Here is a 57,671-nt window from a genome sequence, read left to right as displayed (position 1 = left end):
TTTCTGATAGCGCACCTTTAATTGCCTGCTGAATCCACCAATATGCATAAGTAGTAAAGCGATATCCTTTATTAATGTTGTAGCGTTCAGCACCTTTTATAAGGCCCAAAGTACCTTCTTGTATCAGCTCTTCTAACTCCATGCCTTTACCAGTATATTGACGGGCAACATGCATTGCTAAACGTAAATTAGCTTGCACTAACTGATTGCGATAATCCTCATATCGACGTTTCAACACTTGGGCTTGCTTGTAAAGACGTCCTTTCAGTTCGTGAATATGTTGCAGGTATAAATCGAAAACTTGTGATCGATCGGACTCCAATTTCACAACAATTCGAGAAAGCTGATGAAGGTCAACAGTGTTTAAATGAGAATGACGGGTATGCTTTGCTAATAACCAAAGATCATATTGTGTAATTAATTGATCAAGAGCATGAGGATCTTGTTGCTGCTCTTGAATCAACTCAATAACATCGTCTAAGACGTGATCATGGGCAAACATAATTTCACCCAGTTTGATCATGGCCTCATCCATTTTGATCGCTAAACTTCGCTCCGTTTTTGCGTCAATTAGATCAGTATGAGGGTAATGGAATGTCAACTCATTGATTTGTTCAGGCACCATAAAACACCACCTTATATGCTTTCATGCGCTATAAGATGTGTACGCTATATGAGTGTATTTGGATTGTTATTTTAAGCTATCAAGCACCCGTTCTAAGGCGCTATTGAATTTGCTAGAAGAGTAAAACATTAACTATAAAAAATAACTATAATGGAAACCAATAATCATGCAGAGCGTTAATATCATCAAGCACGCTTTCAGCTGGTAATGAGTTCAAATCAACACCCTGATTATAGCCCTGTTTTAACATAATGCAGGGGATATTAGCGGCTTGTGCAGCAAGCGCATCGGATTCACTATCCCCCACCATAACCACATCATTTTCAGATAATTTCCAAAAAGACAAACAGTGTTGAAGTGGTTCGGGGTGTGGTTTTTTATACTCTAACGAATCGCCACCAAGATAAATATCAAAGTACGAGCCAATCTTTAGCGCCTGCAATAAGCTAGGTACAAAAGCGACGGGCTTATTGGTTACTAAACCTATATTAATATTATTTTTCTTAAGAGCGGTTAATAATGTGATAACGCCTTTATAAAGTCGCGACGCATTATTATGATGTGCTTTATAATGCTTTAAAAAAGCTGAATGCAATTGCTCAATCGGCAGTACTTTTCCAAATGCACATATTGCGCGTTCAATTAAGCGTCGACTACCATTACCCACCCAAAGCCGAATCTGATCTTGAGAAAAATACTCAGACTCATCAATTATCTCAGCGAATGCTAAGTTAACGGCGGTCGTTAAATCGGGAACGCTATCAACAAGCGTTCCATCTAAATCAAAAATAACGGCCTTGGGTAAAGCTTTAGACATTTTTGAGCAGACCTAATAACTAATTGCTTTTTGCTATTTCAGCACGCATTTTTTCAATGGTAGTTTGATAATCATCAGCATTAAATATCGCACTACCAGCAACAAAGGTATCTGCACCTGCAGCGGCAATTTCTGCAATATTATCTACTTTTACACCACCATCAATTTCAAGACGTATATCCAAACCGCTGTCATCAATTTTTTTGCGGGCTTGCTTAAGCTTGTCCAAAGTCGCAGGAATAAAGCTTTGACCGCCAAAGCCTGGGTTAACCGACATCAGCAGAACCATATCTAATTTATCCATTACGTAATCCATATAGTGCAATGGCGTCGCTGGGTTGAAAACTAAACCTGCTTTACAACCGGCATCTTTAATGATCTGTAGTGAGCGATCAATGTGATCAGACGCTTCTGGATGGAAGGTAATATAAGATGCACCAGCCTCAATAAAATCACCAATAATACGATCCACAGGACTTACCATTAAGTGAACATCAATAGGGGCGGTGACGCCATGATTGCGCAATGCTTTACACACCATAGGGCCAATCGTCAGGTTAGGTACGTAATGATTATCCATTACATCAAAATGTACTATGTCTGCACCCGCAGCTAGAACGTTATCTACTTCTTCGCCTAAACGAGCAAAGTCGGCTGATAAAATAGAAGGGGCAATTAATGGGCTTTGCTTGCTCATCAGTACAGCTCTCTCATCGATAGTATTAAGTTTGGTCGAATTTTACCCGAAATAGTCCCAATACCCCAGACCATACCCAACTTTATTGCTAGTCGTTTTTGTGAGCCAAAAATGTAGATTGATATGACCGCCGCTGATAAACTTCAGACACCTAAACCTCATAATGATAATAATTGGTATTCGGTCTAATGTACGCTATTCGTGTTTCTCTGGCTTTTGTCATCTTAGCCTTTCTTGCTCTCGCGCTGACCCCTGTAACTCTGCTACGCCCAAGGCATCGCAATAACATGGCGTTGGTATCCAATGTTTGTGGCAAAGTCATGTTGTGGTACTGGGGAGCAACCGTCGAAATAGAAAACGGTGAACGCTTAAGTCCTGAATCCCCCGTTGTTTTTGTAAGTAATCATCAAGATACTCATGACATTTTCTTCGCCATCAACATTATTCGTAACGGCACGGTGACTTTAGGAAAATGGGAAATGATTTACGTGCCCTTTATTGGCTTACTTTATTATCTGGCTGGTAATATTTTGATAAAACGAAAGAATAAATCAAAAGCACAAAAGGCATTGTCTATTGCGGCGAAGCGCATGCAGGAAAAACAACTATCGGTTCTGATTTTCCCTGAAGGTACGCGTAACTGGGGCACACCTCTACCTTTTAAATTGGGTGCGTTTAAGTTAGCCATTGAAGGCCAGGTTCCGGTACAGCCTATTTGCTTCTCCTTACGTCACCTCACCATGAACTATCGCCAGTGGCAATCGGGGACAATCAAGGTGAAATGTTTGGAACCAATTTCTACAAAAGGCATGACGCAAGAAGATGCTCTCGATTTGGCTGTCACCTGTCGAAAGAAAATTGAAAAAGCGTGCATTGATATCAGTAAATAATCTTTATTGCGCTTTTCTGTGTTTCTTGATTTTGTCGTAAGCGGTTTGTATTTCCTGAGTCTTTTCTTTTGCCATTTGCATCATCTCTTCTGGTAAGCCTTTGGCGACTAGTTTATCAGGATGATGTTCACTCATTAATTTACGATAGGCCCGCTTAAGGGCTGTATCGCTACAGTCAGGTTTTACACCTAAAATCTGATAAGCCAACTTCAACTCATCTGCACTACGGGAAAAACTCTGGTTAAACTGTCCGCGGAATTGTTCCTGGCTTGCTCGCACTCGCGCATGAATATACTCAAACTGTAGGGCACTAATTCCCATGATGCGACAAACACGATCAAGCAAGTGCTTTTCCTGAAGGCTCAGCTCACCATCAGCATAGGCAACACTAACTTGTATTTCTAAGAACATCTGGATCAATGATCCTCGACGTCCTACGCTGCGCATGAGCTGCTGTATTTCATGCTCTAGATCCAAGTGTGGGCTTTTACCCTCAGTAAAAAGCTCGATAGCAGCACGACGTTGTGTTTCATTTAGGCCCATCTGATCCATAACAAATCGAGCTTGCTGAATTTCTTTTTCAGTTACGCGGCCATCACTTTTGGCCATTTGCCCCATCACCAAAAACGTAACTCGGAAAAAAATATTTTGCCCTTCAGCATGGCTGGTTTGTTCGCCACGAAAGCGCCCATTGACGTGATCGAAAACATTACCCAGTAACAAACCTATTAATAAACCAACTGGCCCACCGCTTAATAAGCCCAGAAAACCACCGATGATTTTTCCTGTCCACTGTTCTAATTTCATTGATTTAGCAACCGTTGATTAATTTCTTGCAAGCGCTCAGGGGTGCCTACGTCTAGCCAGTAACCACGATACACATCCCCAGTCACTTGCTTAGAGTGCATTGCCTTTTTTAATAATGGCGCCAATTTAAATGCACCCGACTCACAACCATCAAATAGATCTTTGTGTAAGATACTCAAGCCGGAAAAGGTAAAAGCCTCCTCGCCTTCTGATACTTTGACCATACCATTGTGCAAAGCAAAATCGCCATCTGGATTGTGTGAAGGATTACCTACCAAGAACAAATGCGCATGATGATGGATACCTTTATTTAATCTTTGATAATCCATATCGCTCCACACATCCCCATTAACCACTGCAAAGCAGGGTTCGCGTTCATTGACCAATAATGGCAGCGCCTGAAAAATACCCCCGCCGGTTTCCAAAGCAGTTTTTTCGTGACTGTATTGAATCTGACATCCATAAGCACTGCCATCACCAAGGTATGCTTCAATTTGTTCCCCTAGATACGCATGATTAATGACAAGCTCATTAAATCCTGCTTTCACTAAACGCTCTACGTGATGGGCAATAAGCGGCTTGCCAGCTACCTGTAGCATTGGCTTTGGACTGTTGTCCGTTAAATGTTTCATGCGCGTGCCGCGACCTGCGGCCAAAATCATGGCTTTCATGAATATCGTGTCACGCTCTACTTTCAATAACAGGCATCAATTGATTTTCTAACCATTGATGAAACTCGGTCAAGGCATCGTACTCAGCGCTTACTTGTCGAATATAATTCAAAGTTCGCGGAATATCGTCAAGATAACGGGTTTTACCATCACGGTACGCTAGACGCGCAAAGATACCAACCACCTTAATATGACGCTGAAGCCCCATCCAATCAAACCACAACATGAGTTGTCCATCACTAATGGCCCCCACTAAACCAGCTTGTCGGGCTTTGGCAAAATAATCTTGCGCCCACGACTGGACCTGTTCCTGTGGCCAATCAATATAGGCGTCGCGTAATAAGCTCACCAAATCATATGTTAATGGACCATGCACTGCATCTTGAAAATCAATAATGCCAATATCACCCGAAGTGAGTTTCATTAGATTGCGACTATGATAATCACGATGCACAGGCGCTTGTATTTGCCCCAATGCTGTTTCTCTTAACATTGCAAAGGTATCGTCTAGCATACTTTGTTCTTGCGAACTCAATTTGTATTCTAGGTGTTTAGGTAAATACCACTCGGTGAACAAGCGCATTTCTCGATCAAGTAACTCAGCATCGTATTGAGGCAAGGGTAAATCCGTTTGCTGGATTTCAATCAAACTATCCATACAGGACGAATATAGATCACTGGCCTGTTCTATACTTTCCTCGAGCAAAGGCTGAAGCAAAGCGTCACCAAAATCCTCCAGTAACATAAAGCCCTGCTGTAAGTCAGCTTTAATCACTTTTGGCACCTTCACTCCTTGCTTGTGCCAGTGGTTGGCGATTCGAACAAAAGGCTCGCTGTCTTCTTTTTCTGGCGGCGCATCTACAGCAATATAGGTGCGCCTCTGTGAAGTGAGAAGTTGGCGGAAATAACGACGAAAGCTAGCATCGCCAGAAACGGTCTCAAGGGAACCTTGGGGTTCACCTAGGTTCAGATCATGCAGGGTTTCGGTCACCCAAGCTTGCAATGCGGTCAGTCTTGCATCCATAGCTGGCCCTTAAATGGGATAAAACGTACAATTCAGGTTTTGTTGCTGCACCATAACACAAGTTAGCGATTTGATTAGGAATTTTGGTCACATGCCTCGCCCTGGGCTACTTATAATTACAGCATTAATTACAAGCCAATCGCCGCAGCTCCTGGCAGCCGAGAGCGACACTGTGGGTTTCTGGAAGAAGCTACACTGGCTAGAAAAACATCAACTCCCTCAAGCACAAGCGGACGCATTACCTAGTTTCTGCAGCGGCGACTACATGGCACCGCCCCCCGTGGACAGACAAACCGGAGTTTTGGAAATCGAAAGTGATAGCGGCGAGTATGCCGAGTCCGGAATCGCGCAATTCACTGGTCGTGTCTCTATGATGCGCGATGGCAACCTAGTAAAAGGCGAAAGTGCCACTTATGATCCGAAAAGTGGCGAAGTGGTATTTCAGCAAGACATCCAATTTATTAGTCCAGACATCAGTATGTTGGCTGAGCGTTTGAATTATAATGCTGGAAATGGCGCCGCTGTTTTACAAGGGTCCTATTATACTGTGCCGCAAAGCCATATCCGTGGCCAAGCAGATAGTATTGAACTAGCCGAAGACCAATCACTGACCCTTAACAATGCGAGTTACACATATTGCGAACCAGGATCTGATCTTTGGGACCTAAAAGCCAGCGAATTGTATTTAAACGAACCACAAGGATACGGAGAGGCGTATCATGCACGTCTTAGAATCAAACAAGTCCCTATTCTATATCTTCCCTATTATCGCTTTCCTATTAGTGAAGATCGCTTAACTGGCTTCCTGAACCCTGAAATCAGTATTGGAGCGCGCAGCGCTAAAGGCGATATCAGCGATACCGACATATTCATCAATGAATTAGCACTGCCTTTTTATTTCAACATCGCACCGAACTACGATGATACCTTCACCCCGCGCTACGTGCGTGAGCACGGTGTCATATTAGAAAACCAATTCCGCTACCTCAATGGTCTTGGATTTGGTCAGCTTGATGTTAGCTACCTAAACGATGATGAGGCCAATGGTTTAGCGGAAAACGATGTCAACCATCGCGAAAACTCAGAGCGCTGGTCAAGAGCATGGCAGCACCAGTTGCAATTGAGTCAATCATGGCAATACCGTGTTAACTACCAAGAAGTAAGTGACGTTTATTTTGATAATGACTTTTCTCGCTCAGGTGTAATTAACCGCGATAGCTATTTGAAACAAAATACAGAATTAGAATTCAATAATGGCGATATTCAATTCCTGACTCGTGCAGAACAATATCAGACCATCGACGAAAACATCAGTGATGCCAACAAGCCTTACTATCGTTTACCGCAGTTGCGTGTAAGCAACTTAAGCATTGCACAAGACAATCGATTACATTGGCACTACGAAGCCGAAGCCACCTCCTTCAGTCGCGACAATGATGATTTGAGTGGCATCAACAAAATCGAAGGACAGCGCATTCATGGGCAATTAGAAATTAGCTATCCGTGGCGTAACAGCTATAGCTTTGTTGAGCCCCAAATTAGCTTGATGAGTACCTACTACGAGCTAAGCAATATCGATGAGAGCCTTGTCAGCCAAGGCTTTGACACAGAGCAAACACGACAACTTTACAGTGCTCAAGTAGACGCTGGATTATTTTTCGAACGTCAATTGAACTGGTTTGATTCATCGTACACCCAAACCTTAGAGCCCCGCATCATGCTGGCCTATACACCATACGAAGAGCAGCAGTACATACCCTTATTTGATACCACAGCCACTAGCTTCAGCTACAGTCAATTGTTCTCAGCTGACCGCTTCACAGGCTATGACCGCATCGGCGACACCCAGCAAATTTCTCTTGGATTAACGACGCGTTTCTTAAATGGTCAAGGTAGCGAGGTATTCCGCGCAAGCATTGGTCAAATACACTACTTAGACGACCGCACCATTGCCCTTGCGACAGGTTCAGAACTTAGTTCGGACGAGCAAAACAACAGTTCGTCTCTTGCCGGTGAGGTAGCCTGGACGTTCCGCGATTATTGGCGTACTAAACTAGATGTTCAATACAAGGCCAATGCTGACAAAGGAGAAGAGCCATTTGAAAAGGCCAGCTGGCAGCTAAATTACCAAGAACCAGATTCTTGGTTATTTGATATGAACTTCAGCCATGTAGAGGCAACCAAACAAAAGCAAGTAGGACTTGCGTTTTTTGCTCCAGTGACAGATTCGTTTGCGTTTTACGGGCAACGCAAGCAGGATATTTATCCTTATGATAGTGTCACAAAAGATGAGAAAGAAGCGAATAATCTGCTCAATATCGAGAGTTTAGTCGGTATCGAATATCAAAACTGTTGCATGCGCTTTCAGTTTACTTATGAAGAACACACACAAAGCGATAATCAAAAAGACTATCAGTTCCTCTTCCAGATCCATTTCAAAGGACTTGGAATACTGGGTAGTAAGAGCGAAGAGATTTTAAGTGAACGCATTTATGGCTATGACCAAAGACAAATCCATGACTACTAGTATTATTCAACAAATCACGAAAACAGCCCTATTGGGCATATTCGCCGTAAGCTTGCCACTACAAGCGCAAATTCAAACCATTGACAGTATCGCCGCTGTGGTTGATGACGGTATCATCATGGAAAGCGAGTTAGAACAACGCATTGATACGATCAAGCGTCAAAGTCAGGGAATGCGTTTGCCACCTGACGACATATTACAAGATCAAGTATTAGAGCGCCTCATTATAGAAAATCTACAACTGCAAATGGCTGAGCGTTCAGGTATGCGTATTAGCGATGAACAGTTAAATCAAACCATCATTAACATTGCCAAACAAAACGGCCTGACCTTACGTGAATTTAAAAAGGCTCTGGAAAAGGACGGTGTGAGTTATGCACAAGCACGAGAACAAATTCGTCGTGAACGCATTATTTCCGAAGTACAACGCTATCGCGTGGGTAGCAAAATCAATATCAGTGAGCAGGATGTAGACAACTTTCTCAATAGCGTACGCGGTAAAAGCGCCACAGCCGAAGAGTACCGTCTAGGTCACATTCTTATACAAGTACCGTCACAAGCCAGTCGTGCTCAACTAAAGCGTGCGCAAAACAAAGCGGAAGATATCGTGAAAAAGCTGCGTAATGGCGCAGACTTTCAGCAAATGGCCATCAGTCAATCAGAGGGCCGCAATGCCTTAAAAGGCGGCGATCTTGGATGGCGCAAAGAGGCAGAGTTACCCACACTATTTGCCGACATCGTACCGGATCTAAAAAAAGGACAAGTGAGCAACCCGATTCGCAGCGCCAGCGGCTATCACATCATTAAAATCAGCGATAAGCGTGGTGGTGATACTCAGATGGTTCGTCAAACCAAGGCACGCCACATCTTGATTCAAGAAAATGAGATTCGAAATAGCCAACAGGCGAAAAAACTTATCAATGATTTGTATAAGAAGCTGAAAAATGGCGCTGACTTCGATGAGTTAGCCAAAGAGTACAGTGACGATCCTGGCAGTAAACTCAGTGGCGGCGACTTGGGCTGGGTCAACCAAGGGGATATGGTGCCAGCATTTGAGCAAACCATGAATGCCACGAAAAAGGGCCAGATCAGCGAGCCATTTAAGTCGCGCTTTGGTTGGCACGTACTGCAAGTAACTGACTACCGTCAAAAGGACGTAGGTGAAGAGATTCAGCGTAATCAAGCGCGTCAGTTATTATACAGCCGTCGTTTTGAAGAAGAGCTACCGATTTGGCTACGCCAGATTCGCGCTGATGCTTACGTGGAAGTTAAGTAATTATGCAACGCTTAGCCATTACCATTGGTGAACCATCAGGCATTGGCCCGGATTTAGTCGTAACCCACGCCCAAAAAGTTCAGCAGGAAGCGCAAGTGATTGCTATTGGTGATGCGAACTTGCTGCAACGCCGCGCCAAACTGCTGGGTTTGGGTTTAACGATCAAAGCCTTTGATCCAAACATGCCAGCACAAGGCAGCCAAGCTGGCGAATTGTGGGTTGAACATATACCACTTGCAGAACAAGAAGTGATTGGTGAGCTCAATCCAGCCAATGCCCAGTATGTGTTAAATACCCTAGAGCACGCCTGCCAAGGCTGCATGGACGGGCTTTATGATGCCATGGTCACAGCACCAGTGCATAAAGGGGTCATTAACGAGGCAGGCATTGCATTCAGTGGCCATACCGAGTTTTTAGAAGAGATGACCAACAGCCCACAAGTGGTCATGATGCTAGCAACAAAAGGGCTAATGGTGGCCTTGGTGACAACCCACTTACCACTAAAAGACGTACCTGCGGCAATCACAGAGAAAAAACTCAGCGATGTCACAAAAGTGTTAGACCACGACCTAAAGACCTTCTTTGGTTTAAGCACGCCGCGCATTCTCGTCTGTGGCTTGAACCCTCATGCTGGAGAGGGTGGTCATATGGGTCGAGAAGAAATTGATACCATTATTCCTACGCTGAACAAACTGCGCGACCAAGGCATAGATGTCAGTGAACCCTTGCCTGCCGATACTCTCTTCACCGATAAAGTGCTAGAAAACGGCGACGCGGTTTTGGCTATGTATCACGATCAGGGTTTACCTGTCTTAAAATACAAAGGCTTTGGCGCAGCTGCTAACATTACACTAGGGCTTCCCATTATTCGCACCAGTGTCGATCACGGTACCGCATTGGATTTAGCCGGCACAGGAAAAGCCAATGGTGGCAGCTTCACAACCGCCATCGACTATGCACGCCATATGGCAGCATGTAAGCAAGCTTAACACGAGATACTGCCAATAATATGAGCAACGACAAGTTCCACATGGGGCATCAGGCCCGCAAACGCTTTGGACAAAACTTCCTTCACGATCCCAACGTGATTCGAAATATCGTGAAAAGCATTCGCCCAAAAGTGGGTGATCGTATTGTTGAAATTGGTCCAGGCATGGGCGCGATTACTGAAGAACTACTGGACGCAACCGAAGGTGAATTGGACGTAGTTGAACTTGACCGCGACTTGATTCCCGGCTTAAAGGTTAAATTCTTCAATCACAAAGGCTTTCGCATCCATGAATCTGATGCACTCAAGTTCGATTTTGCGACACTAAAGCAAGCTCCTGAAGAGCAACTAAGAATTGTGGGCAACCTACCCTACAACATTTCCACGCCTTTAATCTTTCACCTGTTAAGTTACTCTGGTTTAGTGAAAGACATGCATTTTATGCTGCAAAAAGAGGTGGTTCAGCGCTTAGCAGCAGGCCCGGGGGATAACAACTATGGTCGCTTATCCATCATGGCTCAATACTATTGCCAAGTTCAGCATATGTTTGATGTAGGACCAGGGGCATTTAAACCTGCACCAAAAGTGGATAGTGCCATCGTGCGCATGGTGCCTCACCAAGATCTCCCCTATCCAGTGAAAGATCATAAAACGTTTGAACGCATTGTCAGAGAAAGCTTTGCTATGCGCCGCAAAACGTTGCGCAATAACTTGAAAAAAACCATCAGCAGTGAAGAATTAGAAAAGCTAGGCATTGATCCGGCTCTACGACCAGAGCGCTTAGGCTTGCCTGAATACACACGCATCGCTGATTATATATACGAACGAGCAGATAATGGCTAATCCAAACGTCCGAGTCGATGTCATCCCTCGCTACCTCGTTGAAGAATCCAGTGACGAGAAAAAACGTTATGTATTTAGTTACACCGTCACCATTCACAACGAGGGTGAGCGCACTGCCCAACTATTAAGCCGCCATTGGATTATCACCAACGGCGAAACCTTAAAGACACAAGAAGTTCGCGGCGATGGCGTCATCGGTAAGCAACCCACAATATTACCCGGTGAAAGCTACACCTACACCAGTGGTACCGTTATGGAAACACCGGTAGGCACCATGCAAGGTAGTTACCGCATGATTGATGACGAAGGGATATACTTCGATGTACCAATTCCAGTTTTCACTTTAGCCGCAACCCACAGCGTGCACTAATGAGTAAACGAACTTTTGCCGTCGGCGATATCCAGGGATGCTTAGATCCGTTAAAACGCCTGTTAGACCACGTCAAGTTTGACCCTAGCAAAGATCAGCTTTGGTGCGTTGGCGACCTTGTTAATCGAGGTCCTGATAGCCTTGGCGCACTCACATTCCTCTATGACATGCGCAAAAGTTTAAAAGTCGTGTTAGGTAATCATGACCTCCATTTACTGGCCATGGCCTCTGGGCACAGTCCGAAAAAAGACAAAGATTTAACAAAGATCATTGAATCTGAAAATTCAGAAAAGCTACTTAAATGGCTAAGTAAACGCCCGTTATTCTATCGCGATAAAGAAAGAAAACTGGCTATGTGCCACGCTGGCATTCCCCCTATGTGGGACGTTAAAAAAGCCGAGGCGTTGAGTGATGAAGTAGAAGCGGTTCTGCAGAGCCCAAAAGCAGACAAATTTTATAAACACATGTATGGCAACGAGCCGCACATTTGGGAAGACAGTCTATCGGGTATGGAACGCATCCGCTGTATCGTCAATTACTTTACGCGCATGCGCTTTATCGGCCCTCACGGTGAATTGGACCTAAATGAGAAAGGCAATGTCATCAAACAAGATAATGATTTGCAGCCCTGGTTTCATTATCAAATTGCAAACAAAAAATACCAATTACTGTTTGGCCATTGGGCCGCTCTTGGGGGCGTTTTCGACCATCCTAATGTCACTGGTTTAGATACGGGTTGCGTTTGGGGCGGTCCCATGACATTAATGCATATCGAAAGTGGCCAACGCTATTTATGCGCACTGGACGATAAAAAGGTGACCCATGTTTAAACATATGAATATTGCAGAACTGAGAGACATAATGGATAGCGAAGCCGTGAAAATAGTGGATATTCGCGACCTTATTAGTTTTCAGCAAGGTCATATTCCCAGCTCACTGCGTTTAGATAACGACAATGTTCAGCAATTCATTACAGATACGCCAAAAGACAGCAAGGTTGTTGTCTGCTGCTACCATGGCAACTCTAGCCAAAGTGCAGCCCAGTTCTTAGCCGAGCAAGGCTTTAGCGATGTGTATAGTCTTGATGGCGGTTTTACCATGTGGCAAAGCCTGTACCCAGACCGGGTTAGCTCCTAACATTAAGTGTATGATTCGTCATTCCCGCGCAGGCGGGAATCCATTTTTCAATGTAAAAATCATTGGATGGATTCTCAGTCAAGCTGAGAATGATGAACAATCATACGCCACACTCAATACTCGGCCTTCACAATTCCTCACTAACATTCGAACCTATCTATATTATCCACATCTAAGTCATACGATCGTTTTATTATTTCCAAAGATTTTTTATTAAATTTAGAAATAAAGGCACAGCCTATGCAACATATTTCAGGAAGCAGTAAAAAATTGACGCTTTGCTGCTAATCCATTTTATAGGCAATCACATATAAGCATACAGGAGGCGCTTTACGCGCTAAATTAAAGAGAGGGCATGCTGTAACTGATAAGCCTAAACAGATTTTGACAATTCGGCGGGGTGTGGACCATGACAATATTCAATCACTATCAGGATCGCTACAAAGTTACGCAAGAAGAAGTCATGACGTTGCAGGAGTATCTGCAACTGTGCAAGGAAGATCCAACAGCTTATGCGACCGCTCCGGAGCGAATGTTGCAAGCCATCGGCGAGCCAGAACTTATCAATACCAGTGATGATCCCCGCCTAAGTCGCATCTTTTCAAATAAAGTCATAAAACGGTATCCTGCCTTTAGTGAGTTTTATGGCATGGAAGAGGCTGTCGAACAAATCGTGTCGTACTTCCGTCATGCCGCCCAAGGCTTGGAAGAAAGAAAGCAAATTTTATATCTCCTTGGTCCAGTTGGTGGTGGTAAATCATCACTGGCAGAGCGCCTTAAACACCTCGTACAAAAAGTGCCGTTTTATGCTATCCAAGGTTCGCCGGTATTTGAATCTCCACTTGGTCTCTTTGATCCAGATGAAGACGCAACCATTCTAGAAGAAGACTATGGCATTCCCAAACGCTATGTCCGTGGCATCATGTCCCCTTGGGCCGCTAAGCGCTTGCGTGAATTTAAAGGGGATATTAGCCAATTTAAAGTTGTCAAACTCTACCCCAGTATTATCGATCAGATTGCCGTTGCTAAAACAGAACCCGGTGACGAGAACAACCAAGATATTAGCTCTCTCGTAGGTAAGGTGGATATTCGACAACTTGAGGACCATTCACAAGACGATCCTGACGCCTACAGTTTCTCAGGTGCGCTATGTCGTGCGAACCAAGGCATGATGGAATTTGTCGAAATGTTCAAAGCCCCTATCAAAGTACTACACCCCTTACTCACCGCCACACAAGAAGGGAATTACAATGGTACGGAGGGCATGGGCGCGATACCGTTTGATGGCATCGTCATGGCCCACTCTAACGAAAGCGAATGGCAAACGTTCAAAAATAATAAAACCAATGAAGCTTTCATTGACCGTGTTTACATCGTAAAAGTGCCTTACTGTTTGCGTATCAAAGAAGAAATGCAAATTTATGAGAAGCTATTGAAAAACAGCTCACTTAACCGTGCTCCTTGTGCTCCAGATACTTTGCATATGCTCGCGCAATTCTCGATTTTATCCCGCGTAAAAGAACCTGAGAACTCCAGTGTTTACAGCAAGATGCGCATTTACGACGGTGAAAATCTCAAAGATACCGATCCCAAAGCAAAATCCATTCAAGAGTATCGTGACGCTGCAGGTGTTAACGAAGGCATGAGCGGTCTTTCTACCCGTTTCGCCTTCAAAATCCTAAGCCGTGTGTTTAACTTTGATGCCAGCGAAGTGGCTGCCAACCCAGTTCATCTTATGTATGTTCTGGAAAAACAAATAGAGCAGGAGCAGTTCCCACAAGAAACCGCAGATCGCTACCTGAACTTTATCAAAGAGTACCTAGCGCCTAAATATGTCGACTTTATCGGTAAAGAAATTCAAACCGCCTACCTCGAGTCCTACAGTGAATACGGCCAAAATATTTTTGACCGCTACGTCACTTATGCAGACTTCTGGATTCAAGATCAAGAATACCGAGACCCTGAAACCGGTGAAATTCTTGATCGTGCCGCTATCAATGAAGAGCTAGAGAAGATCGAGAAACCAGCGGGTATCAGTAATCCTAAAGACTTCCGTAATGAAGTGGTTAACTTTGTATTGCGCGCCAAAGCAAATAACCAAGGTAAAAACCCAAGCTGGCAAAGTTACGAAAAGATGCGTTCAGTTATTGAGAAGAAAATGTTCGCCAATACGGAAGACCTACTGCCCGTTATCAGTTTTAACGCCAAAGGATCCTCCGACGAGAAGAAAAAACACGATAACTTTGTTGCTCGCATGGTTGAGCGTGGATACACCGAGAAACAGGTTCGCCTACTATCTGAATGGTACTTACGCGTGCGTAAGTCGCAGTAAAGAAACCTGTTAAGAAGGCGAGGTGCCCATGAGCTATATTATTGATCGCCGCTTAAATGGTAAAAACAAAAGTATGGTGAACCGTCAGCGTTTTTTACGCCGGTACAAGTCCCATATTAAGAAAGCGGTGACCGACGCGGTCAACAAGCGTTCCATTACCGATATGGAGCGTGGCGAAAAAATATCTATCCCGACACGGGATACTAATGAACCGACTTTCCATCATGGCCAAGGGGGCGCACGGCAACGTGTACTCCCTGGCAACAAAGAATTTCATGCTGGTGACAAAATCCTACGTCCCAAAGGGGAAGGACAAGGTGGTGGTGCTGGTGAAGGCAATGCCAGCAACCAAGGGGAAGGCATCGACGATTTTTCTTTTTATATCTCGAAAGAAGAATTTCTCGATTATGTCTTTGAAGACCTTGCCCTACCTAACATGGTCAAAAAGACGCTAACTGAACACGATGCAATGGAATACCGTCGTGCAGGTTACACAGCTACAGGCACACCCAACAACTTAGCCGTTGTTAAATCCATGCGTAGTGCTCAAGCGCGCCGCATTGCCTTAAGTGCAAGTTCACGACGCAAGCTAAGGGCCGCGAAAAAAGAGTTAGGTGAAGAATTAGAAAAAGACGAAGACTTACGCAACCCTATTAAAATTAAAGAACTAGAAGAGCGAATCCAAAAACTCGAAGAGAAGATTCAACGCATTCCCTTCATTGATACCTTTGATATTCATTATCGAAATCTAGTAAAAGAACCTACCCCCAGTACCAAGGCTGTAATGTTCTGTGTGATGGATGTTTCTGGCTCCATGACTCAACAAATCAAAGATATTGCGAAACGCTTTTATATTTTGCTCTATTTGTTTTTAGAACGAAATTATGAACGAACCGAAGTGGTGTTCATTCGTCACCATACTAGTGCAAAAGAAGTAAACGAAGAAGAATTTTTCTATAGCCGAGAAACCGGCGGTACCATTGTATCCAGCGCGCTAGAACTGATGGCTGACATTATTGAAGCACGTTACAACCCCGCTGAGTGGAATATCTATGGAGCACAAGCCAGCGATGGTGATAACTGGGATGACGATAGCCCTCAATGTGCAGAAATACTCAGCCAACGTATTATGCCCTTGCTTCAGTATTTCGCCTATATCGAAATTACGCCGCACGCACACCAAGCCTTGTGGCGAGCTTATGAAGAATTAGCACCTCAGCTGGGCGAGCGCTTCGCTATGGAACAAATCACTGGGGCCGAAGAAATCTTCCCCGTTTTCCGAGACTTGTTCTCGCAAAAAGATATCAAGGAGGCGGTATGACAGCAGCGAAAAAGTCCGCCAAGAAAAAACCCTATGAACCTATCTCTCAAGGGTCAGATTGGAATTTCGATTTGTTGCGTGAATACGATAGTCACATCGCACGTATCGCCGAAGGATATCGACTTGATACCTATCCCAATCAAATTGAAGTCATTACCGCCGAGCAAATGATGGATGCCTACGCTAGCGTGGGCATGCCCATAAGCTATCATCATTGGTCTTATGGTAAACAGTTTTTGCAAACCCAAACTCACTACCAGAGAGGACAAATGGGTTTGGCCTATGAAATTGTGATTAATAGTGACCCTTGTATTGCCTATTTAATGGAAGAAAATACCATCACGATGCAAGCCTTAGTCATTGCTCATGCTTGCTATGGCCATAATAGTTTCTTTAAAGGGAATTATCTTTTCCGAACATGGACCGATGCCAGTGCCATCATCGACTACTTAGTCTTTGCCCGACAATACATTAAAGAATGCGAAGAACGCCATGGTGTCGATGCGGTAGAAGATGTACTCGATGCTGCTCATGCGCTAATGAACTATGGGGTAGACCGCTACAAGCGTCCTCGTCCAATTAGTGCTCATGAAGAAAAAGAAAGACAAAAAAACCGCGAAGATATACTACAACAGCAAGTCAATGACTTGTGGCGTACAATCCCAGGTAAAGAAAAAGTAAAAGAAGAGAAGGAACGCCGTTATCCACAAGAACCGCAAGAAAATTTGCTTTATTTCTTAGAGAAAAATGCGCCTTTGCTAAGACCCTGGCAGCGGGAAGTTATTCGTATCGTACGTAAACTGGCTCAGTATTTTTATCCGCAACGTCAAACCCAAGTGATGAACGAGGGCTGGGCGACGTTTTGGCATTACACTTTATTGAACACCATGTATGACGAAGGATTGGTATCTGATGGCTTCATTATGGAGTTTTTAAACAGCCATACTAATGTAGTGTATCAACCACCTTACGATAGCCCTTACTACAGCGGTATTAATCCGTATGCGTTAGGCTTTTCTATGTTTACCGATATTCGTCGTATTTGTGAGAATCCTACCGAAGAAGACAGGCGCTGGTTCCCAGATATTGCAGGCAGTGATTGGCTGGATACTGTTCACTTTGCTATGCAAAACTTTAAGGATGAAAGCTTTGTATTGCAGTATCTATCACCCAAAGTGATGCGCGATATGCGCTTATTCAGCATCATGGATGACGAACGTAAAATGCATATTCAGATTGATGCCATTCATGACGACGAAGGTTATCATCAAGTACGCGAGAATTTAGCTCGGCAATATGACTTGTCGTATCGTGAGCCTAACATTCAGGTGTATAAAGTAGACGTGGAAGGTGATCGATCTCTGACTCTGCATCATTATCGACAAGATAATGTGCCTTTAGGTGATGATAGCAATGAAGTATTAAAGCATCTTCGTCGCTTATGGGGCTTTGATGTGTATCTGCATTCCATTGATGATCAAGGTAAAGTCGCCAAGACATACTCTTGCACCAATGATAAAGAAAAACCCTATGATGTGGATATTCAATTAGACCTAAGCGTCCCTTAATAGGCGGGGACAATGAATACGAGCAATAAGTGTCATCCCCGACGCGCTTCGATCGGGGATCCATTTATATTCTTCCGAAACTGTTGAATCCTTTACCAAGCCACTACAACGTCTTCACGCTGAATCGCAAAACGCGCAGCGGTTTTCTCTAGTTTGGCAACAGCAAAACGTGGCTGCACTTGCGTGATCTTAGCTTTGATCTCCGTACCTTGTAATTGAGTCAAACCTTGCTGATCCAAGTTATAGAATGTGCTAGTTCTAAAAACCGTTAGTTCATCCCCTGGACGCATACCTACACTACTGCCTGTATCTATGCGAATAAAGTCACCACGTGCATCGATAATTTTTGCCATATACGGCTGGCAACCAAGATTACTATTTAAATCCCTTACAACTTTGCTAATCAACTCTTTTGATTTCTGGCCAAAGTCACTTTTCCAGTAAACAGGTGTGGCAAAACCTGTGCGGCGGTGATCATCATAATTCCATTCACCCATGGTAGCGTAAGTATTTTGGAACATAAGTGAGCCGCTGATGCCATCATGTACATAGACATCCAAAACAAAATTGCGATGGCGTTTATCTTTTTCAATGCCAACATAGCTTAATGGCGTATCCCAGATGCTAGGCAAATCTGCATTTGGGTTCACCATAGAAAGATCACGAATGACTCCACTGACAACAAATTGCGCTCCTAACTCCTTTGCCAGCTCGACACTGTTGGTTAAACGCTGCAAGTTATTCTGCGAAGACGGAGCACGATCAACGCTGGTGAACAATAATACATGGCCACTATCCATTGCATGCAAGCGATGACGGCCATTAATGGTATTCGCTAATACGCCACTTAGGCGTTGCTCGATATTACCCAGACCACCTAACACAGAGTCTTTAGGATTTTGTAGAGCAAAGCCTGCTACGGCTACGGCCTTGCGATAACCATTGCCCTGGTTTGTTTCGCATTGACCGCCCTCTAGAAATTCTGCTCGAATCTTAACCTGAATAATACCGTGTGCGATTTTTTCTTCTAAAACTCGTACATGCCGAAATTGCCCGTTACTTTTTAAGTTCACTTGATCACGCGTAACCAAGCCATCCACCAGCATTTGCGAACTGTGAATAGAACCACCCATTTGCAGGGAAGCCTGACGCAAGGCATCACGAATAGCATTGTCTCGGCTTTCTATTAGATCCTTACCGACCGCAGCACTGCCAACAGAAGTCAATTCAACGGCATATGAACTGACTGTGATAAGCATAGCGGCCAACATCATCACGATAGCGAGAATCCAATGTTTCATAACCCTCTCCCTGACGATTAACCCAAAAAATTAATCGACAAAATAATGATTGGTTTCAGGAATCGCAGACTGACTTTGGATACGATTGATATTTTGATAACGGCTAGTGCGCATCGAGTTAGAACCGTTTTGCATGACCTTACTGCGGCAATCCGAGTTAAAGCGCATGCTATTTTCAGTAACAAGGCAGTTACGGAAACCAGCATCAATCACCATTTCCAAAACAGTTTCTACGCTGCCATCTTCCATCACATCGCTAGACACCACGCGAGCACCATGAATAAAGGTATCGACGTATGTTCTAAAATTATCGTTTTTAACGACAAGGTCTCGCACAGTAGAGCTACCGGTGAGTTTTGTACCATAAACTCTTTCGGCCATCGATCGGTAGGCGTCTAGCCGGCTTGCACGAATAGCCATCAAACGCTTTTGCACATCACTCATATTCTTTGCTCGCGGGTTGATAGCACCGTAACCTACGACGCGCAAAATTAAGGGGGCAACTGGATCCACATTGGTTTGCACCGGCTTGAGCATACTTTCGCTGTGCTGCACATCGGAGACCTTTTCTTCTTCCTCATCTCCAAAGCCGAACATGTTACTGATAGTGCTGCACCCGGCGGTGAGACTGAGCATGATGGCTATGGTGACCACCTTAATCCCAAACTTCATGCGATTACTCCTTTTGATTTGTTACAAGAGTTATCGGCCCACAAAGTAAATGATTTAGAAAATAGCTCAGTCCTTTTGCGCCAAGCGAACAAGCACAAGTCGGATATTTTTCAAGTGATAAATAAAGAGAGCAAATAGAATAATGCCTGCACCCATCAAAGTGCGATCAGAGAGTGTTTCATTTGCAATAGACGTCCCCAAAAACAGGGCTATGACAGGCGTCATTAATGTAATCAAAGACGCATCGGCTGCGGACATCTTGGTCAACAGATAGAAATATCCAATGAAGCCGACCGCAGAGCCAATGATACTCAAATAAGCGATGGCACCGATACTGGTCCATGACATGACCTCCGGCAGAGGCCCACTCATTAACAGCCATACTATGGCATAAATGGGTGCTGACACCAGCAACCCACCAGTTGTCTGTACCAAGGGGTGCATGCGCTCATCCTCACTACTTTGCTGCTTCAGTTGCAGCTTTTGCAATAACACTGCACTCAAGCTATGAAAATTCACAGCCAACAACAACACAGCAAGGGCCACTGCCATGGTAGGCGACAATGCAATTTGCTGCGCGAAGATCACATACAAACCCAGAACGGCTATGGCCATGGACAGCAAACGCAAGCCATCGAGCCTTGTACCTGCAATCAAGCAGCGAGATTGTAAACTCACTAAAATGGGCGTAAGCCCCCAAAGCACTGCAATCAATCCGCTTGGCAAAGTTTGTGCTGACCAATAAACGCATAGCATCGCAAAACAGATGCCCAAGGCGCTTGCCATATAGCGTTGCATGGCCAATTTGTTAAAGCTGAGCTTTAACCGAAATAAAGGTAGCAACAGTAAACATAAAGCCAGACTAATCCACATACGCAATGCGGACCCTTGAACAAAATCCACTGAATCAACACTTAAACGAATAGCAAGCGGAGTCGTCGACCAAATAAGTACGACAGCCGCATAAACAGCGATGACAGGTAACAACGGAGAGCATCCTTAACTAAACAATCAGGAAATCGCACAGAAATCGTGCAGCAAATATTCACAGAAGCTTAACATTGTCTATGCTTAACTTCACAAAACACTCTTTTGCATTTCAGCCTATTGCACTAAACTATAAAACGCTTGCGTTTATATGCCATTACATACTGACAAGATTCAGTGGATTCCTACGTTATCCACTATGCTAGTAATAATGGCCAATATTTCTAAGGGAACCACTATGCATCTACCTAACAAAAAATTACTCCTCGGTGCCGCCATTTCGCTTGCTACGCTCCAAGCTCAAGCCGTACCATTTATGCCAACCGATGCCCGCGCCATGGGTATGGGTGGAACCGGTGTATCTTCGGCAGAAGTTGCAAGTACGGTTCAGTTTAACCCTGCATTGCTATCTCTTACCCGTGATGATGATCACTTTGGCCTAAAGATTCCTCAAATCAGCATCGTCGTTGCCGATGATGATGGCTTTATTGACGAGGTTGAAGATTTTGATGAAGAGAGTGAGTTAGATAATAGTGGCTTGTCTAATGTGGACTTACTGTCAAACGTTCTTGATGAGTCTACAGGGCCACTTGGCCTAGAGAAACTAAATCAAGCATTAACAGATCTTGAAACTGCTGTGCTACCTGCTCAGTATGAAGCCGCAGAAACCAAACTTGAAGAATCTGTAAATTATCTAGATACGCGTTTATTTAGTAAAAATCCTAATATTGACCCCGAGCTTGTTGTTTACTCTGAAGCTGTCGCAAACGATCTTGATGATTTAAACAATAAAGCTCTACGAATGAATTTTGGCGCCAATATGGCCCTCGCTATTCCTAGCAAAAAGTTTTCACTAGCACTAAGCGCAGGAGGCCAAGGCACCTTTTCTGGACGAGTACTGGTCAGTTCTGATGACAGCGATATCTTACGTCGTTACCCCGACGCAACATCAAAATACTTAACAGCAGTTGCAAATCTACAGAGTACATTGAAAGACTTTAACGATGGAGTAGGCGGTGTATCGGCTCAAGACGTAGCAGATGCTGAAGAGGCAGTGAGTGATTTCGCTTACGGTGGACCTAATAGACCCGCCGACGAAGGCGACACCATTATTTTTGAAAACGGTGATCTTGCTGAAGGTGCCGATGATGGTTCACTAAACTCTCAAGTTGAAATGGTGGGTGTGGCCATCGCTGACCTAGGTTTAACCGCCTCTCGCGTTTTCAATATCAAAGGCCATGACATCGCATTCGGTGTAACACCTAAACTACAAAAAGTAACTGTATTCGATTACCTATACGACTTAGATGGTGAAGATGAAAACGGTAATGAAGTAGAATTTGACGGAGATACCATCACAGAAAATTCAGAAGAATACACGGAAATCAACGTCGACTTAGGTGCGGCATATCAGTTTGGTGCTGAGAAGCAATTCCAAGCAGGCCTCGTAGTGAAAAACCTACTGGGCAAAGAATTCGAAAGCCCACGTTATGTAGAGAGCAATGGCACAGCTGGCACCATCGTTGAAGTTAGCCCTCAGGTTCGCGCTGGTATCAGCCACAAAACTAGCTGGACCAAAGTCGCATTTGATTTAGATCTAATGGAAAACGATCCAGTCGCTTTCGAAGATCCTACTCAGTATGCCTCTATCGGTGCTGAGCTAAACGTTTGGCGCACACTTCAACTACGTGCAGGTTACCGAGCGAACCTAGCGGGTAGTGATCAAGATGTCGTAACAGCTGGTCTAGGTATTTCACCTCTTGCTGTTCACTTAGACATCGGCTTGATGGCCAACGCAAGTGACCCTGAAAAAGAAGCTGGTATCGCACTTGAGTTTGGCGTTGAATTCTAAGTCATCCCAATAGGCAATACACTCCTTTAGAAAAGGCCAGCACAAGCTGGCCTTTTTTCTTCACCCTATCTGGTTTAGCAGCAACTCATCCCGATCCTAGCAACATCCTACTTTAGCTGTGATAGACTCAACTGTATCGATATCAACGTTATGCCATTCAATATGAAAACCTATCTCGTAGGCGGTGCCGTTCGCGATCAGCTTCTCAACATTGCTATAAAAGATCGAGACTGGGTCGTGGTGGGCAGTACGCCGGAAGACATGCAAGGCAAAGGCTACAAACAAGTAGGAGCAGATTTTCCTGTATTTTTGCATCCTAAAACACAAGAAGAATACGCCCTAGCCCGCACAGAGCGAAAGTCAGGCAAGGGCTATCAAGGTTTTACTGTTGATTTCACATCCGATGTAACACTAGAAGAAGATCTCATTCGTCGTGACCTCACTATCAATGCCATGGCACAAGACGAATCAGGCGAAATCATTGACCCATTCAATGGTCGGCTAGATATAAAAGATAAAGTTTTACGCCATGTAAGCCCAGCGTTTTCAGAAGATCCTTTGCGCGTCTTACGAGTTGCACGTTTTGCGGCTCGTTTTCATCATTTAGGTTTTACCGTCGCAGATGAAACACTATCGCTCATGACCGAACTGAGTGATAGCGGTGAGCTAGCTACTCTCACTGCCGAGCGAGTTTGGGTTGAAACACAACGAGCATTGAGTGAAAAAAGCCCTTGGATTTATTTTCAAGTACTAAAAGATTGCCACGCACTTAAGGCCTGCTTTAAAGAGTTGGATGATTTATTTGGTGTACCTCAACCCGAAAAACACCATCCAGAAATTGATACCGGCTTACATAGCCTCATGGTCCTAGAACAAGCCAGCTTACTTTCTACAGATACAGAAGTACGCTTTGCTGCTCTCGTTCACGACTTGGGTAAAGGCAAAACACCTAAAGAGGAATGGCCCCGTCATATTGGTCACGAGAAAAAAGGATTGAAACCCATCAAGGCGCTGTGCGATCGATTACGCGTACCCAATAAACATAAAGAACTAGCATTAAAAGCCAGCGAGTTTCATACCCACGTGCATCGTGCATTTGAATTAAAGCCCAGCACGGTATTTAAGGTATTCAAGCAAACCGATGCTTTGAGAAAACCAGAGCGATTTGAGCAGTTATTACTCGTATGCAAGGCTGACTCTCGTGGCAGAACCAGTTTTGAAAATGTGCCGTACAAGCAGATGGATTACCTTGATTATCTCTTGCGGTGTGTACAACAGGTCGATACGAAAACGATCGCCTCTTCTGGCTTAAAAGGCCCTGAAATAGGGGCAGCCATTGAGGCGGCTTACGTAGAAGCCATTCAGCAAGGGCAAAAAAACAAATCGGATTATGAGTGCTTAAATGAGTAAACAATTTGCTTTGATTACAGGTGGTGCCCATCGCATTGGTGCCGCCACAGCGCAAACATTGCATCAAGCCGGCTATGATATTCTTTTGCACTATGGCAAAAGCGAAGAGGCCGCAAAAACATTACAAGCACGTTTAAACGAAGAACGGTCCAATTCTTGTCATGTTTATAGCGCACAGCTGAACATGGGAAGCTTGCCTGAGTTAATTACTTGGGTTAATAGCATCACCGATGAGCTCGCGGTGTTAGTTAACAATGCGTCTGCATTTTATCCGACGCCATGGGAATCGGCTTCTCCAGAACAATGGCAACAGCTCATGACCGTTAATCTGCAGGTTCCGTTCTTTTTAACGCAAGCTCTACTACCAAACCTAAAGCGCGCGAAAGGTAATATCATTAACTTAATTGATATTCATGCTGAGCGCAGCTTAGAGGAGCATCCGATTTACAGCGCCACTAAAGCGGCTTTAAAAAGTTTGACCCTGTCTTTAGCAAAAGACATGGGCAATAAAGTGCGGGCTAACGGCGTAAGTCCAGGAGCTATTCTGTGGCCCGAAAAAGATGACGTGAGTGATGCGGTAAAAGAAGAGATTCTAAATAAGGTGCCCATGCAGCGTTTGGGTGACGTTCGCAATATTGCTCAAACCATCTTGTTCTTATGTGAGAACGATTACATTAATGGACAAATTATCAATGTGGATGGTGGGCGAACGGTACATTCTTAATTGTGAATGTTGAGTGTTGAGTGTTGAGTGTTGAGTGTTGAGTGTTGAACACTATCGTCATTCTCAGCTTGACTGAGAATCCATCCAATTGATGTTAAACCGAATAATGGATCCTCAATCGAGTTGAGGATGACAACCGCTGTCGTCATTCTCAGCTTGACTGAGAATCCATCCAATTGATTTCAAACCGTGCAATGGATACCCGATCAAGTCAGGTATGGCTAACCTGACCGTCATTCTCCGGCGTCGCGAAGCGACAGACCGGAGAATCCATCACTCATAATTCAACATTCACAATTCAACACTATGTGGATGGATCCTCAATCAAGTTGAGGATGACGGCAAACTCACAATTCACAACTAGAGCTCAACTTGCCACAGATTTTGTTTTTCTTTGTCATAGAAAAACCACAAGCGCGCATACGTGACATCGAGCTCAGGGTGTTTTTCATCAGGCGCTAAGTCCACCATAGGCAAAAGCACAAACGCGTTTTTAGTAATCTCATCGCGAGGCAGCTCTACACCATCAAACGTGCCTACTAAATCATCGTAAGTTAGAATATCTATATCCAGAGTACGACCACTAAAGCGCGGGCCTGAGCGATCACGACCGTACTCATCTTCGATTTCTTTTAACGCTTGATTCAATTCACCTACAGACAGATCTGTATCAAACTTGGCTACCAAATTGTAAAAGTTATCCCCATCAAAACCGACCGCTTCACTTTCATAAATCGGAGACAAGGTTAGACCGCCAAAGGTTTGCGCCAGAGACTGTAAACACCCTTTGATATTTTTTTCGCGATCGATATTACTACCAATGCTGACATAAACTACTGCCACAAAAACCCCTAACCCTTGTTTACTTTTTAGCGGCCAAAACCTCTGGCTTCGCCGTGTATGTATTTAAATAAGCGTCCGCCGCTAATTTATCCTTTTCATTTCGCTCGATTTCCACACCCACGCCATGGGCCTGCGGAATAGCATCGGGCTTGGTCACCTTTAGGCGCAACCATCCCACATTGAATTCATGCATGAGCAATTGTGCCACTGCCTCCGCCATGGTTTCCACTAAAAGGAAGCCATTATTGCCAATGAAATCTTGCAAGCGGTCACACACCGCTTTGTAATTCAGCGCTAGCTCAATATTCTCGGACTGCGCGGCTGGCTTATTATCCCAAGCCATTTCCAAGTCCAACACAACACGCTGCTTAATTTCACGCTCCCAATCGTAGATACCAATGATAGTCTCGATGGTCAGCTGATTGATAAAGACTTTATCCATTTTTATCCATTAAATATTTATTACACCGCTAGGTGCATAGTGTGAAGTGCACATTCACATAAATTATTTTGATGCTTGGTAGGTTATCGCCTCACCCGGTCGGTATCCTACAACTCTATGCAAAATCTTTGGCAGAAGCGTAACTGAGGCAGCCAAGACAAGGCGATGAAAAAATTTTGCGAGGCGCATAGCTTGCCTATGTAACGAGTAAAATTTTTTCAGCAACACAGTATTGGCAACATAACTAACTTCAATCAATATCAGTACTTTCGCTGAATTAACCCGTTAGCGAAGCAGCTGTAGCAAGGCATAAATTTTTGAAGAACCGCAGTGTACAAGTAGTACATGAGGATTCTGATAAAATTTATAACGCAGCTACAGCAATGCAGCTAGGGTTAAACAGCCGAAAGCTCATCCATGGGCCAGCGGGGATGCACAACTATCTCCTCCCCATCTCTCTGCCCTGCCATTAAGCGCTGACAACCGGCATAGGCAATCATCGCTCCATTATCGGTACAAAACTCTGGACGCGGATAAAACACTTCCCCATCCAGTTTCTTTAATTCTTGCTGTAAACGCTCACGTAAATAGCGATTGGCACTCACACCACCGGCGATGACTAGACGCTTACGACCGGTTTCTTTTAATGCACGGCGGCATTTAATCACTAGGGTATCCACTGCGGCTTGCTCAAACGCCAGCGCAATATCCGCTTTATCTTGCTCGGTTAAACCACTTTCTTCGCGGCATTGAGTAATAGTATTACGCGCAAAGGTTTTCAAACCACTGAATGAAAAGTCCAAACCGGGCCGATCCGTCATTGGACGCGGGAATTTAAAGCGCCCTTCCGTGCCTTTTTCTGCTAATTTCGAAATATGCGGGCCACCAGGATACGGCAAGTCCATCATTTTGGCGGTTTTATCAAAGGCTTCACCAGCGGCATCATCGATGCTTTCACCTAATACTTCGTATTGACCAATACCCTGTACATCCACCAATTGTGTGTGCCCGCCACTGACCAGCAACGCCACAAATGGAAACTCGGGGGCCGGGTCTTCTAATAACGGTGCTAATAAATGACCTTCCATATGGTGTACCGCAAGTGCCGGAATATCCCAGCTCCAGGCCAACGAGCGAGCCAAGCAAGCGCCCACTAACAGCGCTCCAGCCAAGCCAGGGCCTGACGTATAAGCAATACCGTCTAAATCGTCAGAAGTGGTATTGGCTTCCGCCATAACTTGTTTGATTAAAGGAATAGCCTTACGAATATGATCACGACTGGCCAATTCTGGCACGACACCGCCATAAATAGCGTGCATTTCAATCTGACTGTACAACGCGTGGGACAATAATCCCTGCTCACTGTCGTAAATCGCGATGCCTGTTTCATCACAACTGCTTTCTATGGCTAAAACCCGCATGACCACCTCAATAAAAATTGCTGGCACATTCTACTGAGAGCGGGCCCAATTAGCCAGAGCCCAGTAAACATGGGGCTTAAAAGCAGGCTTGAGCCGTATGTTCTATACTGGATTGGGCTTTGCATTTGATGCTCAAAGCGAGTAGAATGCTGCGCCTCTGTAGGGACTGGCTGGATAAAAACCAGTCAGACGAGAAACAAATTCTTAACAGCAGACGAATTTGTCTTCTGTTTAGTCAACCGAGACATATAAGTAGGTAGATTGAATGCCACAAGTTAAAGTTAAAGAAAACGAGCCATTTGACGTAGCACTACGTCGTTTCAAGCGTTCTTGCGAAAAAGCAGGCGTATTGTCTGAAGTACGTCGTCGCGAACAGTTTGAAAAGCCAACTGCTGAGCGTAAGCGTAAAAAAGCAGCTGCAGTTAAGCGTCACCAGAAGAAAGTAATGCGTGAACAGCGCAAGATGACTCGCCTTTACTAATAAAACGTTTATAGAGACATCCCATGAGCAACGGATTGGTTGAAGAATTAAAAGCAGCGGTTAAAGATGCAATGCGTGCGAAAGATAAACCTCGCCTGCAGACCCTGCGTACCATCCAAGCTGAGCTCAAGCGTGTTGAAGTTGACGAACGCATCGAACTGGATGATGCGCGCGTACTTGTCATTCTCGATAAAATGACAAAGCAACGTCGTGACTCTATCAAGCAGTATGAAGAAGCAGGCCGCGACGAGCTTGCTGAAGTAGAGCAGTATGAAATCAGTGTCATCCAGGACTTCTTGCCAGAAGCCCTAACTGAGCAAGAGCTAGCGGCCATTGTGGATAAAGCAGTGGCCGATAGCGATGCTGCCGGTATGCAGGATATGGGCAAGGTCATGGCATTGGTTAAACCACAAGTGCAAGGTCGTGCCGATATGGGCATTGTTAGCAAACTTGTGAAAGAAAAACTGGCTTAATTCGTTCTTTTATCCAGACCGCCAGATCCTAGATTCCCAAGTCAGTGCAAAACTGGCAATCTATAGCCCTTAAAATTTCTTTTAGGTTCTTTATTTGTGGCAGGCTTGATACCTCAAAGCTTCATTGATGATCTATTGCATCGCGTGAATATCGTGGATGTCGTAGATAGCCGCATAAAACTTAAGAAAGCAGGCAAAAATCACAGCGCTTGCTGCCCCTTCCATAACGAAAAAACCCCTAGTTTTACCGTCAGCTCAGATAAACAGTTTTATTATTGTTTCGGCTGCGGCGCCAAAGGCAATGCCGTGGGCTTTGTTATGGAATACGATAATGTGGATTTCCCGCAAGCGGTAGAAATGCTCGCCGACAGCGTGGGCATGGAAGTACCGCGAGAAGAAGTATCACCACAGCAAGCAAAGAAACAAGAAGAGCGCACCAATTTATACGAACTCATGGGCAGCGCTAACGAATTTTACCAACGCCAATTGCGCTATCACGATGCCAAACAAGCAGCCGTTGATTATCTCAAAAACCGCGGATTATCCGGTAAGGCCGCTAAATTCTTTAATATTGGCTTTGCCCCGCCAGGCTGGCAGAATCTGCAAGACTCATTAGCCAACGATGACGAAAGCTTAGCCGCCATGGTGACCGCTGGTTTGACGATTAAGAATGATCAAGGTCGCCATTATGATCGCTTTCGCAACCGTATTATTTTTCCTATTCGCGACGTGCGTGGCCGCACCATTGGCTTTGGCGCGCGTACCCTTGGGGACGATAAACCTAAATATTTAAACAGCCCAGAAACGCCTATCTTCAACAAAGGCCAAGAGCTATACGGACTTTATGAATGTCGCCAAATTCGCCAACCACTAAAACGCTTTTTGATTGTTGAAGGCTATATGGATGTGGTGGCCTTGCACGAGTTTGGTATTCACTATGCGGTGGCCACACTAGGCACGGCCACCAGTGATACACACCTGCAAAAACTATTTAAGATCGCCCCAGAAATTGTATTTTGTTTTGATGGGGACGAAGCTGGTCGTCGTGCCGCCAAACGCGGTTTAGAGCTGGTTTTGCCCATCATCGAAGACGGCCAACAAATTCGCTTTATGTTCTTACCCGAAGGGGAAGACCCAGATTCATTAGTGCGTAAAGAAGGCAAAGACGGCTTTGAATTGCGCATGCAAGACGCCGATGGCTTGAGCGAATTTTTACTGCAAACTCTAAAAGATGACATTGATGATCCTGCCAGTCTTGAAGGCCGCGCACGCTTAGCAAAATTGGCAGCACCACTGATTAAAAACATTCCCGGCATCGCCTTGCGCAGCCTGTTTTGGCAAGATTTGAAAGAACATACCCACATAGATGTGGACGAACTCAAGCAGTTGGCAGAAAGCGAAGCCAAACCAGAATTAGCGCCTGCCCCCAACCCCATGGTGCAGTCATCGGCCGCAAGCCATCATCACGAGCACTACGAATCCTCGTACTCAAGCTATGACGAAGAAATGGGCGAGAGCCGCGAGCAACCGATACAAAGCACCACATCAGGCAGCCAAGAACCGCGCTTAATTCGTCAAGCCATCGCGATTCTATTGCACGCTCCGCAAGCATTAGAAACGTTTGGCGATACTGGCTTTTTGCAAGAGTTCCAAGGCCCCAATACACAGCTATTGCAGCAAATGATCACGGCCTTGCGACAAAGCCCAAGACAAGATCTATTGGGTGTATTGAGCTTGCTCAATAAAGAAGTAGACGCCGAGGCCTACCGACAATTCAAAGAACTGGCGGAATACCACAACAAACAAGAGGGTCACTTGAGTCAGCAGCAAGTGGCCATGGACTGTTTAGTCCAACTACGATTAAAAGCCGCGAAAAACATAAAGGCACGCATGATCAAAAAAGCAGCTCAATTTGGCGGGATGCGGCAACTCCCCGAGCAAGACATGCAACTTTATCAATGGGCCGCTGCCATAGTGGAATTAGACTTATTGCAAGCTAAGCTCACTAAAGCAGGTGGTAAATTTGAGACACTGACTCCGCAAGAGCAGGAAAAGTACCGGCAACTGACCGGACAATCATAGCCAATAAGTGAAAATCCACCGTGAATATCACTTGAATCGCAAATTAAAGCCCCCATTTAAGGCAAACTAACCAATCTGCGCTGGATAAGAACTGAGCAAATGACTATAATTGCGGGTTCGATTCGCGCTAAGTACAGGATAATACAGGGTATTTATGGCCGTTACACAACAGTCCCGACTGAAGGAACTCATTGCCAAAGGTAAAGAGCAAGGTTATCTAACGTATGCCCAGGTAAACGACCACCTTCCTGATGATATTGCTACTCCCGAGCAAGTAGAAGACATCATTCGCATGATCAATGATATCGGCATCACCGTGTCTGAAGTGGCACCGGATGCAGATGAATTGAACATGGGCGAAGTCACCACAGACGAAGCCGCTATTGAAGAAGCTGCTGCCGCCCTCGCCGCAGTAGAAACCGACGTAGGTCGCACAACCGACCCAGTGCGTATGTACATGCGTGAAATGGGTACAGTAGAGCTACTGACCCGTGAAGGTGAAATTGTCATCGCTAAGCGAATCGAAGAAGGTATTCGTGAAGTAATGGCCGCCCTTTCTTACTTCCCTGGCGCTGTTCGTACCGTATTAGACGCGGTAGAAGAATCCATGGCGGATGAAGAGATCAACCGTCTAGGTGATGTCTTCAACGGTTTCATCGACGCAAGCGACGATGATCCAGAACCGGCTACGCCCGTTTCTGCGGAAGCCGCAGCAGATAAAGATAGCGACGACGATGACGACGATTCCAGCGACGCCCCTTCTGGTCCTGACCCAGAAGAAGTAAAACGTCGTATGGCGGAAATCGAAAAGCAGCTTGATAAAACCGAAAAAGCCATCGAAAAACACGGCCGTGGTAGCAAGCAAGCTGATAAAGAAGGTGAAAAATTGGCCGAGCTATTTGCGCCAATCAAACTATCGCCAAAATACTTTGATGACCTAGTGGGCACTGCCCGTGACAACCTAGACTTCATTCGCGTGCAAGAGCGTCAGATCATGGTGATCTGTACTCGCAAAGCCAAGATGAAGCGTCAGGAGTTCATCAAGTCTTTCCAAGGTAACGAAGGCAACGACAGCTGGATTGATGATCTAATTAACGCTGGTAAAGACTACAGCCAAATCATCGAAAACCACGGCTACGACCTAAAGCGTGCCCAGAAGAAAATTCGTCAAGTAAAAGACCGCGTAGGTCTAGAAATCTCTGACATCAAAGAAATTAACCGCCGCGTGAGCATTGGTGAAGCCCGTGCCCGCCGTGCGAAAAAAGAAATGGTAGAAGCCAACCTACGTCTGGTTATCTCCATTGCCAAAAAATACACCAACCGTGGCCTACAGTTCTTGGATCTAATCCAAGAAGGTAACATCGGTTTGATGAAAGCCGTAGACAAGTTCGAATACCGTCGTGGTTACAAGTTCTCCACTTATGCCACATGGTGGATTCGTCAGGCTATTACGCGTTCCATCGCAGACCAAGCGCGTACTATCCGTATTCCGGTTCACATGATTGAGACCATCAATAAACTGAACCGTGTAAGCCGTCAGATGCTTCAGGAAATGGGCCGTGAAGCCACTCCAGAAGAACTGGCTGAGCGCATGGATATGCCTGAAGACAAGATCCGCAAGGTATTGAAGATCGCCAAAGAGCCTATCTCTATGGAAACCCCAATCGGTGATGATGAAGATAGCCACTTAGGTGACTTCATTGAAGACGTGAACGGTCACAGCCCGATTGATACGGCCACAGAAACCGGTCTAACCGACGCCACACGCTCTGTACTAAGCGGCCTAACCGCCCGTGAAAGCAAAGTACTGCGTATGCGCTTTGGTATCGACATGAACACCGACCACACGCTGGAAGAAGTAGGTAAGCAATTTGACGTAACCCGTGAGCGTATCCGTCAGATTGAAGCCAAGGCACTGCGTAAACTACGCCACCCAAGCCGCAGCGACCACCTACGTTCGTTCCTAGATGAGTAAAATCATCTAAAAATCATATACTTAAGACTATGAAAAAAGAGCCAAGGACTTTATAATCCGAGGCTCTTTTTTTATGCCCGCCCGAAAAAGGCAAAAAGCGCATAAGAAAAACCGAATTGTTTATCTCTTGAACAGTTCACTCTGCAGACTTAACGCAGATTTCTGAATTCGGCTAACGCCGGATTTTAGCGATTCTGGAAGCATCCATACTTAGGATGCAAGGTTTAACGCAGAGATTTATTGCTAGAACAAGGCGAACCGCAGGAAGTGTACGTACTGTACACGACGAGGATTCAACGAAGTAATAGCAATAAAGATCAAGTTAAAGGGCCCATAGCTCAGTTGGTTAGAGCGCTCGACTCATAATCGATCGGTCGCAGGTTCAAGTCCTGCTGGGCCCACCATCTCGCTTCGCTCATGATGAACCTCATTGGACTATTCTCCGGCCAAACATTACAAATGTTTATCGAAAAATAAGACCCGAAGCTTCGCTTCGAAAAACGTCTTATTTGTTCCCTGCTGGGCCCACCATCTCGCTTCGCTCATGATGAACCTCATTGGACTATTCTCCAGCTTAAAATCAAAGATTTTAATCATTACACCGCGCAAAGCAGGCTTTGCTAAAAACAGAAGAGTGCAATAAGCGCTCCTTTATTTGCAATAACCTAAAGACGAACCAAGATGAGCATCTTGGTTCTAGTGCTTGACTTAAGTCGTTTACTACTACAGTTTCAAGAACGGTAAGGAGGCTCTGAACATTAGCGTTTTACCCAGTCACCCGTTAAAACGTGATCACTTACGAATACTTCTAATGACTCAGGTGCTGAGTTTTCTGTGCTATTAAAAGCCACTCCAAACTCAACCTTTTTATCACAGCTGTCTTTTAGTTTTTTAATTACCAAAGCGTCTGCGTCGATGCTTAGCCGCCCTTTCAATTCACAACCATTAATATTTGTGGAAAACTTTCCACTATCAGCAACGACTATTGTTGCTACGCCATAGTCGTTCAAAAGTTGATACTCTCCGGCCAATTCTTCAAGGCTGGTACCTGCCATCGGGACCGTTTTATTTAGAGTTATGGTTTGGCCCTCTAACGTACACTCAAAACGATCGGCAACATCAATGCATTCTGACACACCCGCGAAATCAAGCTGCTCCATGTCATGGGTGATTGTGGCATTCACACTGCTTGATTGCTCAAGCGCATCAGTGACAACCAACACTGCACCGAATTTGTTGATGCTTAAACGTGCCAGCATAGCTTGGTTATTGACCATATAAGCGGTCTGGTAGGTTCCTTGGTGCTCAAGTAAGTAGTCGTTACAGCCTGCCAGTATGGCCACGCTGATGACGATAAATAGTATTCTGCGCATAGTGTTGACCCTATTGAGTTAATCCATGGAGTTTAATGGCGGTCAGTGCCGTTTTCGCGCGGCTGGCCTGAACGTTCGCCTCAATAGTACTAATGGTGATATAGCCTTGATCTACCAACACACCTTCACTGTTTTCATTATTATCATCAATTAATTCTGCATCGCGCACGAAACTCACACCGGGCTTGTCTTTGTATAGGTATTTGGCAATGCCTGTGGCCTCTTCATAGTTATTGGCATGGCCGTCTTTTAACAAGCTAAGAGCAACAAAGTGGATAGCGATACGACTTTTCGATAGATCAGTAAAAAATTTCAAACCAATGTCACTTGCATTCCATCCAACATTGGCAAACTTAAAGCCCAGGTTATTTGCCATATCCTCAGGAGTATTAACGTTTAAACCGGTAAACTTTGGTAATAGCGGCTCACTTTCACCACGGTTGGCTTCTAACTCTGCAATTAATTGATTTACTGCAGAGGCGACTAATACGGCCTTTTCGGCATCACCATCGTCGGCGCTAATAGCAATAGCTGGTATGCCTCGAGCAATAGCGATATTAGCTGCACCTAACGTACCTGAATTATTGGTAATGTAGCCTAGGTTATTGCCCTCGTTAGGACCAGAGATAACCAAATCAGGTGCTTGCCCCCAAGTTTCCTCAGCAAGTACATCAATGCCGTAGAGTACAGCCATTACAGGCGTACCAGCTACAAAATCATCATAAGGGACCGACTCATCGGTATCGCCAACACAAACCTGACCTTGATCAACTATACTACGATCAACATTCACCTCTTTTATTACGTTCATTGCGCCACCTTTGCCACTTTGACCTAAACAGGGCGTGGCCATAAGTACATCGTGTCCCGCGGCTTTAAGCTCAGTAAACAAGATCTGTATATTGTCAGTCGCCCAACTATCATCGTTGGTTAAAATAATATTCAAGGCGCTAGCAGGCAGCGAAAAGCCAGTCGCTATAATTGCACTAGCAATAATTCTGCTTAATTTCATAATCAGTTCCTTATGTGGGTTTAGCGTTATGGGGAGTTTTTTTCGGTACAATGGATTCCTCCATTTCCTACCGAACCAGCATGAGAGAATGAGTAGACTATCCGCAGCTTGCTGTTATTGAATATCAGACTAATAGCTTAGTTTCACAGTTTTCTGGAAATCTCGTATGAATAAATCGTCTTTATATGCGGGTTCGTGCACTTGAGTACTGATTTATACAGAAATTATTCGAAGGTGATTATATCTAGGGAGGGGGGCAAATTTCTCTCGATTTGAGAGGAGCCCTGTTCAGTATTCAACAAGCATTACTTTTATAAAGATAATGTGCACGAATAAAAACTTCTACGATTCACTAGATGAGGATGCCGCAGATACAATTGTTTGATAAAAAATGCTGACTTTCAGATAGACATATAGCGTTTTAGCAACACTTCGCAGATAAGCATAATTGCAAGCTAAACCAACACCTTCCGATATGCATTCCACGCTGGAATACAAGACATCAACAAACTGGCAAGCAGTATGACAATCAGAACGATGCCTGTGCTGAGACTTAAGAAGTTAAAGCTTAACGTCATTCCCAAATACTGAATCAAATATTGATTGGCAATTGGAATACTGATCAGTATGGCGGCCAAAGCTAATACGATACCAACAAACGTGATGATAAAACCTTCTGTGAGAATAAAGGCAAAGACAAAGCGTGGGTGGGCGCCCATAGTGCGGAAAATCTTAAGCTCTTGTTTACGCGCATCCATACTCGCCAGCAAGGTTGCACTCATACCAATAAGTGATGCGATCAAAACCAATACCGCAATGCTGCGTAAAGTGTTTTCCATAATGTTCATGCTTTGCCAAAGCTGGGTCAGCGCGACACCTGGCAAGGTAGCGGTCAACGCTTCGCCTTTATAATTATTGATGTAATGTTGTAGCTGGAATGTCATCATTTTGTTGTTGAGGCCCAGCATAAACGCCGTAATATTCTCAGGAGTTTTATGTGATCCATGATCATGGTCGTCATGAGATTCATGATCGTGCCCGTGATGATCATGCTCTTCTTTTTTGGGTGTTTTAATCTGTTGCTTGGTTTGTTTGCTAGTTAAATAACCTGCACTAAAACTTGCCTTTGACTGAATGCTGCTTTCGCCGCTAGCGGCGCTTTTCTTGTTGCTTGCCGGCTCATGAATATCCTCAATTACCGCAAGAGGAACCAATACCAGTTTATCTACGGGTGTACCTGTCGGTTCCAAAATAGCTTGTATCTTTATGGGATGATCATCATGGTGATGAAAACTCGCTTCTGATAGCCCATGGCTTAAGGTGATTTCATGTCCTACTTGATAATCTAATTTTTGTGCCACATAGGCGCCGATGACAGCACCATGGAAATCTAAGTGGTTTGCTTGGTTTTCGGCTTGATGATCTTCCACGTGATCATGTTCATGGTCGTGATCGTGGTGTTCATGGCTATTCTGACCTTGCTGCTGGAAGGCCAGATTTTGTTTGCGTCCATAACGGTAATGTTTGAAATAATCTTCCGTCGTACCAATCACACGAAAACCGCGGTGACTATCCCCTAATGAAATGGGAATGGTCCAATCCATTTGTGGATGCTTTGATAGTGCTTCATAAGTATCCCAAGAAATGTTCACACTGGGATAACCAATCTGAAAAATCGAATATAAAAGCAGGTTAGTTCCGCTACCTCTAGGCCCAACCAAAAGATCAACGCCGGAAACCGTATTCTTGAAGTTCTCTTGGCTTTGTCCTCGCAAGTGTTCAATGGCAATCAGCAAATACACACTCATAAAGATGGACACGATAGTCATACCAATGGCCACAGGACGATGCAGCAAACTTTGCCATACAGTAGAGAAAAACAAACGCATCATGAGTTAATCTCCTCTAGCTGTACCACATTGTCAAAATAGCGTTCGACTCGCTGATCGTGACTCACCATTAATAAACTGGCTTGTGTTTGTTTACTTAGTTTCATGAGTAAGTTCATAAAGTCATGGGTATTATTGTCATCAAGTGCAGAAGTTGGTTCATCCACCAGCAATATTTGTGGCTTGTTTATCAACGCTCGGATAATAGCGATACGTTGCTGCTGACCTACACTTAGCTCACTGACTTTTTTATCCGCCACAGTTAAAGGCAAGTTCGTTGAGTTTAAGTATTGGCTAAGCTCTTGCTCATCCAACTTGAGTCCAGCGAAACGCTGAGCCAGGGCGATATTGTGCTTAACAGTTAAATACGGAATAAGATTAAACGTCTGCTGTACCATGCCGACATGCTGTGCACGGAAGCGATCTTTTTGGCTGGCACTCATGTCATTCAGGCAACAACCTAATACTTGAACTTCGCCTTGCTGGGGATCAAACAGACCTGCGATTAAATTTAGAAAACTAGACTTACCAATACCTGATGGGCCCTTTAATAAAACCTGTTCACCGGCGGCCAATTGCCAATGAGCAACCTTGAGTAAAGGTGTGGCTGCTTCGTATTGAAAGCATAGATTTTGTATTTCAATGCTGTTGCTAACGTCTGCTGTTTGCAATGAGTCAACCTCTTTGACAGTTTTGCTTTTGCCGCGTTTAATACAGGCTTCTACGTTGTATTGAGCTGAGCGATCTTATGTTGCGATTTTTGTTATTGATCACTATGGGCATGACCACATTATTGCTGTCTCAAGCCAGCCTGTCTAATGATGCGAACAGCCAATATACCACCATTGATTGGACCGACCTGATTCCCGAGCACGATTTAGAGGCTCTTAAGAATCCACCCGCCTATCTTGATGAAATCGAAGACGGTAGCGAGGCCGATCAACTGTCCGGTCAATTGAGCAGTGATCAGTTCGCTGATAAAGACGACCCCTATCAAAGAGCCTTAGCGTCCACCGATATTAAAGCTGAATACAATAACCAATTAGTCCGCGTTTCTGGCTTCATCGTTCCACTTGAATTTGACGATGAACAAGTGGTGACTCGCTTTTTCTTTGTGCCCTTCTTCGGCGCTTGTATTCATGTACCTCCACCGCCGCCCAATCAGATTATTTATTCGAAATTCGATAAAGGTATTCAGCTCAAAGTACTCTACGATCCATTTTGGATTGAAGGCAAGCTTGTCACTGAACTCATTGAAAATTCGGTAGCTAAATCGGCCTACACCATGGAAGTCCATAACATAGAGCCTTACACAGAGCCGCCATCGCAAAGCAACTAATTAACATGATTTCAGAATAGCGAACGCTGGGAACTTCTCTTTGCCGACAAAAGATATAATATATCATATCTTTTAGTCAATCCGACAGGAGGCAAAGTTATGATACCTGCACCCTCTTCGACGTCAGAACCCGTGATCGCGGCTCCGCCTGGCGCAGCCATTGGGACTGAGCCAGATGTATTTACCGAGATTTACCAAGAGCATACAAATATTGCCATCCTGCAACGAGATCTTTCCGCTGAGATAGCAACCGCTGCAACCAACCTCTTGTCATCCAAGGCATCTTCCAGTAATGCGCTCATAGCAACGCCTGACAATGCCATCGATGTACTCAGTGATGAGTTTGGTATTAGCGATACGGCTCTCGCTTTATTTCAAGACGTTGCAGATCTTGTGGATATGTTTTGCTGCTTACTTGGGACAGAGCAAGCGGGGATTCGCTTAACCAAGATAGATCGTGCTATGTGTCCTCGCTTTCATGTAGATAAGGTGCCCTGTCGATTAGTTACCACGTATTTTGGCCCCGGAAGCGAATGGGTCGAACATAAAAACGTGAACAGAGAAAAACTGGGGGCCGGTAATGGAGGATTACCTGACGAGGAATCCGGCTTACTTACCGATCTTAATCACATACAGAAATTAAACGGCGGAGATGCTGCTCTCTTAAAAGGTGAGCGCTGGATAGGTAACGAAGGCTCTGGTCTAGTACATCGATCTCCTAAAGTACCACAACATACACAACGTCTTTTGCTCACTCTGGATATGGTTCAGTGATTACGGTTGAATAAGGAAATGTTAATGATGTCAGCTAAATATCTCGGCGATAAAATTGCCATTAGTCTTTCCCTTCTCTGTCTTATTCACTGCATTGCCATGCCTATATTCGTTGTTTTTGTTCCGGCTAGCCTTGCCGTGATTCTAGGCAACGAATCTGTTCATATGTGGATGCTCATAGCAGTGATTCCTTTCAGTGCCATTGCGCTGTATAGCGGGTGTAAAAAACATAAACGTTTCAATGTGACCGCTATCGGTATAATCGGTTTAACACTTATGGTTTTGGCCGTGGCTGCCGTTGAACCACTTTTCGGTCATGAATGGGAAGTAGTAGTGACGGTCATAGGTGCGATAGCAATAGCAGCTGCTCACTTTAAAAACTATCGACTTTGCCAAGGTGGGTAAGTGCTGAAAGAGGTAAACAATTATGAGTTTGTCTTACTCGCGTTATCGCACTTCGCACAAATACAATCCAGTTCAAGCTGGGAATTCATTAAGCGAAAACCTGCTTGATCTACATGCTTACCCAAGTTCTTAATGATACTGTCGGGCACGCCAATTTCTTTTACTGTTCGACAGTTTCGACAAATTAGAAATTGCGGAATCTCATGCTGATGGTCACAGGCAATATGGCTGCAAGCAATGTATTTGTTTTCTGAATTAAGCTTATGCACCAGCTCTTCCGATGCCAAGAAGTCAAGAATGCGATAAGCCGACATAGGCGGCATACTTTCATCTGTTTCTTGCTTGTAGTGCTCTGCTACTTGGTAGGCGGATAACGGCGTAGGAGACATTAACAGCACTTGCAAAATCGCCTGGCGCTTAGGCGTCAGGCGAGCACCGTTCAACTGACACTTCTCTTGTGCTTTATTCAAGATGTTAGAAACACGGCTATTTGTCATGTTACTGTTTTCCATCGCTAGACTTCATGATGCTTGGTGATTCAGCCTATATCATACACTGCATGCTAGCGCTTCGCGATTATTCTGACCATTGTGGAAATAGTCAACCGGCATGATTAGCTCATCTATTCATCTAGCGCGACTAGTCACTGTCAAAAAACAATAAAAACTCAGATTGCTTCATGTTCGGCGGGCGTAATAAGTACTTTCCCTTTAGACATGTTGGCCGCATAGGATGCGATGCGATGTGCTGCATATTTGAGTGGAGGTTCAGATTGAATACGAATATCCAAATCTTGCTGCATCAACCATTGAGCACGCTGACTTAATTTGATTAGCTTCTCCGGTGCTGTTTTTTTCAAATAGTGAGCCAGCCAAAAACCTCGGATTATGTGATCCTGAAAGATTAAATGACCAATGTTTAGCGAGGGGCCTTTACCGGATAAACCACCATATATAACGGCTTCGGACGCCTCTGGCATGCAGGAAAGAATTTGGCCAGTGCTTTCTCCAGCAACTGCATCCAGTAGCAGGCTTGCATTCAATTGCTGACACATTTCAGAGAGTAAAGTGGTAAAGTCTTGTGAGGATGAATTCAAAACGAATTCAATCCCACTCTTGCTCATGTCTTTTGCTTGGCGTCTTTGACGTACAATATTAATTACTCGAATACCCGTCTCTTGAGCGAGAAGCCGGATCATTCGAGATAGGGCACTGCTGGCAGCATTAAGTATCAGCGTCTTATGACCCTTCTGTTCTGCATGATCCATTAATGCCAGTGCTGTCATTGGGTTGACCATAAGCATAGCTGCATACTGGTCAGGCACATCGTCTTCAAGCGGGATGCATTGATGCGACTCAGCCAACATATATTCTGCCCAAGTACCATCACCGTCGCCCGCAATGCAGGCAACACGCTTGCCTAGCAAAGATGCGGCGGATGAGTGGTCTCCTGTTGCTACTACTTCGCCACAGCCTTCCATTCCAGGTACGACGGGCAAAGGTTTACTAAAGCCATAATTGCCTGTGACAAACGCAAGATCAGATGGATTGACGGCAGCTTTACGGATGCGAATCAATACTTGGTTTTTGCTTGGCTTGGGGGTGGTCTTATCAATATAGTTAAACGACAGTGCGTCTTTATACGAATCGATTTGAAGCGCCTTCATGGTACTGGGTAATGGATTCATACTTGAATCAACGCCTTTTTAGAGTGGTTTTGTTTTTCAGACTTTTAGCCAGTAGCGCCATATCTAAAGCAGACTTTTCCATACCGCTTTCAAACTGAGCTATAAACTCTACGTCTTTCACCTCCTGCGTGGTAACCAGAAAACGATCATGCATTACCGCGAGATAAATGGTTTCCGCAACTTGGGCTGCCGTATTCTTTGAATAATACATCAAGTTATCAAAAACGCCTTTCATAGCTGGGTCTAATACCTCTGCATTGTCAAAAATTCCCGTTGGAAATAAATTAGGGCACGCGACGGTGACACCTACTTTATAACTACGAAGTTCTATGCGTAAATTTTGAGAAAGATTCACAATGCCTGCTTTGGAAATGGAATAAAATGCTGAACCTGGCATCGGTAAAATACCCGACAATGAAGCTATATTTACTATGCGACCGCTGCGCTGTTTTTGAAACATTGGTACAAATTTTTGACAGCATCTAATTGTCCCAATCAAATTAGTATCGAGTACCTTTGACCAATTAGATTCAGGAATATCAGCAAAACGCCCACCAGCATAAATACCGGCGTTATTAATGAGTACATCCACACCTTGCCACAATTCCATGGCGGTATCATACATACGAGTTACTTGTTCAGGCTGAGTTATGTCACATTGTACCCAGTGCGCCATACCACCAGCTAAATCAACGAGCTCAGCTGTTTCGGCTAATCCTTCGGTATCAATATCAGACAAGAGAATGCGCCAGCCCCTATGGGCAAAGGACAATGCTAACGCTCGGCCAAACCCTTTGGCGGCACCTGTGATGAGCACCCGATTTCCTTTGGGAGTCAATTTCATGAAAGTCTCTCTGTTAACAACATTAGTTAAAGCGCATCGATAGTCTTTACTTTGATCTGGTCTCAATCCACTAGACTTAAAAACAGACGAATAAACCCACCCAAGTCATGTGTTTATAAGTTACCGTTTAGCGAAATTCAGAAGTACGGCAGGATGAGCATCCATAAAGATAAGACTGTATTCAAGGAAATCATCCGCAAACAAGATTAAAATAACCTGAATGGCTTAGATCCAGTGCTTTTAATATCTCTACAACACAAGAAAGTTCCGCGTGGCTTTATCTTGCCTCTAAAGGGTATACTAGCAGCATGAAAATACCTAAGCGCATCATTCCTTTATACGAAGACGGCATTGTTGATGCCGTGCTAAGCCAACTCATGAGCGGCAAAGAAGCCACGGTTTACGTAGTTCGCTGTGGCGATGAAATACGTTGCGCCAAAGTGTATAAAGAAGCCGAGAAGCGCAGCTTTAAACAAGCCGCGCAATACCAAGAAGGTCGTAAGCATAAAAATAGCCGTCGTCAGCGAGCCATGGAGAAAGGAAGCAAATACGGTCGCAAGCAAATGGAAGAGGCTTGGCACAATGCCGAAGTCGATGCTTTGTATCGTTTGGATGCCGCGGGCGTGCGTGTTCCCAAACCCTATGGCTGTTTCGATGGTGTATTGTTAATGGAGCTAGTCTGTGACGATGAAGGCCAAGTAGCACCGCGTTTAGGTGAAGTCGCTTTCGATGAAGAGCAGGCTTTGGAAGATCACGCCATGATGATGGAGTATGTGAAACGCATGCTTTGCTCTGGTTTAGTTCATGGTGACTTATCCGAATTCAATGTGCTTGTAGATGATTATGGTCCGGTCATTATCGATCTTCCGCAAGCTGTAGACGCTGCGGCCAACCACCATGCGCAAGCCATGCTCACTCGTGATATCAACAAAATGCGCAGTTATTACGGTCAATATGCTCCCGCTTTACTCCATACCCAATATGCGCGAGAAATGTGGGCATTGTATGAGGCCGGTGATCTTACCCCTGATACCGAATTAACCGGTCTGTATGAAGCAGATGAAAGCGAAGCCGATGTAGACGCAATTATGTTGGAAATTCGTGCCGCTCTTGAGGCAGAAGAAGAAAAACAAGCCTACCTGAAAAGCTTGGAAGACGACGACTAAAGTCTAAGCTCAACAAGCCTTAAAAAACGCTTTCACCTAGAGACACCCTAGGCAAGTTCCATTACTTTGTTATATGGTAAGTTAACAATAAAAATATAACGGACAGCAAAGTATGGACGGTCAACGTCTTGTCATATTAGTGGCTTGCTATAGTGTCATTTTGTTCGCCATAGCTTGGTGGGCAGAACGTCATAAAGGTATTCATGCTCCTTGGTGGCGTCCGCTTATATATAGTCTTTCTATTGGCGTTTACTGTAGCTCTTGGACCTTTCTTGGTGCTGTCGGCCAAGCTGTAGAAAATGGCTGGCACTTCTTACCTATCTATTTAGGCCCCATACTTTTATTCATCTTTGGCTGGCCATTCTTAAAACGCTTATTGCGTGTAAGCCAATACAATAAGGTGACGTCTATAGCTGACTTTATTGGCTCACGTTATGGCAAAAATCAACTACTAGCCGCTGTGGTGACATTAGTATTAGTAGTAGGCACGCTACCGTATATCGCTTTGCAGTTGCGCGGAGTGGGTATCGCATGGACTGGTTTAAATTGGGAACAAGATAGCTCTGGTTCATTAGGATTTGGTTCCAGTTTGATTGCCGCTATGGTCATGGCGTGGTTTGCGATTTTATTCGGTACACGCATTATTGATGGTCCTGATCGTTTGCGAGGTATGATTACCGCCGTCGCTGCGGAATCCATTATCAAAGTCATTGCTTTTGTTGTCGTCGGTCTATTGGCCTACTGCGTATTGAGCTATGACGGCTCACAAACACTGCCGCAGTACTTTCATACCGAACAAATCACGTCTACTTTGTTTGTCACTGAGATGCTTTTAGCCGCTACCGCAATCATCTGCTTACCGCGACAGTTTCATGTCATGGTTGTGGAGTATCAAGGAGAAGCGGATACGCGCTATTTGCGTTGGCTCATGCCACTTTATTTAGGCGCCTTTGCCATTTTTGTTATTCCACTGGCGCAAGCCGGTGGTCAGTTATTTGGTGACTTGAATGTCGCTGCAGACAGTTACGTATTAACTTTGCCACGCTTCACCGGTGACGCTTGGATATTAGCACTAACGTTCATCGGTGCCATTAGTGCTGCAACGGGTATGGTCGTTGTTGCGACGATCGCACTTTCCATTATGGTTTCAAACGAACTAATCGTGCCTATTTGGTTGCGCCCAAAAAATCAAAGCAGTGTTCAAGCGACTAATCTTGCCCGGGGCTTACGTTATATTCGCCGCGCCGCCATTATTTTGATTTTAGCCTTCAGTTGGTTTTTAGAACGTATCATGAGCAATAACGAAGGCTTAGCCAGTATTGGCTTAATTTCGTTTGCGGCGTGTGCTCAACTTTTGCCAGCTGTACTAGCCGCACTCTATTGGCGAGGCGGACATGCGTGGGGGGTGTTAGCAGGCCTAAACATTGGTATGGGTATTTGGTTTTATTCCTTATTGTTACCAACCTTGCTACCCGATGCTCACCCACTCCTTACCGATGGTCTATTAGGCATTGCTTGGCTATCACCACAAAATTTATTTGGCTTGGGTTTTCTAGATCCGCTTAGTCATGGTGTATTCATTAGCCTGGCTTTGAATGCTTTGGTTTTCGTTTGGGTGTCCAAACGCATGTTCCATTCACCTATTGACGAACGTCAAGCAGAGCGCTTTGTCTTTGATCAAGCCATGCCTTTACATGGCATGCAACTGGATACCAATCCAAGCACTATTGAAGTCTTACAACTACATGGGTTGGTTGATCCGTTATTTGGAGAAGATCGTAGTGACCGCTTATGGCGGCGCTTTGAACGTCAAATCGGTCATCGCTTATTGCCCCATGACTATGCTCCCAACTTTGTTATTTCAGCCATAGAACATGAACTCGGCGCTATCATCGGTGCAGCTTCTGCCCACAAAGCTATGTCATTACTAGCACAACAAAAGCCCTTGCAGTTGCAAGACTTTGTGACTTTGGTTAGCGGAAGCTCAAAGCAAATTCAATTTAGCCAAAGCCTTTTACAGACCACGCTAGAAACCATTCCGCAAGGCATCAGTGTTGTGGATAAAGATTTAAAACTGGCGGCATGGAATCAGCAATATCAGAAAATGTTCGATTATCCAAAACGCTTACTTTATGTAGGTTGCCATATTCGTAAAGTTTACGAATTTAATGCCGAACGAGGCTATTTGGGTAATGATCAAGACAGTATCAACGCCCTAGTTGAAAAACGCTTAGAACAATTAAACAGTGGACAAAGCTATAAGTTAGAACGTCAGCTTCCCAATGGCACCGTGTTAGAAATTCAAGGTACACCATTGGAAGGTGGTGGCTATGTAACCACGTTTATGGATATCACTGATTACCATAAGGTGGTAAGTGAACTGGCTCATGCCAAAGATACCTTGGAACAACGAGTTGAACAGCGCACTCAAGAATTACAGAATGTGAATGCAACGCTCTCTAAAGAAAATGAATTGCGTGCGTTAAGTGAAAAACAATTAAGCGAAGTACATGCAAGTAAGAGCCGTTTTTTGGCAGCCGCCAGTCACGACCTTTTACAACCGATTAATGCGGCACGATTATTTGTTGCGTCCTTGCAAAGCCAAGTCGATAAGTTAGAGCAAGACAATCCAACTCTAAAAATCACCAGTCAGCAATTAGATGATGCTTTGACCCAAGCTGAGCAGTTGATTAACTCCCTTAGAGAAATTTCCCGCTTAAGCAATGGTAAAGAAACCGCCCATAGAGAGCACTTTTCTCTGGATAGTTTATTGCGGCCGCTTGCCAATGAAGCCAAAGCCATTGCTGATCGTAAAGGCATCGAATTTAAGTGGGTTAACTCGTCTGCGTGGGTTTATAGTGATGCCAAAATGCTGCGCCGTGTACTTCAGAACTTTGTCTCGAATGCTCTGCGCTACACTCAAAATGGGAAAGTGCTAATGGGGGCTCGTCGGCAAGGAGACTATTTCTCTATACAGGTATGGGATACCGGCCCGGGGATCGCACCAGAAGCGCGGCAAAAAATCTTCGAAGAATTTGAACGCTTGCCCGGTACCTCTGGCGAGCAAGGCTTAGGCTTAGGTTTATCCATTGCACAGCGAATTAGTAAGTTATTAGGGCATCCTATTGATGTACGCTCTGAGCCTAATAAAGGCTCTGGATTCTCGATACTGGTTCCTATCGGCCAAGCCAAAAAAGTAGAAATCAGTTCCCATCAAGTGGATCCAAACTTGGCCGGTTTGCATATCGTTTGCATTGATAATGAAATAGCCATTCAAGCTGGCATGCGTTCTCTGTTAGAGCAATGGGGATGCAAGGTAAAAACGGCTACATCACTTGGTGATGCACTAACACAATTAGAGCAAGCGCCTGATATGATTTTAGCGGATTATCATTTGGATGAAGCAACTGGTGTGGATGCCATTGGTGCCTTGCGTTTACACTTTCAACAAAGCATTCCGGCTATTGTGATTAGTGCCGATAATAGTGATCAAGTTCGAGATCATGTGGCGAGCATTGATGCGTCATACCTCAGTAAGCCTGTGGCACCTGCGGCGTTAAGAAATCTCATTAGAAAGCAAACACTTTATTAACACGCTATCGAAAACCACTGTTGTTATTGGCTGAGCCCACCGACAGTGTTCCCATGGCTTTCACCACTTGGGTGCGGCTGTGCAGACCAAGTTTACGAAAAATTTCTGTCATATGTGCTTTTATGGTGGCCTCAGTCACATCGAGCTCGTAGGCAATCTGCTTATTCAGCATTCCCTGGCTCACCATACTGGCAACGCGAAATTGTTGCGGCGTTAATGACGCCAAGGCTTTTGCAATCTGCATTTCATCTGGATTGTGCTGACGGTTTTGTTCGAGTTTTTGTGGCGCCCAGATTCCACCCTGCAATACCGTGTTAATGGCTTGCGTCATATCCTCTACGGAACTGCTCTTGGGTAAAAAACCGCTAGCGCCATGCTGCATCGCTCTTTGAATGATTTCCGCTTCTTCATGAGCCGAAACAATCACTACCGGGATGTGCGGATAATGCGCCACTAAGAAGACCAGTGCCGAAAACCCTTCTGCTCCTGGCATGTGAAGGTCTAGTAGTACGAGACTGGCACTTTGATGAGATTCCACTGCTTGCTGTAGGCTGGCCATGTCTTGAGCTTCAAATAAAGTCGGTTGATCAAATTGACTTTCTAATGTGCCCTTTAACGCACTGCGAAATAAAGGGTGATCGTCTGCAATAATGATGCTGATGGGAACGTTCATAGCCGTACCATTTTATTATGATTATGTATGCGTCTCGCAATAAATGTACACCAATAAAAAGCCTCCAGCTAGTCATTCACAACCAGTGGAGGCTTATTTAAGGTACTTTTAAGTACTTGAATGCTTAAGTATTTCGTAAACGTTTTATGCAACAGACTCTGTTAACGCTTGATGCTCTTGAATCAGACTCTCAACAACACTGGGATCGGCCAACGTAGAAATATCACCTAATTGATCGTATTCATCAGTGGCAATCTTGCGCAATATACGTCGCATAATTTTACCACTGCGTGTTTTAGGTAATCCCGGTGCCCACTGAATAATATCAGGAGAAGCGATGGGGCCAATTTCTTTTCGCACCCAGTTAATCAAATCGTTACGGATGGCAGGACTGGCTTGCACATCATGATTCAAGGTTACATACACATAAATGCCTTGGCCTTTCACATCATGAGGAAAACCTACAACCGCAGCTTCGCTTACGGCTTCGTGAGCGACAAGAGCGCTTTCAATTTCAGCCGTACCCATACGGTGGCCAGATACATTCAACACATCATCGACACGACCGGTTATCCAGAAATAACCGTCTTCGTCACGCTTGGCACCATCGCCAGTAAAATACGTACCTTCGAATGTGGAGAAGTAAGTATCAATAAAGCGCTGATGATCACCAAACACTGTGCGCATTTGTCCTGGCCAACTGTCTTTGATGATCAAGTTACCACTGGTTGCACCGGATAATTCATTACCTTTCTCATCCACCAGCGCAGGTTCAATACCAAAGAAAGGACGCGTGGCAGAACCCGGTTTTAAATCCGTGGCACCGGGCAATGGTGTGATCAATGCCGCACCGGTTTCCGTCTGCCACCATGTATCTACTATCGGGCATTGGCTGCGACCAAAGGTGCGGTAATACCAGCGCCAAGCTTCTGGGTTAATGGGTTCGCCTACCGTGCCAAGTAAACGCAAACTTTCTAAGCTTGCCCCTTCCACTGGTTCATCGCCATCACTCATTAGTGCGCGAATTGCGGTAGGAGCGATGTATAAAATATTAATCTGATGTTTATCCACAATGCGAGCAACGCGACCACAATCAGGATGGGTCGGAACACCTTCGTACATCACCACAGTTGCGCCATTGGCAAATGGTCCATAGACAATATAACTGTGTCCGGTAATCCAACCCACGTCGGCCGCACACCAATACACATCGCCGCGCTCATAATCGAAAATATATTCATGGGTCATACTTGCATAGACAAGATAACCACCACAGGTATGTAGCACGCCTTTGGGTTTGCCAGTACTACCGGATGTATACAGAATAAATAACGGATCCTCGGCATTCATAACTTCCGCTTGGCATTCTGAATCTTGTTTATCTACTAGCTGTCGATAGTCCTCATCACGACCAACTTCCATAGTGCATGCGTTTCCTGTGTGATTGAGCACCACAACTTTTTTTACTTGATCGCTTTTACAAAGATTAATCGCCGCATCCACATTCTCTTTTAAAGGAACAATTTTACCTGCACGCACACCTTCATTGGCCGTAATCACATAGTGACAATTACCATCTTCAATGCGACCCGCCAAGGCTTCTGGTGAGAAACCACCGAACACAACGCTATGGATCGCACCAATACGAGCGCATGCTAACATGGCCATGGATGCTTCTGGCACCATTGGCATATAGATGGTCACCACATCACCTTTTTTCACACCTAAGTCTCTTAGACCATTAGCGAGCTGATTGACTTCTTTTGAAAGCTCTCGATATGTAATGCGGCGAGCAACTTGCGATTCATCATCTGGCTCCCAGATGATAGCAACATCATCACCGTGCTTGTCTAAATGACGATCCAAGCACGACTCAGTGACATTCAGTTCGCCGTCTTCAAACCAACGAATGTGCAAATCTTCTTTTGCAAATGAAACGTCTTTTACTTTACTAAATGGTTTTTTCCATTCAATACGCTGTGCTTGCTGCTGCCAAAATCCTTCAGGATCACGCAAAGATTCTGCGTACATCGCTTGGTATTGCGCATTGTTGAGTTTGGTTTTTTGACCCGGCTGCACCGGATAAATTACTTGTTCGGTCATGGTGGCCCCCTTTGGTCACAACTCTTTTTAACGGGTTTTAAGTTCTCGTGAGTTGCAATCAGTTTTAGGCTTGCGCTCAAAATGCGCTATTAGACCTTTGTCTATTCGAATGAAAACCAGGCCAACTAAAAATTAAATAATGCCGCAAGTTAGACTTTGGTCGAGTCTCTACTAAGGGCGAATACAGCGTCATAGTAAGGTGGCGTATTACTGTTGGTGTACCAACCAAACCCACAAGCGGAGGGGATACACATGAGTACACCCAATAATTATTCTAAAAAGAACGCTCTGGCCTCAGCAGTATTACTTTGCTCGAGTGTACTATCCACCCAAGCTTTAGCGGCCACGGAATTTTCCTACGGCGGCTACATTAAGTTTGATGCCATATTTAGCCAATACAGTGATCAACAGCGTGCAGGCAATGTCGGTGATGACTTCTTAGTACCTTCCACTATTGCAGTGGGTGATGGTAGTGCTGAAGGTGATATGGTTTACGACAGCAATGCGAAATTTAGTCGCCTCAACTTTAAAACCGTAACCGATACCGATGCCGGCCAAGTGATGGGCTATATCGAAATGGATTTTAATGCAGGTCAGGACGAACGCCTTACCAACCAAGCCAGTAACGGCTTACGCCATGCCTTTTTTAAATGGACTCATGAAAGTGGCAGCTCACTGTTAACAGGTCAAACCTGGAGTACCTTCTTCAACGTAGGTGCCTTACCTGAAGCCGTGGACTTCATTGGACCAACATCTGGTTCGATTTTTATTCGCCAACAACAAGTTCGCTACACCATGCCAATGGCTTCTGGCTCTTTCATGATTGGTGCGGAAAATCCCAGTGTCAGTCTTTATGACGATCGCGGTACACCAACCGCCAATGATAATGCTATTGATGACAGCACTTTGCCTGACCTAATCGCTCGCTTTGATGGAAAAGCCGGCGATATTAGTTTCAGTGCTGCCGCCATGATGCGCCAAATACGTTATAACGATGGAGCCAATGACGAAGCGGAAAATGGTTTCGCCGTTACTTTTAGCGGTAAATACGCCATGGCCAACGGCAATGACATCAAGTTCATGCTGAGCAGCGGCGCTTTGGGTCGCTACATTGCCTTGAATGCATTCCGCGATGGCGGTGTGGAAGCCGATGGTGCCATTGACCTTAATAGTGTCACCGGTGGTTATCTTGCTTATAAACATATGTGGAGTAGCAAAGTTCGCAGTACGTTTATGTACGCCTTCGCAGAAGCCGATAACAGCGACAGCATCACTTCTGATGTTACCAAATCCATTAACAACATTAACGTTAACCTGATGTACAGCCCTGCCCCGAAACTCACTTTGGGTGCGGAATACATCATGGCCGAACGTGAAACCGAAAGCGGCGCAAACGGTGATTTGTCTCGCTTGCAATTCACCAGTAAGTGGGCGTTTTAAGCCTGAGTAGACGAAGGTCCAATATCGAAACCTATTGCTCAGGTTTAAAAAGAAAGTGTGCAGGTAGTTTGAAAGTGGAGAAATATTATGTCATTCAAATCTGAAAGCGACGCTAAAGCTTACTGGAAAGAAAACATCAGCCTAGTGGTGAAATTGATCGCCATCTGGTTTCTGGTTTCTTACGGTTGCGGCATTTTGCTTGTGGACGTTTTAAATAACATCCAACTCGGTGGATACAAACTTGGCTTCTGGTTCGCCCAGCAAGGGTCAATCTACACCTTTGTCGTCTTGATCTTTTATTACACCAAAAAAATGGGCGATCTCGATCGCAAATACGGCGTTCATGACGAGTAGAGGTGCAGCATGGAATTACAAACTTTAACTTATATTGTTGTTGGCTTTACCTTTGCTCTGTACATAGGTATCGCCATCTGGGCTCGCGCTGGATCCACAAAAGAGTTCTACGTAGCCGGCGGTGGCGTCAACCCAGTGGCTAACGGTATGGCAACGGCAGCGGACTGGATGTCAGCCGCTTCGTTCATTGGTATGGCGGGCCTCATCGCCTTTATGGGCTATGGCGGTTCGGTGTTCTTAATGGGTTGGACCGGTGGTTTCGTACTACTAGCCTTATTGCTTGCCCCTTACCTTCGTAAATACGGCAAGTTTACCGTACCTGAGTTTATTGGTGATCGCTTCTATTCTCGCACCGCTCGTATTGTGGCGGTTGTCTGCTTAATCATTTGCTCTATTACCTATGTAATCGGTCAAATGAAAGGCATTGGCGTAGCATTCTCACGCTTCTTAGAAGTCAGCTATGACACAGGCTTATTGGTCGGTATGTTCATTGTTTTCTTCTACGCGGTTCTGGGTGGTATGAAAGGCATTACCTATACTCAAATCGCTCAATACTGCGTATTGATTTTGGCGTATACCATTCCAGCCATTTTCATTTCATTGAACCTAACGGGTAACCCACTGCCACAGCTTGGTTTGGGTAGCACCATTAGTGGCACCGATGTGTATCTTCTAGATCGTCTTGATCAAACCGTTACCGAATTGGGCTTTGCTCAATACACAACGGCTGAGCGATTAAGCACGACGAATATGTTCGTCTATACGCTTTCATTAATGATCGGTACTGCTGGTTTACCTCACGTTATCATTCGCTTCTTCACCGTACCCAAAGTAAAAGACGCTCGTTCTTCTGCTGGCTGGGCATTGGTTTTCATTGCGATTCTATACACCACTGCGCCTGCGGTTGCTGGTATGGCTCGTTTGAATTTGATGAATACCATAGAACCTGCTGCTGGCGAGAATTTGAAATACGATGAGCGACCACAGTGGTTCAAGAACTGGGAAAAAACCGGTCTACTTGAATTTGAAGATAAGAATGGCGACGGTCGTATTCAATACGTTGCTGACAAAGAAAAGAATGAAATGGTGAAAGTAGACCGTGACATCATGGTGCTTGCCAACCCAGAAATCGCCAAGCTTCCAAACTGGGTGATTGCACTGGTGGCGGCAGGTGGTTTAGCGGCAGCTTTATCCACAGCAGCTGGCTTACTCTTGGCCATATCCTCAGCCATCAGTCATGACTTACTCAAAGGCGTGTTCATGCCGCAAATAAGTGAGAAACAGGAACTATTAGCCAGTCGCTTAGCCATGGCAGGGGCCATCGCCGCAGCTGGGTATTTGGGCTTCAATCCGCCTGACTTTGCCGCCGGCACGGTTGCTCTCGCCTTTGGTCTTGCTGCATCGTCGATCTTCCCGGTTCTCATGATGGGTATCTTCAGCCGCCGTGTGAACAAAGAAGGGGCTATTGCCGGTATGGTCGCGGGTATCAGTGTGACACTGCTTTATGTGTTCCAGCACAAAGGCTTCATGTTCGTGCCTGGCACTGAGTTCTTGGGTGATATGCCGGCAAACTGGTTCTTTGGTATCGAACCTAATGCCTTTGGTGCCATCGGTGCCCTTGTGAATTTCACTGTAGCGAATGTGGTTTCACGTATGACGCAAGAACCTCCTCAAGAAGTACAAGAGTTGGTGGAACATATTCGTGTTCCAAGTGGTGTGGCGGAAGCACAAGACCACTAGACATCATCTGCAAATGCAGAAGGTGTTTCCAATACATTAAATTAAGCCCTTCCCTTACTCCAAGGATGCGGAGTTTCGGAAGGGCTTGTTTCTCTGCTATGCTCACTGATAAAAAAGAATAAGGCGACACTGTATGTGGAAAAATAAACACGTTATTGCAGCCATGATTATTGCGCCATTGTTGGCCATTATTAGCTACTTCGCTGTAGATTCATTCGTCGCTGAAACACCACACAAAGCCAAGCCGGGTGAACAAGTAAAACTCGTCGAAAAACCCAACTGCCGCTATACCAGTGGTGAGTGTGAATTGAAAAATGGTGAGTTTGAATTACGCATTACTGGTCAATGGCAAGACGAGGTGAATTTACGTTTAGTAGTAGAATCACAGCATTCCTTAGATGGCGTGATTGCATCTCATGTCATTCATCCCGAAAACCAAGGACAGCCAATTAATCTTCGTCCTCTGGGAGAAAACGGCAAGCAATGGTCACTGACCATTATTAATCCGAACATCAATCAAGACCGTTTACGTCTCGCCGCCAGTGCCAATAAAGCGGTTTATTATGGCGATGCTGGATTGGTATTTATTAACTACGAAACGGCTTTTAACAACGACTTCAGAGAAGAGTAATGACGTTCGATAGCCAAGAACTCGCGCCGGAATTACATTCGATACGTGACTTTCTTTTAGAGTGTATCCCGTTTGACGAGCTGCCTATAGAAGAAGTGAATCGCATTACGCAGTTCATTGAAATAAGTTATCACCGACAAGGCACAGAATTTACCCAAGAAGATCACGATACTGGTTTACGCATTGTCCATAATGGTGCGGTAGAATTACGAGATAAAAATAATAAGTTGGTCGATCGCTTCGGCGAAGGAATTAGTTTTAATATTGCTGGTTTGAATAGAGAAGAATCCGGTATTAAAGCCACACTAATTGAAGATTCCTTACTCTACTTTTTACCTGAATCCCGCTATCAAGAGTTACGGCAAAACTACCGCTATTTTGATCGTTTCTTTAATAGCCAACGTAGCCGTCGTGTCAGACGAGCTGCCCGTCACGAACCCAACCCCAATGAAATGATGCGACCAATTGCTGACCTGATGTCGGGCGAAGTATTTAGTATCACTCCCAACACGAGTATTCAAAGCTGTGCAGCGCAAATGAGTGAAGAGCGCATTTCATCCATGCTCATTATGGAAAATGATCGCTTATTAGGTATTGTCACAGACCGCGATATTCGTTCTCGCGCGGTAGCGCAGTCTCTAAGTTACGAAGCTGAAGTCTCTGTCATTATGACAGAGCAACCAAAATACATTGAAGCTAGTAAAAGCTTATTTGATGCCACGTTATATATGACCCAATCGGGCATACATCATTTACCTGTGCAAGAAGATGGCAAAATCGTGGGTGTTATATCCGCTTCAGATTTAATGATTGCCAAGCAAGACGATCCCGTTTACTTGGTACAACACATTAGTCGCCAACAAGATGTGGCTGGTCTGAAAGCCGTTACAGATAACTTGCCGAATTTATTAGTGCAATGGGTACATGCAGGGATACGTGCTCACCAAGTTAGTCATATTTATACTGCTGTCTCCGATGCAGTTGCGGTACGTTTAATTGAATTGGCCGAACAAGAATTGGGGCCAGCACCAGTACCGTACTGCTGGCTGGGCTTTGGATCACAAGGGCGTGCTGAACAATTACTGGGTGCAGATCAAGACAATGGACTGTTAATCAGTGACGAAATGCAACCAGAGCATGAAGAATGGTTCTATAAGCTTGCTCATCGAGTATGTGATGGCTTAAACGAGTGTGGCTACGACTATTGCAAAGGCAAAGTCATGGCCACCACGGATGAATGGCGTCAACCACTTAAAAACTGGAAGCAAACCATCGATAAGTGGACGCGTAGCCCAACCGATGATGCTGTCATGCGTGTAAGCATCTTTTTCGATCTAAGAGCTATTCACGGTGATGCTGAACTCTGTAAACACTTGCAGGCTTATATGTTACAAAAGACAAGTAGTAACAGTATTTTCTTGGCAGCACTTGCACAAAATGCTTTAGGTAACTTACCGCCGCTTGGAATATTCCGCCGTTTTGTGGTTGAACATAATGGTGAACACAAAGACGAACTGGACTTAAAAAAACGCGGTATTCTTCCTATTATCGATGTGGTTCGCTTACAGTCGTTGGCGCACAAAGTAACCGCCGTAAATACCATTGATCGCCTTCAGGCTTTAGAGAAATGTAAAGCCATGAATAAAAAAGATAGCCGCAATCTACAAGATGCCCTGCAAGTCATAATGCAAGCCCGATTACAAAACCAAGCAGAGCAAGTGCGCCTGGGTAAAAAACCCAATAATTATTTAGATCCAGACGAAATCGGTAAATTATTGCGTAAGCAACTGAAAGATGCCTTTAGCGTTGTTCAGGATGCGCAACAGGCTGCCAAGATTAATTTCCGCCAAGGCATGTCATAAGGATTAATATGTTTTTCTGGCGACGTCAATTCTATCAATGGAAAGCCTCTATCAATAAACAGCCGATTGATACCCTATTATTGAATTTGTGGCGAAGTAAATTCAGTAAAAGACAGGACTGGAAGAATATACGCTATCTTGTTATTGATACCGAAACCACAGGTCTCTCGCCAAAAGACAATACATTGCTTAGTATCGGCTGGGTGGCTATAGAATCAGGTAAAGTAAAACTGAATAGCGCTCGCCATCGCTACATAAAAGTCAAAGAAGGTGTCGGACAAAGCGCCACCATCCATCAAATTCGTGATTGCGAACTGCAAGATGGCGTCACCATTAATCAAGCCATGGCAGAAGTACTAACTGCCATGAAAGATAGTGTACTCGTATTTCACCATGCCCCCATGGATATGGCCTTCCTCAACAAATACTGCCGTCAACTCTATAACGCACCGCTATTGATGCCGCTGGTTGACACACTCAACATAGAAAAGTCACGCCATATGCACAACGACCAAGCCCGTAAAAATGGATTTTTCCGTCTCGCTCATTGCCGACAGCGTTATGGTTTAAGCGCCCATCAGGGGCATAACGCTTTAACGGATGCCATAGCGACAGCCGAGTTGCTTCTCGCTCAAGTTGCTCACAAAGGCAGTGTGGTCAAGGTTAAAGACATAATGCCTTAGATATGGCATAGAGCTTGTATCGCAAAAACAAAGCGCCAAACAAGTTGCAACTATGACACTAAAAACCTTACTCATGATACTGACACTCTTGGCGTCAGTTCTCGTCCAATCTCAGGAAGATGACTCTGTTCCTGATACTGAGCAAAGCACACCGAGCGAATCGCAAGAACCTGATTCTGAAATAGACAACGCATCTACGCAGACATCTTCAGAAAAAAATAGCGAAGTTATTGAACGTTACCTACCGGACACGTCTGAACAAAAAATCCGTGAGGTCATTCGACATTTAGACCTTTATCAGCGCACAAATGAAGTGGTTCGCTTTGATGAAGGGGAAGACAGTATCAGTGGTTTGTATTTACCCGAGAATACAGGTGAACCTCAAGGTGGCGTATTAATATTACATGACATCGAGCAGCATGCGAATTGGCCGTTTGTTGTCGCGCCTTTGAGAGAGTATTTACCTGACTACGGCTGGAATACGCTGAGCTTATTCTTTGATGATTACATTAAAGAGAGATTACCTGAAATCCCAAGAACAGAACCAAGCACAAATGATCAAAGCGAAGAGATGTCCGAAACCACTGGAGCTGAAACAACGCAAAACAGTAGCGAGAACGAGACAAATGAATCAGCCACTGAGAATACTGTGACTGAAGATAGCGAAACAGGCGAAGATCAAAATTTTGTTGAAAACCCAGACGATAGCGAAGGCATCGGGTTAAGCGATCAAGACGAGCTAGCAGAAATTGCCGATCGCTTAGATGAGATACCCAATACGGTATCTACCCGTGAAGAGATAGAAGAAGCAGAACCAGAACAGCCCAGAGAAGAAGTCTTTATCGAACGCATGCGCGAAACGGTCGAAGGTGGACTAAGACAACTGAATACATTGGGTCAATTTAACCTAGTCGTCATCGCTAATGGAAAAAGCGCAAACTGGGCAGCCGAAGCCTTGAAGACGCGTTTCGCACAAGCAAGCAATAAGGGTTACGCATTAGTCTTAATTAACGCCCAGTCGAGCGCTTACCCAGACTACGACCTCAATCAAAGCCTAGCTGAGCTGAAAATACCGATTCTGGATATTTATACCTATCAAACTCCTGAGGCAAAGCGCGCGGCGAGGAATCGGAAAAGTGCCATTGTTAGAAATCAAAATGACAAATACATACAGATCCCGTTAACTGTCCGCGACGACAATACTTTTGATCGACATAATTTAATAACCAGACGCGTTAGAGGATGGCTGAAAACAAATGCTGCTGGTCGAACGGTCGGGGTAAAACAGAAAAAAGATAATGGATGAGGTGAGTTCTCAACATTGCCATACCCGCGAAGGCGGGAATCCATCCAATAGATGTTAACCCGAATAATGGATACCCGATCAAGTCGGGTATGACGGTTTAGCAGGATCGTAATTTAATACGTTTGGGTAACGTTGCCCTACACCAAGAGCATTTGATTTTGCTGCGTATCGAGGCATGGATGCCGAGGTGAGGCCTACAAGGATGTATTCACGGCCGGCAGTAAAATTAAGGCGGTTGGTGG

At 44.8% G+C, this 57,671-nt stretch carries 51 protein-coding genes and 1 tRNA gene (1 of these 52 only partly in view); 31 read left to right on the top strand and 21 right to left on the bottom strand.

Translation table 11 applies throughout. The features are described from left to right. The 3 genes from HF888_RS02345 to rpe all read right to left on the bottom strand — a co-directional run. Positions 1-625, bottom strand: partial view of a sigma-70 family RNA polymerase sigma factor gene (locus HF888_RS02345; protein WP_007018705.1) — the 5' portion only. Its footprint begins 482 nt before the window's first position; only the first 625 of its 1,107 coding nucleotides appear in the window; the start codon lies at positions 623-625; its stop codon lies off the left edge, out of view. 145 nt (positions 626-770) lie between these two features. Further along, the gene (gene gph, locus HF888_RS02340) at positions 771-1,442 is read right to left on the bottom strand and encodes a phosphoglycolate phosphatase (RefSeq protein WP_007018704.1); all 672 of its coding nucleotides are present in this window, start codon (positions 1,440-1,442) and stop codon (positions 771-773) included. 19 nt (positions 1,443-1,461) lie between these two features. Then, positions 1,462-2,139 (bottom strand): ribulose-phosphate 3-epimerase, encoded by a 678-nt coding sequence (gene rpe, locus HF888_RS02335; RefSeq protein ID WP_007018703.1) that lies wholly within the window; start codon positions 2,137-2,139, stop codon positions 1,462-1,464. Between the two features lie 188 nt (positions 2,140-2,327). Here rpe and HF888_RS02330 point away from each other — a divergent pair, with 188 nt between their 5' ends. Next, the gene (locus tag HF888_RS02330; protein ID WP_007018702.1) at positions 2,328-3,029 is read left to right on the top strand and encodes a lysophospholipid acyltransferase family protein; all 702 of its coding nucleotides are present in this window, start codon (positions 2,328-2,330) and stop codon (positions 3,027-3,029) included. A gap of 3 nt (positions 3,030-3,032) precedes the next feature. Here HF888_RS02330 and djlA read toward each other — a convergent pair whose 3' ends face one another. From djlA to HF888_RS02315, 3 genes are read right to left on the bottom strand one after another with little or no spacing between them, the layout of a single operon-like run. After that, a complete protein-coding gene (gene djlA, locus HF888_RS02325) occupies positions 3,033-3,836 on the bottom strand; it encodes a co-chaperone DjlA (RefSeq protein WP_007018701.1) in 804 nt (267 codons plus the stop codon). Further along, the gene (gene murU, locus HF888_RS02320; protein ID WP_007018700.1) at positions 3,833-4,507 is read right to left on the bottom strand and encodes an N-acetylmuramate alpha-1-phosphate uridylyltransferase MurU; all 675 of its coding nucleotides are present in this window, start codon (positions 4,505-4,507) and stop codon (positions 3,833-3,835) included. The genes djlA and murU overlap by 4 nt, the downstream gene beginning before the upstream one ends. A gap of 10 nt (positions 4,508-4,517) precedes the next feature. After that, complete coding sequence (locus HF888_RS02315) at positions 4,518-5,531, bottom strand: aminoglycoside phosphotransferase family protein (RefSeq protein WP_007018699.1); 1,014 nt, start codon at positions 5,529-5,531, stop codon at positions 4,518-4,520. Between the two features lie 172 nt (positions 5,532-5,703). On the opposite strand from HF888_RS02315, the gene HF888_RS02310 reads away from it, so the two are divergent. From HF888_RS02310 to HF888_RS02265, 10 genes are all read left to right on the top strand, one after another. After that, positions 5,704-8,058 carry an LPS-assembly protein LptD gene (locus HF888_RS02310; RefSeq protein WP_165837041.1) on the top strand — a complete coding sequence of 785 codons (2,355 nt, stop codon included), beginning with the start codon at positions 5,704-5,706 and terminating at the stop codon, positions 8,056-8,058. Further along, on the top strand, positions 8,048-9,334 hold the full coding sequence (locus HF888_RS02305; protein ID WP_040298158.1) for a peptidylprolyl isomerase: 1,287 nt from the start codon (positions 8,048-8,050) through the stop codon (positions 9,332-9,334). Before HF888_RS02310 ends, HF888_RS02305 begins: the two co-directional genes overlap by 11 nt. 2 nt (positions 9,335-9,336) lie before the next feature. After that, positions 9,337-10,323: a 4-hydroxythreonine-4-phosphate dehydrogenase PdxA gene (pdxA, locus tag HF888_RS02300; RefSeq protein ID WP_007018696.1), complete on the top strand. Its 987-nt coding sequence runs from the start codon at positions 9,337-9,339 to the stop codon at positions 10,321-10,323. A gap of 20 nt (positions 10,324-10,343) precedes the next feature. Further along, a complete protein-coding gene (gene rsmA, locus HF888_RS02295) occupies positions 10,344-11,165 on the top strand; it encodes a 16S rRNA (adenine(1518)-N(6)/adenine(1519)-N(6))-dimethyltransferase RsmA (protein WP_040298098.1) in 822 nt (273 codons plus the stop codon). Continuing rightward, the gene (gene apaG, locus HF888_RS02290) at positions 11,158-11,535 is read left to right on the top strand and encodes a Co2+/Mg2+ efflux protein ApaG (protein WP_007018694.1); all 378 of its coding nucleotides are present in this window, start codon (positions 11,158-11,160) and stop codon (positions 11,533-11,535) included. The genes rsmA and apaG overlap by 8 nt, the downstream gene beginning before the upstream one ends. Further along, positions 11,535-12,365 (top strand): symmetrical bis(5'-nucleosyl)-tetraphosphatase, encoded by an 831-nt coding sequence (locus tag HF888_RS02285; RefSeq protein ID WP_007018693.1) that lies wholly within the window; start codon positions 11,535-11,537, stop codon positions 12,363-12,365. Before apaG ends, HF888_RS02285 begins: the two co-directional genes overlap by 1 nt. Then, positions 12,358-12,672 carry a thiosulfate sulfurtransferase GlpE gene (gene glpE, locus HF888_RS02280; RefSeq protein ID WP_007018692.1) on the top strand — a complete coding sequence of 105 codons (315 nt, stop codon included), beginning with the start codon at positions 12,358-12,360 and terminating at the stop codon, positions 12,670-12,672. The genes HF888_RS02285 and glpE overlap by 8 nt, the downstream gene beginning before the upstream one ends. A gap of 409 nt (positions 12,673-13,081) precedes the next feature. Then, complete coding sequence (locus tag HF888_RS02275) at positions 13,082-15,004, top strand: PrkA family serine protein kinase (RefSeq protein ID WP_007018691.1); 1,923 nt, start codon at positions 13,082-13,084, stop codon at positions 15,002-15,004. A gap of 28 nt (positions 15,005-15,032) precedes the next feature. After that, on the top strand, positions 15,033-16,325 hold the full coding sequence (locus HF888_RS02270) for a YeaH/YhbH family protein (protein ID WP_007018690.1): 1,293 nt from the start codon (positions 15,033-15,035) through the stop codon (positions 16,323-16,325). Beyond that, positions 16,322-17,893 (top strand): SpoVR family protein, encoded by a 1,572-nt coding sequence (locus HF888_RS02265; RefSeq protein WP_007018689.1) that lies wholly within the window; start codon positions 16,322-16,324, stop codon positions 17,891-17,893. Before HF888_RS02270 ends, HF888_RS02265 begins: the two co-directional genes overlap by 4 nt. Positions 17,894-17,985: 92 nt before the next feature. On the opposite strand, the gene HF888_RS02260 is transcribed toward HF888_RS02265, so the two are convergent. The 3 genes from HF888_RS02260 to HF888_RS02250 form a co-directional block, all read right to left on the bottom strand. Next, positions 17,986-19,194, bottom strand: coding sequence for a flagellar assembly protein T N-terminal domain-containing protein (locus HF888_RS02260; protein WP_007018688.1), 1,209 nt, complete (start codon positions 19,192-19,194; stop codon positions 17,986-17,988). A gap of 30 nt (positions 19,195-19,224) precedes the next feature. After that, entirely contained in the window at positions 19,225-19,866 is a 642-nt protein-coding gene (locus HF888_RS02255) for an LPP20 family lipoprotein (protein WP_007018687.1), read from the bottom strand. A gap of 66 nt (positions 19,867-19,932) precedes the next feature. Continuing rightward, a complete protein-coding gene (locus HF888_RS02250; protein WP_007018686.1) occupies positions 19,933-20,853 on the bottom strand; it encodes a DMT family transporter in 921 nt (306 codons plus the stop codon). Between the two features lie 151 nt (positions 20,854-21,004). On the opposite strand from HF888_RS02250, the gene traF reads away from it, so the two are divergent. From traF to HF888_RS02235, 3 genes are all read left to right on the top strand, one after another. Beyond that, on the top strand, positions 21,005-22,705 hold the full coding sequence (gene traF / locus HF888_RS02245) for a conjugal transfer protein TraF (protein WP_083771936.1): 1,701 nt from the start codon (positions 21,005-21,007) through the stop codon (positions 22,703-22,705). Between the two features lie 162 nt (positions 22,706-22,867). After that, on the top strand, positions 22,868-24,115 hold the full coding sequence (locus tag HF888_RS02240; protein ID WP_040298154.1) for a multifunctional CCA addition/repair protein: 1,248 nt from the start codon (positions 22,868-22,870) through the stop codon (positions 24,113-24,115). Then, positions 24,108-24,839: a pteridine reductase gene (locus HF888_RS02235; RefSeq protein WP_007018683.1), complete on the top strand. Its 732-nt coding sequence runs from the start codon at positions 24,108-24,110 to the stop codon at positions 24,837-24,839. The genes HF888_RS02240 and HF888_RS02235 overlap by 8 nt, the downstream gene beginning before the upstream one ends. A 360-nt stretch (positions 24,840-25,199) precedes the next feature. On the opposite strand, the gene folK is transcribed toward HF888_RS02235, so the two are convergent. The 3 genes from folK to tsaD form a co-directional block, all read right to left on the bottom strand. Continuing rightward, positions 25,200-25,682, bottom strand: coding sequence for a 2-amino-4-hydroxy-6-hydroxymethyldihydropteridine diphosphokinase (folK, locus tag HF888_RS02230; RefSeq protein ID WP_007018682.1), 483 nt, complete (start codon positions 25,680-25,682; stop codon positions 25,200-25,202). Positions 25,683-25,701: 19 nt separating this feature from the next. Next, entirely contained in the window at positions 25,702-26,124 is a 423-nt protein-coding gene (folB, locus tag HF888_RS02225; protein WP_007018681.1) for a dihydroneopterin aldolase, read from the bottom strand. Positions 26,125-26,519: 395 nt separating this feature from the next. Next, positions 26,520-27,545, bottom strand: a complete 1,026-nt coding sequence (gene tsaD / locus HF888_RS02220) for a tRNA (adenosine(37)-N6)-threonylcarbamoyltransferase complex transferase subunit TsaD (protein ID WP_007018680.1) — start codon at positions 27,543-27,545, stop codon at positions 26,520-26,522. A gap of 265 nt (positions 27,546-27,810) precedes the next feature. Between tsaD and rpsU the strand changes: the two genes are divergently transcribed. The 5 genes from rpsU (at position 27,811) to HF888_RS02195 (ending at position 32,960) form a co-directional block, all read left to right on the top strand. Further along, positions 27,811-28,026, top strand: a complete 216-nt coding sequence (gene rpsU / locus HF888_RS02215) for a 30S ribosomal protein S21 (RefSeq protein ID WP_007018679.1) — start codon at positions 27,811-27,813, stop codon at positions 28,024-28,026. A gap of 23 nt (positions 28,027-28,049) precedes the next feature. Continuing rightward, the gene (locus HF888_RS02210) at positions 28,050-28,499 is read left to right on the top strand and encodes a GatB/YqeY domain-containing protein (RefSeq protein WP_007018678.1); all 450 of its coding nucleotides are present in this window, start codon (positions 28,050-28,052) and stop codon (positions 28,497-28,499) included. Positions 28,500-28,595: 96 nt separating this feature from the next. Further along, positions 28,596-30,581, top strand: a complete 1,986-nt coding sequence (gene dnaG / locus HF888_RS02205; protein ID WP_007018677.1) for a DNA primase — start codon at positions 28,596-28,598, stop codon at positions 30,579-30,581. A 154-nt stretch (positions 30,582-30,735) separates the two neighbouring features. Next, positions 30,736-32,556 carry an RNA polymerase sigma factor RpoD gene (gene rpoD / locus HF888_RS02200; protein ID WP_007018676.1) on the top strand — a complete coding sequence of 607 codons (1,821 nt, stop codon included), beginning with the start codon at positions 30,736-30,738 and terminating at the stop codon, positions 32,554-32,556. 327 nt (positions 32,557-32,883) lie between these two features. Beyond that, positions 32,884-32,960: transfer RNA gene (locus HF888_RS02195), tRNA-Ile, on the top strand. A 354-nt stretch (positions 32,961-33,314) separates the two neighbouring features. Here HF888_RS02195 and HF888_RS02190 read toward each other — a convergent pair. From HF888_RS02190 to HF888_RS02175, 4 genes are all read right to left on the bottom strand, one after another. Continuing rightward, positions 33,315-33,929: a hypothetical protein gene (locus HF888_RS02190; RefSeq protein WP_007018674.1), complete on the bottom strand. Its 615-nt coding sequence runs from the start codon at positions 33,927-33,929 to the stop codon at positions 33,315-33,317. 10 nt (positions 33,930-33,939) lie between these two features. Further along, positions 33,940-34,941, bottom strand: coding sequence for a 5'/3'-nucleotidase SurE (locus HF888_RS02185; protein WP_007018673.1), 1,002 nt, complete (start codon positions 34,939-34,941; stop codon positions 33,940-33,942). A 455-nt stretch (positions 34,942-35,396) separates the two neighbouring features. Further along, positions 35,397-36,833, bottom strand: a complete 1,437-nt coding sequence (locus tag HF888_RS02180; protein ID WP_007018672.1) for an ABC transporter permease — start codon at positions 36,831-36,833, stop codon at positions 35,397-35,399. Beyond that, entirely contained in the window at positions 36,830-37,501 is a 672-nt protein-coding gene (locus HF888_RS02175; protein ID WP_007018671.1) for an ABC transporter ATP-binding protein, read from the bottom strand. Before HF888_RS02175 ends, HF888_RS02180 begins: the two co-directional genes overlap by 4 nt. Positions 37,502-37,578: 77 nt before the next feature. Here HF888_RS02175 and HF888_RS02170 point away from each other — a divergent pair, with 77 nt between their 5' ends. From HF888_RS02170 to HF888_RS02160, 3 genes are all read left to right on the top strand, one after another. After that, positions 37,579-38,169 carry a DUF3299 domain-containing protein gene (locus HF888_RS02170; protein WP_007018670.1) on the top strand — a complete coding sequence of 197 codons (591 nt, stop codon included), beginning with the start codon at positions 37,579-37,581 and terminating at the stop codon, positions 38,167-38,169. Between the two features lie 99 nt (positions 38,170-38,268). Continuing rightward, on the top strand, positions 38,269-38,943 hold the full coding sequence (locus tag HF888_RS02165) for a DUF1826 domain-containing protein (protein WP_007018669.1): 675 nt from the start codon (positions 38,269-38,271) through the stop codon (positions 38,941-38,943). Between the two features lie 24 nt (positions 38,944-38,967). After that, the gene (locus HF888_RS02160) at positions 38,968-39,348 is read left to right on the top strand and encodes a MerC domain-containing protein (protein ID WP_007018668.1); all 381 of its coding nucleotides are present in this window, start codon (positions 38,968-38,970) and stop codon (positions 39,346-39,348) included. A 20-nt stretch (positions 39,349-39,368) separates the two neighbouring features. On the opposite strand, the gene HF888_RS02155 is transcribed toward HF888_RS02160, so the two are convergent. From HF888_RS02155 to HF888_RS02145, 3 genes are all read right to left on the bottom strand, one after another. Next, on the bottom strand, positions 39,369-39,860 hold the full coding sequence (locus HF888_RS02155) for a Fur family transcriptional regulator (protein ID WP_007018667.1): 492 nt from the start codon (positions 39,858-39,860) through the stop codon (positions 39,369-39,371). Positions 39,861-40,015: 155 nt separating this feature from the next. Further along, positions 40,016-41,035, bottom strand: a complete 1,020-nt coding sequence (locus HF888_RS02150) for an alcohol dehydrogenase catalytic domain-containing protein (protein WP_007018666.1) — start codon at positions 41,033-41,035, stop codon at positions 40,016-40,018. Positions 41,036-41,042: 7 nt separating this feature from the next. Then, complete coding sequence (locus HF888_RS02145; RefSeq protein ID WP_168367031.1) at positions 41,043-41,945, bottom strand: SDR family NAD(P)-dependent oxidoreductase; 903 nt, start codon at positions 41,943-41,945, stop codon at positions 41,043-41,045. Positions 41,946-42,187: 242 nt separating this feature from the next. Here HF888_RS02145 and HF888_RS02140 point away from each other — a divergent pair, with 242 nt between their 5' ends. Both HF888_RS02140 and HF888_RS02135 read left to right on the top strand, forming a co-directional pair. Continuing rightward, positions 42,188-43,045, top strand: a complete 858-nt coding sequence (locus HF888_RS02140; protein WP_007018664.1) for a PA4780 family RIO1-like protein kinase — start codon at positions 42,188-42,190, stop codon at positions 43,043-43,045. Between the two features lie 112 nt (positions 43,046-43,157). Further along, on the top strand, positions 43,158-46,637 hold the full coding sequence (locus HF888_RS02135) for a hybrid sensor histidine kinase/response regulator (RefSeq protein ID WP_007018663.1): 3,480 nt from the start codon (positions 43,158-43,160) through the stop codon (positions 46,635-46,637). A gap of 4 nt (positions 46,638-46,641) precedes the next feature. Here HF888_RS02135 and HF888_RS02130 read toward each other — a convergent pair whose 3' ends face one another. Both HF888_RS02130 and acs read right to left on the bottom strand, forming a co-directional pair. Beyond that, positions 46,642-47,310 carry a response regulator transcription factor gene (locus HF888_RS02130; protein WP_007018662.1) on the bottom strand — a complete coding sequence of 223 codons (669 nt, stop codon included), beginning with the start codon at positions 47,308-47,310 and terminating at the stop codon, positions 46,642-46,644. Positions 47,311-47,454: 144 nt separating this feature from the next. Then, positions 47,455-49,413, bottom strand: a complete 1,959-nt coding sequence (gene acs, locus HF888_RS02125) for an acetate--CoA ligase (RefSeq protein ID WP_007018661.1) — start codon at positions 49,411-49,413, stop codon at positions 47,455-47,457. A 252-nt stretch (positions 49,414-49,665) separates the two neighbouring features. Here acs and HF888_RS02120 point away from each other — a divergent pair, with 252 nt between their 5' ends. From HF888_RS02120 to HF888_RS02090, 7 genes are all read left to right on the top strand, one after another. Continuing rightward, positions 49,666-50,853 carry a DcaP family trimeric outer membrane transporter gene (locus HF888_RS02120; RefSeq protein WP_007018660.1) on the top strand — a complete coding sequence of 396 codons (1,188 nt, stop codon included), beginning with the start codon at positions 49,666-49,668 and terminating at the stop codon, positions 50,851-50,853. Positions 50,854-50,940: 87 nt separating this feature from the next. After that, positions 50,941-51,207: a DUF4212 domain-containing protein gene (locus tag HF888_RS02115; RefSeq protein ID WP_007018659.1), complete on the top strand. Its 267-nt coding sequence runs from the start codon at positions 50,941-50,943 to the stop codon at positions 51,205-51,207. Positions 51,208-51,216: 9 nt separating this feature from the next. Further along, complete coding sequence (locus tag HF888_RS02110; protein ID WP_007018658.1) at positions 51,217-52,947, top strand: sodium:solute symporter family protein; 1,731 nt, start codon at positions 51,217-51,219, stop codon at positions 52,945-52,947. 133 nt (positions 52,948-53,080) lie between these two features. After that, positions 53,081-53,578 carry a hypothetical protein gene (locus tag HF888_RS02105; RefSeq protein ID WP_007018657.1) on the top strand — a complete coding sequence of 166 codons (498 nt, stop codon included), beginning with the start codon at positions 53,081-53,083 and terminating at the stop codon, positions 53,576-53,578. After that, complete coding sequence (locus HF888_RS02100) at positions 53,578-55,440, top strand: DUF294 nucleotidyltransferase-like domain-containing protein (protein ID WP_007018656.1); 1,863 nt, start codon at positions 53,578-53,580, stop codon at positions 55,438-55,440. Before HF888_RS02105 ends, HF888_RS02100 begins: the two co-directional genes overlap by 1 nt. 8 nt (positions 55,441-55,448) lie before the next feature. Further along, positions 55,449-56,123, top strand: coding sequence for a 3'-5' exonuclease (locus HF888_RS02095; protein ID WP_007018655.1), 675 nt, complete (start codon positions 55,449-55,451; stop codon positions 56,121-56,123). Positions 56,124-56,175: 52 nt separating this feature from the next. Next, complete coding sequence (locus HF888_RS02090; RefSeq protein WP_007018654.1) at positions 56,176-57,429, top strand: DUF3530 family protein; 1,254 nt, start codon at positions 56,176-56,178, stop codon at positions 57,427-57,429. Positions 57,430-57,671 lie beyond the last annotated feature (242 nt).

The sequence above is a fragment of the Bermanella marisrubri genome (genome assembly GCF_012295615.1).
GTDB lineage: Bacteria > Pseudomonadota > Gammaproteobacteria > Pseudomonadales > Oceanobacteraceae > Bermanella > Bermanella marisrubri.
Note: the sequence above shows the minus strand (reverse complement) of the source record. Positions and strands in the feature narration are given on the sequence as shown.

Excerpts from the sequence above, each read along its gene's own strand:
- gph (WP_007018704.1), bottom strand. The coding sequence starts at position 1,442 with ATGTCTAAAGCTTTACCCAAGGCCGTTATTTTTGATTTAGATGGAACG.
- rpe (WP_007018703.1), bottom strand. The coding sequence starts at position 2,139 with ATGAGCAAGCAAAGCCCATTAATTGCCCCTTCTATTTTATCAGCCGAC.
- HF888_RS02330 (WP_007018702.1), top strand. The coding sequence starts at position 2,328 with ATGTACGCTATTCGTGTTTCTCTGGCTTTTGTCATCTTAGCCTTTCTT.
- djlA (WP_007018701.1), bottom strand. The coding sequence starts at position 3,836 with ATGAAATTAGAACAGTGGACAGGAAAAATCATCGGTGGTTTTCTGGGC.
- murU (WP_007018700.1), bottom strand. The coding sequence starts at position 4,507 with ATGAAAGCCATGATTTTGGCCGCAGGTCGCGGCACGCGCATGAAACAT.
- HF888_RS02315 (WP_007018699.1), bottom strand. The coding sequence starts at position 5,531 with ATGGATGCAAGACTGACCGCATTGCAAGCTTGGGTGACCGAAACCCTG.
- HF888_RS02305 (WP_040298158.1), top strand. The coding sequence starts at position 8,048 with ATGACTACTAGTATTATTCAACAAATCACGAAAACAGCCCTATTGGGC.
- pdxA (WP_007018696.1), top strand. The coding sequence starts at position 9,337 with ATGCAACGCTTAGCCATTACCATTGGTGAACCATCAGGCATTGGCCCG.
- rsmA (WP_040298098.1), top strand. The coding sequence starts at position 10,344 with ATGAGCAACGACAAGTTCCACATGGGGCATCAGGCCCGCAAACGCTTT.
- apaG (WP_007018694.1), top strand. The coding sequence starts at position 11,158 with ATGGCTAATCCAAACGTCCGAGTCGATGTCATCCCTCGCTACCTCGTT.
- HF888_RS02285 (WP_007018693.1), top strand. The coding sequence starts at position 11,535 with ATGAGTAAACGAACTTTTGCCGTCGGCGATATCCAGGGATGCTTAGAT.
- glpE (WP_007018692.1), top strand. The coding sequence starts at position 12,358 with ATGTTTAAACATATGAATATTGCAGAACTGAGAGACATAATGGATAGC.
- HF888_RS02275 (WP_007018691.1), top strand. The coding sequence starts at position 13,082 with ATGACAATATTCAATCACTATCAGGATCGCTACAAAGTTACGCAAGAA.
- HF888_RS02270 (WP_007018690.1), top strand. The coding sequence starts at position 15,033 with ATGAGCTATATTATTGATCGCCGCTTAAATGGTAAAAACAAAAGTATG.
- HF888_RS02265 (WP_007018689.1), top strand. The coding sequence starts at position 16,322 with ATGACAGCAGCGAAAAAGTCCGCCAAGAAAAAACCCTATGAACCTATC.
- HF888_RS02260 (WP_007018688.1), bottom strand. The coding sequence starts at position 19,194 with ATGAAACATTGGATTCTCGCTATCGTGATGATGTTGGCCGCTATGCTT.
- HF888_RS02255 (WP_007018687.1), bottom strand. The coding sequence starts at position 19,866 with ATGAAGTTTGGGATTAAGGTGGTCACCATAGCCATCATGCTCAGTCTC.
- traF (WP_083771936.1), top strand. The coding sequence starts at position 21,005 with ATGCCATTACATACTGACAAGATTCAGTGGATTCCTACGTTATCCACT.
- HF888_RS02240 (WP_040298154.1), top strand. The coding sequence starts at position 22,868 with ATGAAAACCTATCTCGTAGGCGGTGCCGTTCGCGATCAGCTTCTCAAC.
- HF888_RS02235 (WP_007018683.1), top strand. The coding sequence starts at position 24,108 with ATGAGTAAACAATTTGCTTTGATTACAGGTGGTGCCCATCGCATTGGT.
- folB (WP_007018681.1), bottom strand. The coding sequence starts at position 26,124 with ATGGATAAAGTCTTTATCAATCAGCTGACCATCGAGACTATCATTGGT.
- tsaD (WP_007018680.1), bottom strand. The coding sequence starts at position 27,545 with ATGCGGGTTTTAGCCATAGAAAGCAGTTGTGATGAAACAGGCATCGCG.
- rpsU (WP_007018679.1), top strand. The coding sequence starts at position 27,811 with ATGCCACAAGTTAAAGTTAAAGAAAACGAGCCATTTGACGTAGCACTA.
- HF888_RS02210 (WP_007018678.1), top strand. The coding sequence starts at position 28,050 with ATGAGCAACGGATTGGTTGAAGAATTAAAAGCAGCGGTTAAAGATGCA.
- rpoD (WP_007018676.1), top strand. The coding sequence starts at position 30,736 with ATGGCCGTTACACAACAGTCCCGACTGAAGGAACTCATTGCCAAAGGT.
- HF888_RS02190 (WP_007018674.1), bottom strand. The coding sequence starts at position 33,929 with ATGCGCAGAATACTATTTATCGTCATCAGCGTGGCCATACTGGCAGGC.
- HF888_RS02185 (WP_007018673.1), bottom strand. The coding sequence starts at position 34,941 with ATGAAATTAAGCAGAATTATTGCTAGTGCAATTATAGCGACTGGCTTT.
- HF888_RS02180 (WP_007018672.1), bottom strand. The coding sequence starts at position 36,833 with ATGATGCGTTTGTTTTTCTCTACTGTATGGCAAAGTTTGCTGCATCGT.
- HF888_RS02170 (WP_007018670.1), top strand. The coding sequence starts at position 37,579 with ATGTTGCGATTTTTGTTATTGATCACTATGGGCATGACCACATTATTG.
- HF888_RS02165 (WP_007018669.1), top strand. The coding sequence starts at position 38,269 with ATGATACCTGCACCCTCTTCGACGTCAGAACCCGTGATCGCGGCTCCG.
- HF888_RS02160 (WP_007018668.1), top strand. The coding sequence starts at position 38,968 with ATGATGTCAGCTAAATATCTCGGCGATAAAATTGCCATTAGTCTTTCC.
- HF888_RS02155 (WP_007018667.1), bottom strand. The coding sequence starts at position 39,860 with ATGGAAAACAGTAACATGACAAATAGCCGTGTTTCTAACATCTTGAAT.
- HF888_RS02150 (WP_007018666.1), bottom strand. The coding sequence starts at position 41,035 with ATGAATCCATTACCCAGTACCATGAAGGCGCTTCAAATCGATTCGTAT.
- HF888_RS02140 (WP_007018664.1), top strand. The coding sequence starts at position 42,188 with ATGAAAATACCTAAGCGCATCATTCCTTTATACGAAGACGGCATTGTT.
- HF888_RS02135 (WP_007018663.1), top strand. The coding sequence starts at position 43,158 with ATGGACGGTCAACGTCTTGTCATATTAGTGGCTTGCTATAGTGTCATT.
- HF888_RS02130 (WP_007018662.1), bottom strand. The coding sequence starts at position 47,310 with ATGAACGTTCCCATCAGCATCATTATTGCAGACGATCACCCTTTATTT.
- acs (WP_007018661.1), bottom strand. The coding sequence starts at position 49,413 with ATGACCGAACAAGTAATTTATCCGGTGCAGCCGGGTCAAAAAACCAAA.
- HF888_RS02120 (WP_007018660.1), top strand. The coding sequence starts at position 49,666 with ATGAGTACACCCAATAATTATTCTAAAAAGAACGCTCTGGCCTCAGCA.
- HF888_RS02115 (WP_007018659.1), top strand. The coding sequence starts at position 50,941 with ATGTCATTCAAATCTGAAAGCGACGCTAAAGCTTACTGGAAAGAAAAC.
- HF888_RS02110 (WP_007018658.1), top strand. The coding sequence starts at position 51,217 with ATGGAATTACAAACTTTAACTTATATTGTTGTTGGCTTTACCTTTGCT.
- HF888_RS02105 (WP_007018657.1), top strand. The coding sequence starts at position 53,081 with ATGTGGAAAAATAAACACGTTATTGCAGCCATGATTATTGCGCCATTG.
- HF888_RS02100 (WP_007018656.1), top strand. The coding sequence starts at position 53,578 with ATGACGTTCGATAGCCAAGAACTCGCGCCGGAATTACATTCGATACGT.
- HF888_RS02095 (WP_007018655.1), top strand. The coding sequence starts at position 55,449 with ATGTTTTTCTGGCGACGTCAATTCTATCAATGGAAAGCCTCTATCAAT.
- HF888_RS02090 (WP_007018654.1), top strand. The coding sequence starts at position 56,176 with ATGACACTAAAAACCTTACTCATGATACTGACACTCTTGGCGTCAGTT.